This is a genomic window from Nocardia sp. NPDC004711 (assembly GCF_053601595.1).
Window position 1 is genome coordinate 54,073 of record NZ_JBSGCB010000024.1, and the last position, 55,535, is coordinate 109,607.

The window sequence follows — 55,535 nt, forward strand, 5'->3', positions numbered from 1 at the left end:
TGCTGTTCATCGAGAACGTCGGAAACCTGGTGTGCCCGGCGCTGTTCGATCTGGGCGAGAGCGGCAAGGTCGTGGTGATCTCGGTGACCGAGGGCACCGACAAGCCGCTGAAGTATCCGCACATGTTCTCGGTGGCGACCCTGGTGCTGATCAACAAGATCGACCTGTTGCCCTACGTCGACTTCGACCCGGACCGCTTCGGTGAGCTCGCGCGATCGGTGAATCCCGGAGTCCGAATCCTGGAGATATCGGCGTCCACCGGGGCGGGTCTGGCGCAGTGGTACGAGTGGCTGTCCGCACAGCGCGTACCTGCTTAGCGGGCCCTTGAGGCGGTCTCGGGCCGCGCCTAAACTTACGTGATCAGGCTCACATCCCGGCCGGTCGTTTTCGAGAAAACGGCGACGCCCGACCGCCTGGCATTTCGCTTCGAAGGGTGGCACCTTTCCATGCCGACTAAAGAAGCAGTCAATGCGGAGCAGACGCTGATCCATGTTCTCTGGATCAACGCGGGACTCAGTTGTGATGGCGACTCGGTGGCCCTGACTGCCGCCACCCAGCCCAGTGTCGAGGAGATAGCTCTCGGATCCCTGCCTGGCCTGCCCAAGATCGCCGTACATTGGCCACTCATCGATTACGAATGTGGCCCGACCGGGGGAGCCGACGACTTCCTCGAATGGTTCTTCAAGGCCGATCGTGGCGAGCTCGAACCCTTCGTCCTGGTCGTCGAGGGGTCGATCCCGAACGAGCGTTTGCACGTCGAGGGCTACTGGTGCGGGTTCGGCAACAATCCCGAGACCAACCAGCCCATGACCACCAGCGAATGGGTCGATCGGCTGGCCCCGAAGGCGACCGCGATCGTCGCGGCCGGCACCTGCGCGACCTACGGCGGCATCCACGCCATGGCCGGCAACCCGACCGGCGCCATGGGCGTCCCCGACTACCTGGGCTGGGAGTGGAAGAGCAAGGCCGGCATACCCATCGTGTGCGTGCCGGGTTGCCCGATCCAGCCCGACAATCTCTCCGAGACCCTGACCTACCTGCTCTACATGGCCACCGGCCAGGCCCCGATGATCCCGCTCGACGAGGCATTGCGCCCCAAATGGCTTTTCGGTGCGACGGTGCACGAGGGGTGCGATCGCGCGGGCTATTACGAGCAAGGGGATTTCGCCACCGAATACGGCTCGCCGAAATGCATCGTGAAATTGGGGTGCTGGGGCCCGGTCGTGAAATGCAATGTGCCCAAACGCGGTTGGATTAACGGCGTCGGCGGTTGCCCGAATGTGGGTGGTATCTGTATCGGTTGCACCATGCCCGGATTCCCGGACAAGTTCATGCCCTTCATGGACCCGCCGCCGGGCGGCAAGTTCTCCTCCACCGCGTCGGGTTTGTACGGCTCGGTGATTCGCAGTCTGCGGCACATCACCGGCCGCACCGTGGACAAGGAGCCGAGCTGGCGGCACAAGGGAGACAAACTGGATTCCGGCGCGGTCCGGACCTGGTAGGGAAGGCAATCCGATGACCGAGATCATTCCCGAGCCCTCGCACCGCACGATCCAACCGGATGCCCTCGTCGAGATGGCCTGGGATCCGATCACCCGCATCGTCGGGAGTCTGGGCATCTACACCAAGATCGATTTCGAGAATCGGGAGGTGGTCGAGTGCCACAGCACCTCGTCGATCTTCCGCGGTTACTCGATCTTCATGCGCGGCAAGGATCCTCGTGACGCGCACTTCATCACCAGTCGCATCTGCGGCATCTGCGGCGACAACCACGCCACCTGTTCGTGCTACTGCCAGAACATGGCCTACGGGGTGAAGCCGCCGAATCTGGGCGAGTGGATCGTCAATATGGGCGAGGCCGCCGAGTACATGTTCGACCACAACATCTTCCAGGAGAACCTGGTCGGCGTGGACTTCTGCGAGAAGATGGTGTCCGAGACCAACCCGGGCGTGCTGGCCCTGGCCGAGAAGACCGAGGCGCCGCACGCGCAGGCGCACGGCTACCGCACCGTCGCCGACATCATGCGGGCGCTCAACCCCTTCACCGGCGAGTTCTATCGCGAGGCGCTGCAGGTCAGCCGCTACACGCGAGAGATGTTCTGCCTCATGGAGGGTCGGCACGTGCACCCGTCGACGCTGTACCCCGGCGGGGTCGGCACGGTCGCCACCATCCAGCTCATGACCGACTACATGACCCGGCTCATGCGCTACGTCGAGTTCATGAAGAAGGTCGTCCCCATGCACGACGACCTGTTCGACTTCTTCTACGCGGCGCTGCCCGGATACAACCGGGTCGGCCTGCGGCGCACGCTGCTGGGCTGCTGGGGCTCGTTCCAGGATCCGGCGGTGTGCAACTTCGCCTACAAGGACATGGAGAACTGGGGCAACGCGATGTTCGTGACCCCCGGCATCGTGGTGGACGGGAAATTGATCACCCACTCACTGCTGGACATCAATCTCGGTCTCCGAATCCTCTTGGGCAGTTCGTATTACGAGGACTGGACCGACCAGGAGATGTTCGTCAAGAACGATCCGCTGGGCAATCCGATCGACCGCCGCCACCCGTGGAACCAGCACACCAATCCCAGCCCGCAGAAGCGTGACCTGGAGGACAAGTACAGCTGGGTGATGTCGCCACGCTGGTTCGACGGCAAGGAGCATCTCGCGCTCGACACCGGTGGCGGACCGCTGGCGCGACTGTGGTCCACCGCCCTGGCGGGGCTGGTCGACATCGGCTATGTGAAGTCCACCGGCCACAGCGTGCAGATCAATCTGCCCAAGACCGCGCTCAAGGGTCCGGTCGAATTGGAGTGGACGATACCGGCTTTCGGCAGCAACACCATCGAGCGCAACCGCGCCCGCACCTACTTCCAGGCCTACGCCGCGGCGTGCGCGCTGCACTTCGCGGAGCAGGCGCTCGAAGAGATCCGGGCCGGGCGGACCAAGACCTGGGAGCATTTCGAGGTGCCGGACGAGAGCATCGGCTGCGGTTTCACCGAGGCCGTGCGCGGTGTGCTGTCGCACCACATGGTGATCCGGGACGGCAAGATCGCCAACTACCATCCCTATCCGCCCACACCCTGGAACGCCAGCCCTCGCGACAGTTTCGGAACTCCGGGACCGTACGAGGACGCGGTGCAGGGACAGCCGATCTTCGAGGAGAACGATCGGGAGCACTTCAAGGGCATCGACATCATGCGCACCGTCCGCAGTTTCGATCCCTGCCTGCCCTGCGGTGTGCACATGTACCTGGGTGGTGGCAAGTCCTTGGACCTGCTCCACTCACCCACCCAGGCGCTGACCGCTGAGTAGCGGTCGAGCCGGTACCGGGAGGCGAGCGCGGTGAACGACCGATTCGAGGACCACCGCGCTCAGGCCGCGGACACCGATCGCTGGCGCGAGGCCGGCGAGCGGATCGACACCCTGCTGGGTGCGATTTCCGCCGCCGGGCCCGTGGCGCGGGAGCGCGCCGAGGAACTGGTCGGGGAGATCGTCGGCCTGTACGGTGCGGGACTCGAGCGGACCGTCCGGCTGCTCGATCCCGAGACCGTCGAACGGCTGACGGCCGACGACCTGATCGCCAGCCTGCTGCTGGTACACGGACTGCACCCGCACGACACGCTCACCCGCGTGCGTGCGGCGCTGGACGGGGTGCGCCCGTACCTGGGCTCGCACGGTGGCGACGTGGCGGTGGTGGCGGTGACCGACGGCGTGCTGCGGCTGGCCTTCACCGGCAGCTGCCGCAGTTGCCCGTCCTCCGGGGTGACCCTGGAGCTGGCGGTGGAGGACGCCGTGCGTGCCGCCGCGCCGGAGATCGAGACCATCGAAGTGGTTGCGTCCGAACCGGATTCGAATACCGGCGTGATTCCGGCGGAGTCGCTGCTGGCCCGCGTCCACGCCAACGGCGAGCACGGCGGAACCTGGATCGGGGCGCCCGAGCTGGCACAGCTCGGCGCGGGTGAGGTGGGTGGTTTCGCGCTGGCCGGCGCGGCCGTCGTGGCCTGCCGGGTCGGCGACGAGCTGTTCGTCTACCGCGATCACTGTCCGTCGTGCGGGAATTCGATGGCGGGAGCGGCGCTGCATCGCCGGGCCGGGTTCGGGGCCGGCGCGGCCGTGCTGCGCTGCCCGGTCTGCCGGGCCCACTTCGACGTCGTGCACGCGGGCGCGCGCCTGGACGGCGACGGTCATCTGGAACCGCTCCCGGTCCTGATCCGTTCGGGCACACCGCAGGTGGCGGTGCCGATGGAGGCGGCCGGATGAATCCCGCCTTCGGCGTGCTGCGCAGGCTCGCGACGTCCCGGCCGGCCCCTGCGCCGGCGGGGGAGCGGTGTGAGATGTGCGGTGAACCCATCGCCGAGTCCCACAGCCATGTCGTGAATATCGAAGGCAGACAACTCATGTGCGTCTGCCGAGCCTGCTATCTGCTGTTCACCGACCGCACCGCGAACCTGCGGTATCGCGCGGTCCCGGATCGCTGTCTCGCCTTCCCCGGGGTCAGCATCGGCCCGGGGGAGTGGGACGCCCTGCAGATTCCGGTCGGCCTGGCCTTCTTCTTCCGCAACTCCACGCTCGGGCGGACAGTGGCGTTCTATCCCGGTCCGGCCGGTGCCACCGAATCCGAACTGCCGATGGACCAGTGGAGCGCGATCCTGGACCGGCATCCCGAGCTCGCACAGGCCGACGACGATGTCGAGGCCGTGCTGATCCACCTGCCCGAGCGCGGCGGCACCCCGACCTGCCTGCTGCTGCCGATCGACGCCTGCTACGAATTCGTCGGGCGCATGCGGTTGCTGTGGCGCGGATTCGACGGCGGGCAGGAAGCGCGCCGCTACATCGAGGAATTCCTCGCCGCCATGACCGCGCGGGCCCGCGTGGTGGGAGGCACGCCGTGAGCCCGGCCTACTCGATCACCTTCGCGGTCCTGGGCATCCGGCCCGAACCGTATGCCGTGACGCCGACCCTGTCGGCGCGGATCGGCATCGCCGCGCTGTCCGAGGAGCCCGTGCATGCCATCGCCCTGCGCGCACAGGTGCGTATCGACCCGAACCGGCGCTCCTACACCGACGAGGAGGGCGCGGGCCTGACCGATCTGTTCGGTCCCCGGGAGCGCTGGGCCGACACCCAACGCTCCTTCCTGTGGATGCATTGCGCGACAATGGTTCCCGGCTTCGCCAGCGGTGGCACCGAGGTGGATCTGCCGATGCTGTGCACCTACGACCTCGAGGTCGCGGGTTCGAAGTACCTGCACGCGCTGCGCGACGGCACGGTACCGCTGTCGTTCCTGTTCAGTGGCACCGTGTTCATCAGGGGCGAAACCGGTTTCGCGGTGCAGCAGGTGCCGTGGGACCGCGACGACCGCTTCGACATGCCGGTGTCGGTGTGGCGGGATCTGATGGCCGCGCACTTCCCGGACGCGGGCTGGGTGCGGTTGTCGCGCGAGACACTGGATGAGCTGTCCGCCTTCAAATCCGGTCGTGGCCTGCTCGGCTACGACCAGGCGGTGCGCGAGTTGCTCGCCGCGGGGGGTGCGTGATGAGCGCCGATGTCGCGGCCCGGGCGGCGGCGCGCGCGGTGGCCGACGCGGTGCTCTACGAGGGGTACCTGCTGTACCCGTACCGGGCGAGCGCCCGGAAGAACGTGTGCCGCTGGCAGTTCGGTGTGCTCGGACCCGAGCGGGCGGCCGCCGCCGGGCTGGGCGAGGAGTCCGAGCTCTCGACGCAGTTCCCGGTCACGGCCGGCGAGCCGGCGCGGATCAGTGTCGCGGTGCGGTTCCTGCACCGGCAGCGGCGCACGGTCCGGAGCCCGGACGGCACCGCCGTCGCGGAACTCCATGCCGCCGGCCGGTCCTGGCTGAGCTGGGACGAGGCCGTCGAATACGAGCACGACATCGGCCCGATGCCGCTGGTGCACAGCGTTTTTCCGTTCACGGTCCCCGGCGCGGAGGAGAGTGCGGCGATCAGCGACGACACCGGCGGCGTGGTCGGCACGTTGCTGCGCACCCGGGAACCGCTCCGCGGCGAGCTCGAACTGTCGGTGGACGACGTCGGCGGCTACCGTCGAGTGAGTATCGTCCTGCGCAACACCGGCGCGGCGGCCACCGACCCCGATGACGCGCTGGCCCGCTCGCTGCTGGGCGCGCACCTGATCGTCGAGCTCGACGGCGGGCGGTTCCATTCGCTCACCGATCCGCCCCTCGACGCCGAGGATGTCGTCGAAAGCTGTTGCCACCACCGCTGTTTCCCGGTGCTGGCGGGCCCGCCCGGCCAGGACGAGCTGCTGCTGGTCTCCCCGATCATCCTCTACGACCATCCCGAGATCGCCCCGCAGAGCCAGGGCCCGCTGTTCGACTCCACCGAGATCGACGAGATCCTGTCGCTGCGCGTGCTGACCATGACCGACGACGAGAAGCGCGAGGCGCGCGCCACCGACCCGCTCGCGGCCGAGATCATCGATCGCTGCGAGAGCCTCGACGCCGAGCGACAGGGATCCCTGCACGGAGTGCTGCGGGAGGACCCGTCGGCACGGGTGCTGCCCACGCTGGCCGACGGCGTCGACTGGTGGGATCCGGTGACCGACGGCGCCGTCGCGCCCGACACCGACGCGGTGGCGGTGGCCGGGGTGCTGGTGCGCAAGGGCAGCCGGGTGCGGTTGCATCCCGGGCGCCGCGCCGACGCGCAGGACCTGTTCTATGCCGGCCGCACCGCCAGGGTGGTCACGGTGCACGAGGACGTGGACGGCGGGGTGCACGTCGGCGTGGTCGCCGAGGACGACCCCGCGGCCGAATTGCACGAATGGTACGGGCGCTACCTGTACTTCGCCCCCGATGAGATCGAGCCGCTGGACGGCTCGCCCGAGTGAAAGGAAGGGCCGGAGATGGCAACGGTAGGAGTGGTCGCGATAGTGATCGTCGCCCTGGCCGCGTTGTTCGCGGTCGCTGTGGGCCTTGTGTCCATCCCCGATATCCGCAGGTACTTCCGGATACGGCACATGTGAGCGGGTGATCGCACGACACGGGTACTGGTCGCCGGGATCGGCAATATGTTCCTCGGCGACGACGGATTCGGATCCGAGGTGGTCCGGCGGTTGCCGCCGGACCACGACGCCGGCGTGCGCGTCACCGACTACGGCATCCGGGGCCTGCACCTGGCCTACGACCTGCTCGACGGATGGGACGCGCTGGTGCTGGTGGACGCCATCCCCGATCGCGGCGAACCGGGACGCGTGGAGGTCTTCCGTGCCGAATCCGGCAGCGGCGCTGCCGGATTCGACGGGCACGCCATGCACCCGGAGGCCGTCTTCGAGACCGTGCGCGCACTCGGCGGCGCGGTGCCGCCGACGGTCGTGGTGGGCTGCCAGGTGTGCTCGGTCGACGAGCGTATGGGACTGACCGACGTGGTCGCCGCCGCCGTGCCCGTCGCGGTCGCCGCGATCGGCGACGTGCTGGCCGAACTACTCGCCCGGCAGGAGGTGTGAGCCGTGTGCCTCGGAATTCCCGGCCTGGTCGTGGAGATCCTCGACGGCTATCACGACCAGATCGCGCTCGTCGACGTTTCCGGTGAGCAGCGGAAGGTGAATGTCGGCCTGCTGGACCAGGATCCGGTCCGGCCCGGTGACTGGGTGATCATTCACATGGGCCTGGCGGTGGAGAAGACCGACGCGGCCGGTGCGGCCGCGGCCCTGGACGGGCTGCGGCTGCTGCGCCAGGGAGACGCGCCATGAGCGCCGGGCGCGGCCGCCGCCGCGTGGTGGTGCGCGGCGTGGTTCAGGGTGTCGGCTTCCGGCCGTTCGTGTACACCACCGCCGCCGAACTGTCGCTGGCCGGCTCGGTGTCCAACGACAGCTGCGGCGTGATCATCGAAATCGAGGGCGCGACAGCGGATCTGGCGGAGTTCGTGCGGCGGGTGCGGTCGGATGCGCCGCCGCTGGCGGTCGTCGAATCCGTCGAGTGCCTCGAGATTCCGGTCCGTGGTGGCACCGGCTTCCACATCGCCGCGACCAGCCGGGACGGGACCGGGCGCACACTGGCCTCACCCGATGTGGCGATCTGCGCCGAGTGTGTCGCCGATCTGTGCGATCCGGGCAACCGGCGCTACCGGCACCCCTTCGTGAACTGCACCAACTGTGGTCCCCGGTTCACCATCATCGCGAGCCTGCCCTACGACCGCGATCGCACCAGCATGGCCGGCTTCCCGATGTGCGCGCGGTGCGCCGGCGAGTACGCCGATCCCGCCGACCGGCGCTTCCACGCGCAGCCCATCGCCTGCCCCGACTGCGGTCCCCGGCTGTCCTACACCGGCCCGGGCGCCGGTGATCCGGTCGCCGCCGCGCGAGAGTTGTTGCGCGGCGGCGGAATTCTCGCCGTCAAGGGCATCGGCGGGTACCACCTGGCCTGCGACGCCGGGAACGAGACGGCTGTCGCCGAGCTGCGCCGGCGGAAACGCCGCGGGGACAAGCCGTTCGCCGTCATGACGGCGGATCTCGATACGGCACGGCGTATCACCGAGATCGACGAGACGGCCGCCCGACTGCTGACCGGGCCCGCCCGGCCCATCGTGCTGCTGCCGCGCGCGCGCCGGGCCCTCGGTACCGAAACCGGCGGGCGCGCACCGGAATTCACCATCGCGCCCTCGGTAGCCCCGCGCAACCCCGATCTCGGTGTGATGCTCGCCTACACGCCGCTGCATCTGCTGCTCTTCGGCCTGCCCGGCGACCCGCCCGGCCCCTGGGTGCTCGTGATGACCTCGGCGAACCTCGGTGGCGAACCCATCTGCTACGACGACGCCGACGCCCGGACCCGGCTGACGGGTCTGGCGGACGCCTGGCTCGCGCACGACCGTCCCATCCTGGTGCCCTGCGACGATTCGGTACTGCGGGTGGTCGACGGCATGGAACTGCCGTTGCGTCGTTCCCGCGGCTTCGCCCCGCTACCCCTGGCCCTGCCGCTGCCGGTCCAGCCCACGCTCGCGGTGGGTGCGGATCTCAAGAACACCTGTGCCGTCGGCGACGGGCGCTATGCCTGGCTCAGCCAGCACATCGGCGATATGGACGATCTGGCGACGCTGCGCGCCTTCACCGACGCCGAACACCATCTCGAGGAGCTGACCGGCGTGCGACCGGTGGTCCTGGCCGCCGACGCCCACCCGCGCTACCGCTCGACCGCGTGGGCCCGGGAACAGGCGGGCGAGCGGCCGGTGCGCACCGTACAGCACCATCACGCGCACATCGCAGCGGTCATGGGTGAACACGGCCTCGATCCGGCCGCCGCCGTCCTCGGAATCGCCTTCGACGGCACCGGATTCGGGCCCGACGGCGCGATCTGGGGCGGCGAGGTGCTGGCGGCCGGATACAAGGGCTACCGGCGGCTGGCGCATCTGCGCTACGTACCGCTGGCCGGCGGCGACGTGAGCGTGCGCCGCCCCTACCGCATGGCGCTGTCGCACCTGCGCGCCGCCGGAATCGAATGGGCCGAGGATATTCCCGCGGTGGCTGCGTGCCCGCCCGCCGAACGGACCGTGCTCGCCCACCAGCTGGACACCGGACTTGGCAGCGCGCCGACATCGAGTATGGGCCGGCTGTTCGACGCCGTCGCGGCATTGGCCGGGGTCCGGTTCGAGGTCGATTACGAGGCGCAGGCCGCGATCGAACTGGAATGGCATGCGCGCGGGGTGGACCCGGAGTCCGGGCATTACCGGTTCGCGAGGCCGGATCGGGCCGGAGACGGGGACGGTCCGTCGGTGTTCGACGCCGCCCCGGTGATCGGCGCGGTGATCGGCGATGTGCGGGCGGGCGTCCCGGTAGGGATCATCGCGGCGCGTTTCCACGACGCGGTCGCGCGGCTGGTCCTCGGCCTCGCGGCCGACTACGCCACCCCGGCCACTCCGGTCGTCCTGACCGGCGGCGTGTTCCAGAACGCGCTGCTGCTATCGGCCGCGCGTGGACTCCTGGTGGACAACGGTTTTCGAGTCTTGACCGCTCATCGGTTGCCGCCCAACGACGGCGGCCTGGCATTCGGGCAACTACTCGCCGCCGAGGCGGGTTGAGCGAAGGGAGCAGCAAATGTGCCTGGCAGTCCCGGGAAGGGTTCTCAGCCTGCAAGAACGCAATGGCACCCTGATGTCGATCGTGGACTTCGGCGGCGTGCAGAAGGACGTATGCCTGCAATACATCCCCGACGCCGCGGTCGGCGACTACGTCGTGGTCCACGTCGGTTTCGCCATTCAGCGGCTCGACGAGGAATCCGCCCTGCGGACACTCGCCGAGTTCGAGCATCTGGGTGTTCTGAAGGAGGAGTTCGGGAACGGATTCGAGATCGCGGCCGCGCAGGCAGGCCTGGCGAATCCCGAAACAGTGCAGGAGTCGACAGGGCAGGAGTCGGATGAACCGGAGGTGGGGTCGTGAAGTACCTCGATGAATTCAGCAACCCGCAGCTCGCCGGGGTTCTCCTCGAGCGGATCCGGGAAAGCGCAACACGCCGCTGGGCGATCATGGAAGTGTGTGGCGGGCAGACGCATTCGATCATCCGTCACGGCATCGACCAACTGCTGCCCGAGACGATCGAAATGATCCACGGGCCCGGCTGTCCGGTGTGTGTGACCCCGCTCGGCATGATCGACAAGGCCCTCGACATCGCCGCGCAGCCCGGCGTGATCTTCTGCTCGTTCGGCGACATGCTGCGGGTACCGGGCAGCTCCAAGGACCTGTTCCGGGTCAAGAGCGAAGGCGGAGACGTCCGGGTGGTGTACTCGCCGCTCGACGCGCTCGAGCTGGCCCAGGCCAACCCCGATCGGCAGGTGGTGTTCTTCGGCATCGGCTTCGAGACCACCGCGCCCGCCAACGCGATGACCGTCTATCAGGCGAAACGGCTTGGCATACGGAACTTCTCGCTGCTCGTCTCGCACGTGCTGGTGCCGCCCGCCATCGCCGCGATCATGGAATCACCGTCGTGCCGGGTGCAGGGGTTCCTGGCCGCCGGACATGTCTGCACGGTGATGGGTACCCGCGAATACCCGCCGCTCGCCGAGAAGTACCGGGTTCCGGTCGTGGTCACCGGGTTCGAGCCGCTCGACATCCTCGAAGGCATCCGGCGCACCGTCATTCAGCTCGAATCCGGACGGCACGAGGTGGAGAACGCCTACCCGCGCGCCGTTGCCGAAGCGGGCAACCCGGTCGCGAAGGCGATGCTCGAAGACGTCTTCGAGGTCACCGACCGCGCCTGGCGCGGGATCGGCGTGATACCGCGCAGTGGGTGGCGGCTCTCGGACCGCTATCGCGAGTTCGACGCCGAGCAGCGGTTCGCCGTCGGCGACCTGCACACCGCCGAGTCCTCGATCTGCCGTTCCGGTGAAGTGCTGCAAGGGCTGATCAAACCGCACGAGTGCGCCGCCTTCGGCAAGCAGTGCACGCCACGCAACCCCCTCGGAGCCACGATGGTCTCCTCCGAGGGCGCGTGCGCCGCCTACTACCTGTACCGGCGCCTGGACCTGCCCGCGGAGGTGGCCCATGCGTGAGGAGATCTCGGCGCCCGTCGACCTGGCGAACTGGGTGTGCCCGATGCCATTACGGGATTCACCCACCATCGTCATGGGGCATGGTGGCGGCGGCGCGATGTCGGGGGAACTGGTCGAGCACCTGTTCCTGCCCGCCTTCGGCGCGGCCGCCGAGGCCGGGATGGGGGACTCGGCGGTGCTCACCGTCGGGGATTCCAGGCTCGCCTTCAGCACCGATTCGTTCGTGGTCAAGCCGATGGTGTTCCCGGGCGGATCGATCGGCGAGCTCGCGGTCAACGGCACGGTCAACGACCTGGCCATGGCCGGTGCGCGACCGCTGGCGCTGTCGACGGCGTTCATTCTCGAAGAGGGCACCCCGCTGGCCGAGATCGCGCAGATCGCCGGGGCGATGGGTACCGCCGCGCTGGGCGCGGGCGTCACCCTGGTCACCGGTGACACCAAGGTGGTCGACGCCGGGCACGGCGACCGGGTGTACATCAACACCACGGGTATCGGCGTGATCGACGAGGGCGTGGACATCCGTCCCCAGCGCGCGAGTGCCGGGGACGTGGTGATAGTCAGCGGCGATATCGGCTTGCACGGCGTCGCGGTGCTGAGCTGTCGCGAGGGACTGGAGTTCGGGACCACGGTGTGCAGCGACACCGCACCGCTGCACGGCCTGGTGGCTGCCATGCTCGCCACCGGGGCGGACGTGCACGTGCTGCGCGACCCCACGCGCGGCGGTCTGGCCGCATCGCTCAACGAGATCGCCCATACCGCGAAAGTCGGTGTAGCACTGGAGGAGAACGACATCCCCATCCCGCCCGAGATCCGCGACGCCTGTGGACTGCTCGGCCTCGACCCGATGTACGTCGCCAATGAGGGCAAGCTGGTCGCGTTCGTCGCGGCCGAGGACGCGGATCGGGTGCTGGCCGCCATGCACGCCCATCCGCTCGGGACGCGGGCCGCTGCGATCGGCGTCTGTGTGTCCGAGCATCCGGGCATGGTGGTGGCCAGGACCGCCCTCGGCGGTACCCGGGTGGTGGATCTGCCGGCCGGTGAACAGTTACCCAGAATCTGCTGAGGCGGAAGGGAATTCGCCCATGGACCCGGTCCGCGTCGACGGGACCGAGATGTTCGCGCGCTACGCCTACGCGCCGAACGCGCTCGGCTACTGCGGGCCGCCCGACACCGCCGGGCTGCGTGGCGGGTCGAGCGCGGCCGTGCGGGCGACCGCGCCGCTGTTCTCCGGGGCGTGGCCGTATCTGTGCGTGATGTCCGCGCTCACCGGGATCGAGGATCCGCTCGACGCCCGGCTCGTCGAATCCTATTGGCTCGGTGGCGGAGTCGGCGCCGCGCTGGATCCGGCCGAGTTCGGCGCGGCCCTGCTCGCACGCATCGGGCCGGTCGCCGGACACTACTGGGCACACCTGAGCGCCCGCCTGGCCACGGAGGCCGCGCCCAACCACAGCTTCCACGTGCTCGGCGTCTACCCCTGGTCCCGGCTGCTCGATGCGGCGGGTGAAGGCCCGGCCCTGCGGATTCTCGACGACTGCCGGATCACCTGGGCGCGAGTGATCGATCGGAGCGATTCGCAGGTTGTGGTCCGTGCCCGCCGGTTGAGCTGGAACGGCCTGAGTCTGGGCCTGTCCAGGCCCGAGGACCAGAGCCTGGACGTCTGGCACGACGGGTACGCCGCTGTGCCGGACGTCGAGGCCGGCGACATCCTCGCTGTGCACTGGAATCACCTGTGCGGGCGGCTATCACCCGTGCAAGCTGCGGCGCTCGCTACCACGACCGTGCGCCAGATCAGGGTGACCAACGAGCGGCTGGCGTTCGACCGTTCCGCCGTGACGGTGGGCTCGAGGCCGGACAGGTGAATTCCCACCCGGACCTCGACCACGTCGGCATCCGTCGAATTTCGATGAGTACCAGCGCAACTGGGACCCGATCAGGATCGGCCGAGGCGCTCGGCCAGGATCGTGGCGCGGGCCAGCTGGACCTTGCGGGCCTGGCTGGAGGCGAAGGCCATCAGTCCGAGCGGGGTGCGCAGCCGGAGTTCGTCCTCGATGCGCGTGCCTTCCGGGCCGTCGGCGAGCTCGAAGCGGTAGGCCATGTGAACGCCGCCGGGGCTCTTGACCTCACCCCAGACCGCCTTACCGGGTGTCCCCTCGAGCGACACCCGGATGCGGTTGTCGTATTTCAGCCCGAGCAGCCGGAACCGCTCGACGGCAACATACGAGCCATCCTGGACATCCTCGACCGCCACGACGAGTGGCGACAGGCCGATGTAGTTCTCGGGCCGGATCAGATGCTCGTAGGCCGCTACCATCGGAGCGGGGACGGTGAACGTGTTACGGAGAATCTTTTCCGGCATTCCCGAACTCTAGCGGTCACGCCGGTATCGGCTCGGCACGACGAGTGACCCATCACCTGAATGTGTGATGCCCTGGGCGGCGCGAATCGGGCACGCTGTCGTTTCGGCCGCCGGTATGGCCCGGATCAGATGATGCCTGTGACGAGGAGCGTCTCCATGACCAAGAGCGACGAATCGATGATGACCGTGGAGCAGGCGCGGAAGATCTCTGCGCCGCTGTATGCCGCGTTGAACAGGCCGGTCGAGAAGGACGTCGCAGCACTGCTGGCCGAGGCATGCAACGACGACTACCGGTCGTTCCACACCAACCAGGATTTCCTGACGCGTGACCAGCTGGGCGAGGTGTTCACCCGGATGGGGGAGACCGTCCCGGATCTGGCGTGGGAGGTCGTCGACATCCACGTTGTCGACGACATGATGATCGTGCGCGGCGAGGCGACGGGCACGCCCGTGGCCGAGTTCTGGGGCGCTGCGCCGACCGGTAAATCCTTCCGCACCATGGCCATCGACGTGTTCACCGTCCGCGACGGAAAGCTCGCCACGGGCTATCACGTCGAGAACTGGGCGACCGCGCTGGAGCAACTGCAAGCCTCGTAGTACGTCCTTGAACCCTGGATCGGGGAAGGAGCCACCATGCCCATGATCGACGTGTACGCGGTGCCGGGTACGTTCGGTGATCCGCGGCAGCTCGCGCGGGAACTCGCCGCCACCCTGATGGCGATCGAGCGGGTCCCGGATATTCCGACGTTCCGGAAGAACACCGCGGCCTTCATCCACGATCTGCCCGCCGAGCAGATCTCGAATGTCGACGGGGACAACGGTTATGTGCGCGTTCAGGTGCTGACCAATGCCGGCGCGCTCGACCGCGACAAGCAGCTGGCGGTCGTGCGGCAGTTGACCGATCTCGTGGCGAAGGCCGCCGGTGATCCGTCGCTGGCCGAACGTACCTGGGTGTTGCTGACCGAGGCGGTGCCCGGTGGGTGGGGTCTGGCGGGGCACGCGAACACGAATGAGGAACTGGTCGCCGCCGCCCGCGCCCAGCTGGCCGAGATCGCCACCGGCACGGCGTGATCCGGTCGGTCGGGAGCAGTCGTGACCGCACAGGCCCTGTGGCTGGACGATATTCGGGTGGGGGATCGCTTCCGGAGCGCGTCCTACACCGTGACCGCGGCGGAGATCGTCTCCTTCGCCGAGTCGTACGATCCGCGGCCGTTCCATCTCGGTGAATCCCAGTCGGCGGGAACGTTTTTCGCCGGGCTGGCGGCCAGCGGATGGCATACGGCCGCGATCACCATGCGGTTACTCGTCGACGGTGGGCTGCCGATCGCGCACGGCATCATCGGCGTCGAGCAGCAGCTGGCGTGGCCGACGCCGACGCGACCCGGCGACGTACTGCACGTCGAGTCGGTCGTCACCGAGGTGAAGGTCGGCCGGTCCGATGCCGCGCGCGGGATCGTCACCACCGCGTACCTGACGATCAACCAGGAGGGCGAGATCAGGCAGCGGGCAACGGGCAAGATCCTGGTGTTCCGGAAACCGGAATAGCGCTCCGGCCCGGTCAGTCCGGCGCGTGGATCTCGGTGACGATGGTGTAGAGCTCGATGATGGTGCCGTCCTGGGTGCGGGCGATGTCCATGCCGACCACCACCGGCGGCTGGCCCGCGGGACCGTAATGGAAGCCGAGTTGGCCGATATCGTCGAGTTCGGCGGCCGGGCCCGCGGGGCGGAAGACCCAGTCCGGGTTTTCGGCGCGCAGCTCCTCGGCGCGGTGTCCGAGTTCCTTGCGTCCGTGCATGATTTGTTCCGCCTCGTGCCAGATCACGTCCGCGGCATAGGTTTCGGCGATGGCCGCGGCGCGGCGTGCCGGGTCGGGCTCGTTGAAGACGTCGAGCAGATTGCGGCGCATGAGGTCGGCGGGGGAAAGTGTCACGGCTGTCCTCTCAGAAGTGATGGATGCTGCGCTTCGAGATCGCGTGTACCTGCGGGGAACAATCCCGGATGCACGTCGAAGGCCTGGTAGATCATTTTCCCGGCCCCGTTCGTTGCCGGTCGTCACGACAGCCTACGTACCGGGCCGATCAGATCGGTCGCGACGCCACGCCGTGGGTTCGGATCACATGCCGGCGAGGCCGATGAATTCGTGTACCGATCGGACGCTGCCGGCGCCGTCGCCGACGGCGGCGGCGATGCGCTTCATCGATCCGGCGCGCATGTCGCCGACCGCGAAGATGCCCGGCACGCTGGTCTCGAACGGGAGGGGGCCACGGCCCAGGGTGTCCCACATGTCTTCCGCGGTGCCGGGGCCGAGCGCGACGTCGGTGAGAACGAATCCGTCGGGGTCGAGGCGGATGTCGGCGAGCCAGGAGGTCTCCGGGTCGGCGCCGATGAAACAGAACAGGCCGGAACACGGGAGCCGCTGGGGTTCGGGTGTGTTCGTGCCGGACACGGTGATTCCGGCCAGACGATCGTCGCCGTGCAGTGCGGCGACCTCGGTGCCGAGCCGGATGTCGATCGCGGGGTTGGCCTCGATGCGGTGGGCGAGGTAGCTCGACATCCCGGCGGACAGATCTCCCGATCGGACCACGAGGGTGACCATGCACCCGCGGCCGGCCAGGAACAACGCGGCCTGTCCGGCCGAGTTCGCGCCGCCGATCACCGCCACCGGGGTGCAGGAGCAGGTGCGGGCCTCGATTTCGGTGGCCGCGTAATAGATTCCGCGCCCTTCGAAATCCGTCCAGCGCGGCAGGTCCAGCGCCCGGTACTTCACCCCTCCGGCGAGAATGACCGCCCGCGAGTAGGCGACCGCGCCGTCGGACAGCGTCACCTCGAACAGCGCACCGGTGCGTCGCACCGAGACGACCCGGCACGGACTGTTCAGCGAGGCCCCGAACTTCTGCGCCTGCACCATGGCCCGGCCGGTGAGATCCGCGCCGCTGATGCCGTGCTCGAATCCGAGATAGTTCTCGATGCGGGAGCTGGAACTGGCCTGCCCGCCGACCCCGACCGCGTCGAACACGACCGTGCGCAGGCCTTCGGAGGCGCCGTAGACGGCTGCGGCCAACCCTGCGGGCCCCGCCCCCACGATGATCAGATCCGTTGCGGCCGAATCAGGTTCGGATTCGGCCGAATACGCGAGGCCGAGGGCCGCGGCGACCTGCGCCGGAGTCGCGTCGGTGATCACCCCGGTCGGCGTCACCGCCGCGGGCAGCCGTTCGTCGGTGACGCCGATCGTCCGCGCGAGCGCCGCGCCCGCGACGCTGTCGATGTCGAACCAGGTATAGGCGATGCGCGCGTGCGCGGCCCAGGAGCGCAGCGCCAGCGACTCGCGAGACAGTTCGCTGCCGAGCATGCGCACACTGAGCGCGGCGGCGCCGGACTGGAGTTCGCTGCGGCGGGCGAGGAATGCGGTCAGGATGAGGTCCGACAGTTCGGTGTCCTCGTCCATCAGCCGGCGGAACGCGGCCGGGTCGATCCGGATGATGGAGCCTGCCGCGGTGACCCGCGCGGTCAGATACGTCGACTGCCCGGTGAGCAGGTTCAGCTCGCCCAGGAACTGACCCGGCGTGCACGAAACCACCAGCGCCTCGGGCAGATCCGTGGTCGCCACCCGCACGATCTCCGCGGCGGCGGTGGTCAACACGATGAAGTCGTAGGTCCGCTGCCCGGTCCCGTACAGCACCGCGCCCGGCTGCACGACCTCGACGCTGCCGTATCCGCGCACCCGCTCGAGTTGTGCATCGGACAGGACGGGGAAGCGGTCGGCTTCGGGATCGTGCCCGGGCGCGGCAGGGCTCATAGGGTCGACCCGTCGGTGTCGCCGAGGAAGTCGCTGACATCGGCGGCGAATTCCCGGGCGTGCTGGAAGAGGAATCCGTGCGCCGAATCGGGATAGATCTTGATGCGCGCCTGCGGAATCAGCCCGGCGAGCAGGTACGAGAAATGCGGCAGGATCATCGGGTCGCTGTCGCCGTTGGCGATGAACACCGGATGCGTGATCGCACTGACCCGCTGCAACGCCGCGTGATCGGGAATGCCCCACTCGCACACGGCGTCGTACTGCGCCTGCCGGGTCTCCCAGGAGGTGGGCTGGTCGGCGTCGGTGGTGCGGCCGTAGATGCGGCCGAGGGTTTCCTCACCGGCTTTCCGGCTGGCGGGGGAGGAGGTGAAGAAGACATCGAGATATCCCTTCGGTGCGGTCTGGAGTGTGCCCACCGCACCGATCACCTCGGGAGCCCACCCGTGCATTCCCGCGCCGCCGCGTGGCGCCGAGGACGCCAGGACGAGCTGGCGCACCAGGTCGGGCCGGATCAGGGCGATCTCCTGGGCGACGAAGCTGCCGATCGAGAAGCCCAGGATATCCACCTGCGGGACATCGAGGGCCGCGAGGAAAGCGATGGCGTCGCGCGCCATCTCGGTGATCGTGGCGGGAGTCGTGCCGGTGGTGGCGCCCACGCCCGTGTTGTCGAACGCGACGACGCGCCGCCCGGCGGCGAGGGCGTCGACGAGTACCGGATCCCAGTTCTCCAGATTGCCGCGGAAGTGCTGCAGCAACACCAGTGGCACTGTGCCGCTCCCGATTTCGCGGTAGGCGTAGTCGATGCCGTTGCCCGCGCGCACCACCCTGTTGGGGGCGGCCGCGTAGCTGAGCGCGGTTGAGGTCATGTCGCTTCCCTTCGCTGGACTGTCGGTCAGCGGGCCGTTGCCGATCGGTCGGACCAGGTTGTCATTCCCCAGCACGACGATCACTCACCTATTCGTGTGACGGCAAGCTGTGCAGGGTGTTCGCGAGCTGGACCCGGGACTGGATACCGAGCTTGGTGAACGCCGAACGCAGATGGGTGCCGATGGTGTTGACCGAGATGCCGAGCTCGGCGGCCGCGGACTTATTGGTGTGCCCCGCGCCGATGAGGGCCGCGACCCGGCGTTCCGAGGGCGTCAGCGAGGCCCAGCCGTCCGTCGAGTGATGCAGTGTGACAAGCCATTTGGAACGGCGAGCACCGGCCGCACGCATCACGTTCTGGATCTCGGCGGTCTTGGCCAGGGCATGCATGGTGTGGAATTCCTCCCACGCGCGGTCCAGTTCGGCCAGGCCGTGGATGCGGTCACCGGCGGCGAGGAGGGCCCGCCCGTAGGATTCGGCTCCGCAGGCCCGCAGCAGCGGGCGCGGGCTGCGGGCGAGAACCTGGGCGGAACGGCCGATGAGGTCCAGGTCGCCGCTGTTGCGGCCGCGCAGGTTCAACGCCATGCCCTCGAAACTGGCGACCCCCGGATTCCGGCTCGCCGCCACTTCCGCGACCGCTGTTGCCAGAGCAGTGAATTCGTGATCCATGGCGGTGTCGCCGATCTTGAAGAACAGGCCCGTCCAGCACGGCCACAGTGGCCAGTAGCCGTTGCACACCCCGGCCCCGTCCAGGACGGGCCGCCAGGTGGCCATGGCGTTCTCGAAGTCACCGCGGGCGGCGGCGAGCCAGCCGCGCATGACCCCGACCACGGGCTTGCGGGTGTGGTCGCCGCCTCGAACGATCTCGTCGGTGGTCCGGATGTGCTGGTCCGCGCGCTCGATGTCGCCCTGCAACAACGCCACCGCGACGCTCACCATGGCGGCGTCGCAGGCCTGCTCGGTGTTGCCGAGCGTGCGGCCGAGCTCGATGAGCGCGCGGGCTGCGGCATCTGCTCGGTGGAGGCGTCCGAGATTGAAGTGCAGCCACATTCCGCTGCCACTCAGGGCCGGCAGGATGGCTTCGGTCGTGGAGTGGTCGGTGCGGGCCTGATCGAGCAGCGCCTGTGCATGGTTGTAACGGTCGAGGAACTGCAGCTCGATGATCTCCTCGGCCAGGTAGGAGACCCCGCCGAGAGCGCGGAGTTCGCGAAAGTGGCCCAGTGCCGTGAGGTGGCGGGCATCGTTCTTCGCGGCCTCACCGGCCGCCTGCAGGGCCAGGCCGAGCGCTTCGCGGTCGTCGACTGTTCGGGCGAGGTCGAGCGCGGCCTCGCTGACGCGGATGGCGGCGGGTCCGCGGGCGATGCGGGTGTTGGCCAGGGCAGCGGCGGCGCGCAGGCGGGCGGTGACGGTGGGCTCGAGGGTTCGGGTGCCGAGGACCCGCTCGGTGCGGGTGACGAGATCGCTGATGCGACCGCTCAGCCACAGTGCCTGGGCCACTTGGGTTTCCACTTCAGCGGCCAGGGTGTTGTCGTCCAGGCGAGCGAGAATCAGGTCGGCGACGGTGATGGCCTCGGTGGAACGCTGGGTGCGGCAGAGCACCGACAGGCACCGTTTGCTGAGGTCGAGCCATGCGGGCTGGTCGGGGCGAACGGTCCGGAAGGCGAGCGCCCCCAGTTCCCCGGCCTCCTCGGGGTGGGTAGCCACCAGGGATTCGGCGACCTGAACCATGGCCGTGGCGCCGGGCAGATCGCCGGGACCGATCGCTTCCCGCGCGTGCGCGGCGGCGATGAGTTCTTCGGAGGCTGCGAGGTAGTAGACGGCGCAGTTGCGATGCAGCCGTCGAGCGTGCGCGGCCGGAATACCGGCGCACACCGCGGCACGCACCAGGTCATGCCGGCAGTCCACGCGCTCGCCCTCGGCGCGCAGCAGTCCCGACTCCAAGGCGCCGGAAAGGGCTTGTGGGAGCTGCTGTTCGGAGCTCGCGGCACCGAGCCTGCGAAGGTCGGGCACCGGAACCGCACGGCCTGCGATGGCGACGGTCTGCACGAGATCCCGCGCGGCGGCGCCGAGCTGTGCCAGCCTGGCGGCAATGGCCGCCGTGAATTCCACCGATACCGTATCGGAGTCGTCGCGGGCGGTGGCCCGAGCAACATTGTCGATGATCTGGACGGCCAGTGTGGGATTGCCGTCGATGGCATCGAGGTATCCGCGCAGCCGCTGGTCGGGCAGGTGACCCAGCCGATCCTGCGCGATCATCGCCAGGTCCGGTAGCGCCAGCGGGCCCAGCCGAATCTGTTCGACAGCGGCGAGTCCGTGTCCGGGGAGATCGGCTTCCGCATTGTCATCCCGGGTTGTCAGCACCCAGACGACGGGCAGCCCGGCGAGGCGTGGAATCGCGGTGCGCAGGAGGAACTGGCTGACCCGATCGGCGCGGTCCACATCGTCGACGGCGAGCAACAGCGGGGCGGTAGCGGCGCGGTCCTCGAGCGCCGAGGCGACGGCTTCGACCAGGAGGAGCGGTTCTGCCGAGTGCGCGACGATGCCCGCATAGTCGGCGGTGGCCAGCAAGGGATCTCGTCCGGAACGTAACAGCCCCAGCACCGGCGCACCCGGCTGGACCTGCGCCACGATGTCACAGCGACCGGTCGCGACAAGCATGCCGGTGCGCTCGGCCTGTCGGCATATCTCCGACAGCAGCGCCGTCTTGCCGAGCCCGGCGGCACCGGTGATCCAGATGATCCCGCCGCTGCCGTGCCTGCTCGCGCCTCGCAGCACCGCCAGCGCACGCCGCATCGGTTCGCTCCGGCCTCGCAACGGCTCGGAATGCAACGGACACCGCCTTTCCCCGCAGCCACCCTGGAATACCCATTCTGCGCGGCCGCTCGAGCTCCGGCATCGCGAATTCGCCCAATCGGTGCCCGACGGGGCGGCTCGCCTCACCTGTTTGCGGTAGAGACGCCCCGACGCGCTCGCTCGATACTGGGGCGACGATCCGTGTGCGGGACCATGCAGGCCGTCGTATGGCTTCACGCGCGGCAGGACCGAGGAGGAGGCATGCACGACGCGCATGGCGCGCTCGCGTCGCAGCCTCCCGGGGCGGGACCGCAGCTGGGCTGGCAGCGCAGTGGCCGCGGCGCGCATTCGACAGTGTTCCTCCACGGCTGGCCGCAGACGTCCCACGCGTGGCGCCGGGTGCTTCCACTGCTGGACGAACTCTGTTCCGCGGTGGCCCTGGACCTGCCCGGAGTAGGCCGATCCGCGCCCCAGCCGCACGCGTTCGACAAGGTCACGATGGCGGCGAATGTGCATGCCGCACTGGAGGATCTGGGCCTGGGCCGGGTGTTCCTGGTCGGGCACGACATGGGTGCGCTCGTCGGCTATGCCTTCGCTCGCCGGTATCCCGCCGCCGTCCGGGGACTGGTCAGCGTCGATACGGCGCTGCCCGGCATCGCCGGATGGGAGGACGTCACCCGCTCGCCGGCCTACTGGCATCTCGGCTTCCACAGCGACACCTCCTGCGGCCGTTTCACCGCCCAGCACCTGGTCCAGGGCAACGAGCGTGAGTACTTCCGCCGATTCATCGACCGCTTCGCCGCGCACCCGGAGGCGATCGGCGACACCGACATCGCCACCTACGCGTCGGGCTATCAGGGTGCGGATCGTCTTACCGCGGGATTCAAGATGTTTCGTGCGCTACCACTCGACATCGCCGACAATCGGCACGCCACCGAGTCGCTCGAGGTGCCGATCCTGCTCGCGTTCAGCGAGTTCTCCCACGCCACCGTCACCGACACCGTCGCGCAAGGGCTCCATGACGTCGGAGTCGCGGACGTCCGCACCGCCATGATCCCCGATGCCGGTCATTGGCCGGCCGAGGAACAACCGGTGTCCCTGGCCCGAGCCATTACCGAGTTCGTCGAATCGATCGACTCCATCGATGAAAAACGGTGAGCATCAACGAAAGAGAGTGCCGCGCTACCCGGACGGCAGCGCGGCATCCGATCCGACAGCTGAACCTCCGGTGGCGGGGTCGCTCAGTTCGGGAATTGGGAATAGGCGGCGGCGAACAACGTGTAGGGGTTCCCGTAACCCGGGAAGAGACCGGTCATCTCGTCGATGACCTCCGGCGCGGACGACAATTTGGCGACAGCCCGGTCGAATGCCTCGATGTAGGAACGGGATTGCGCGATCTGCCGTTCGGCGTCGTCGTCGGGCGCGCCGGGATCCTTGTGCCCGGCGATGATCGTGGCGGGGTGCAGGTCGGCGATCTTGTCGATGGTCGCCAGCCAGGTCCGGCGGCTGTCGGGCGTCGAATTCCACAGCCACATATGGATGTTGTTGTACACGGCGTCGCCGGAGCAGACGGTGTCCAACTCGGGGATATGGACCACGGTGTTGAGGACGCCGTCGGCGCCCCCGACTTCGACCAAGCGCACCGGATGGTCGTCCACGGTCAGGGTTTCCGATTCCACCGGCTGCGGGAGTGCCGGGGTGCGGTCGAACCGGTCACCGAACCACGCGATCCAGTTCTGCTGCACGTCGGGTCCGAGGTTGTAGCGCGCTTCCTCGATGACGGTGGTGTTCAGGGCCAGCAGCCGGGCCTGCGGGAAAGCCTCGAGGACCGGCCCCGCGCCGAAGAAATGATCGCCGTGACCGTGGGTGATGACGATGCTGGTCAGGTTCTTGCCGGTGTCGCCGATCCAGGCGGCGAGGCGGCGGCCTTCGTCGACCGTCATGAGCGCGTCGACCAGGATGGCGTCGCGCGCACCGGAGATCAGGGTGGCGGTGGACGCGGGCCAGGTGGCGGCGGTGTCCGGATCCCATCCCGGTCCACCGTTGATCGGCAGGTATCCGGTATTGAAGACGTCGATCGTGAGAGACATGGCAATTGCTTTCGCTCGCAAGGGGCAATCGGTGGTCTGGACGACCCGGAAGCCGGATCACGGCTCGAGTATCCGGAGTCGAATCCGGACGCTCCATCACCCGAATATGTGACTCCGCCGTGAGGCACTGATGCTGGTTCGAGAGGCGGCAGATCGAACGCAGGCTACGATTGACCAAGCAATTGCTTGGTCGAGGGAGAAGTAGTGAGCGATGACTTCCGGGGACGTGACGGCGCCGCACTGGTCGCGGGCGGCACCGGCGGCATAGGTGCCGCGGTGGTCCGCCTGCTGGCGCACCGGGGCAGCGATATCGGACTCACCTATCGCGCGAATCGAGACGCGGCCGAGCTGCTGACGAAGGACGTCGAGCGGGTCGGACGCTCATGCCGGGCCTGGGCACTGGATCTCACCGATCCGAGTGCCGTCGCGGATGTCGTCGCGCAGTTCGAACAGCGATTCGGCGGTCTGCACACTGTGGTCTACGCCGCCGGACCCCATGTCCCGATGGTTCATCTGAGCAGCGTGTCGCCCGAGCAGTACCGGGAGCAGCTGAATGCCGACGCCGCAGCGTTCTTCAACCTGATGCACGCCACCCTGCCGCTGCTGCGCCGGTCGCAGGGCTCCGTCGTCGCGGTGACCACGGCCGCAACCCGACGCTATCCGGTCCGGGATGGCCTTTCCGCCGGCACCAAGGGTGCCGTGGAAGCCGTCGCCCGTGGACTGGCGGCCGAAGAGGGTCGCTACGGCATCCGCGTCAACTGTGTCGGTCCGGGCATGCTGACCGACGGCATGGCCGAGCGCCTGATCAATTCCGGAGACCTCGATCGAACCGCGCTCGAGGTCGCCCGGCGCAATATCCCGCTGCGCCGCTTCGGGAATGCGGACGACATCGCGGAAGCCGTCGCATTCCTCGCATCGGACCGAGCGGACTTCATCTCCGGCCAAACACTGGATGTCGACGGCGGCTACACGGTCTGAGGGACTTCACCGACCGACCGCTGGTTCGCTGACTGTGACGACTGTCGGCCCTATTGCAGTCGACCCGGCTGAGCGTTCATTCACCCGTTGGGATGACGACCATCCGTTGGGATGCCGAGGCGGGCGAGTTCGGTCCGGACGGTGGCGATGACGTCGGGGAGTGCGGCAGCGACCGGGGTGGAGAGGCCGACGCCGAGGTCGAGGCGGTGAGCTTCGACGGCGATGACTACGAGTTCGGCGGGGACGCGGCCGAGAGCGCGGCCCAGGGGGAGGGCGTCGGGGATGCCCATGGCGTGGGAGCTGGCGGCGTGGGTGAGGCCGCGCAGGGCATCGACGGTGGTGCGCCAGACCCGGCCGGGGGTGGAAGGTTCACAGAGGACGGCATCGACCACGATCGCCAGCTCCGCGTCGGCCCAGAGATCCAGCAGACCCGTCGGCTCGCCGTCGCTCAGTGCCACGAGAACGCCGGGCAGGTCCAGCCTTTCGAGTTCCGTGGCCACGGCGGGGCCGATGCCGTCGTCGTGCCGGTACTCGTTGCCGACTCCGATGACGACGGCTCGCGGACCGCTCATCGGCGCACCACATCGAGCTCGAGGAAGTGGGCCGAGCAGGAGATGCACGGATCGTAGTTGCGGATGGTGCGTTCGCACAGGGTGGTCAGCGCCGCATCGTCCAGGTCGAGGTGCTCGGACACCACGTGGCGAAGATCGTCCTCGATGGCAGCCTGGTTCTGGGAGGTCGGCGGAATGATGGTGGCCGCCCGGATGGAACCCGCGTCGTCGATTTCGTAACGGTGATAGAGCAATCCGCGCGGGGCCTCGCTGATGCCGTGGCCGACGCCCGGCCGTGGCGCGCAGGGCGCCGCGGGGTGCGCGGGCGGCTCGTAGTCGGCGATGAGACGTAGCGCTTCATCGATGGCGTACACCACCTCGACGGCGCGAACCACGATGCTGCGGAACGGATTACGGCACTCCGGGCCGAGCCCGGCCGCAGCGGCGACCTCGAGGGCAACTGGGGAGAGACGCCGGGAGTTGAGGCTGTATCGAGCCAGGGGACCGGTCAGATAGCTTCGCCCGTCCAATCGCGCGTGGAGCGCGGTGGAATGCGGAACCTGTTCCTCGACCACGTGCTCGCCGAATTCACTTGCGGGGAAGTCGAGTCCGGTGCTGGTCGACACGGTGCCGTCCTCGATGGCGTAACGGTCCGACGCGGTGGCCGCGAGTAGATCGTGGTCGAGCTCCAGATCCGGGAAGTCGAATTGCGCCACCCGGCCGGCGGTTTCGATCGCGTAGTCCTGGGCCCGGCGCAGCTGGTCGGCGACCGGTGCCAGATCGGCGCGGCCGGGCACCGAGTAGAAACCGCCGACCCGGACATTGATCGGGTGGATGGCACGGCCACCGAGCAGTTCGAGCAGCGTATTGCCCGCCTTCTTGACGGCCAGCCCGTGCTCGACGAGTTCGCGATGGTCGGCGGCCAGGGCGATGGCGTCCGGGTAGCCGAGGAAGTCCGGCAGGTGCAGCAGGTGAATGTGCAGGGTATGACTCGAGATCCACTCGCCGCAGTAGAGCAGCCGGCGCAGCGCGGTCAGCGGCGGATCCAGTGTGACGCCGCATACCTGTTCGAGCGCGTTGCAGGCGCTGGTCTGATACGCCACCGGGCAGATGCCGCAGATCCGGGCGGTGATATCGGGTGGCTCGGTGTACGCCCGGCCGCGCAGGAAGGCCTCGAAGAAGCGGGGCGGTTCGTAGATATTGAGTTCTGCCCGCTCCACCCGGCCGTCCTCGACGACAACCCGCAGCGCGCCCTCGCCCTCCACTCGCGCCAGCGAGCTGACCCGCAATTGCCTACTGCGATGGCTCATCCCGGTTCCTCTCGGCGAAGGCCGGTGCGGCGACCGCGACCGTGCTGAACACTCGGTCGATATCGGCGGTGTCCATGCCGTTGATCCGCAGGATCGGCAGCAGCGCACCGATATTGGGCCGTTCCATCGGGCCGAAGCAGCCGTAGCAGCCGCGATGATAGGACGGGCACAGGGCGCCGCATCCCGCCTGGGTGACCGGGCCGAGACAGGGAATGCCGTCGGCGACCATCACACAGGTATTGCCGCGGCGCTTGCATTCGGAGCAGACGCTGGTGTTCGGCAGGTCGGGTTTGCGTCCGGCCAGCAGCGCGCACAGGGTATCCAGCAGTTGGCGGCGGTCGATCGGGCAGCCGCGCAGCTCGTAGTCCACCGGCACATGCGCTGCGATCGGCGTCGCGGTGTCCAGCGTCGAAATGTATTGCGGGCTGGCGTATACCACCGACGCGAATTCGGTGATGTCGGCGAAGTTGCGCAGCGCCTGGATGCCGCCGTGACTGGCGCAGGCGCCGATCGTCACGAGAATCCGTGACTGCGAGCGGATCTCGAGGATGCGGCGCTGCTCGTCGGGCGTGCTGACCGAACCCTCGACCAGCGACACGTCATAGGGCCCGGGCTCGACCGCGCTGCTCGCCTCGATGAAATGAGCGATGCGGACCCGGCCCGCCAGCGCGAGCAGTTCGTCCTCGCAATCCAGCAGGGTGAGCTGGCAGCCGTCGCAGGAGGTGAACTTCCAGACCGCGAGAGTGGGTGTCGTCATCAGAGCTCCCGTACCGAAAGCAGGGGTTCGGCCACCGCGTAGTCCACGACCGGGCCGTCGCGGCACAGCAGCAGCGGACCGAGCTGGCAATGGCCACAGCGGGCGACACCGCATTGCATATTGCGTTCCAGGGTGACCCGGATATCGGTGGGCGGGACGCCCTTGCGCAGCAGGGCGTTCGCGCAGAACCGCATCATTGGTTCGGGACCGCAGAGGAATGCCGTGGTGTTGCCCGGATCGACGACCAGTTTCGCGAGCGGTTCGGTGACGAAGCCGATCGGTCCCGTCCAGCCGGGACCCGGATGGTCGACGGTCTGATGCAGTTCGAGCAGGCCGTCGCGGGCCCAGACCTGCTGGTCGTCCCGGAAGAGGATGTCATCGGGTGTGCGAGCACCGGTGATCAGGACGATCCTCCGATATTCGGTGCGCCGCGCGAGCGCCTCCAGCACGACCGGGCGCAGCGGCGCCAGTCCGACTCCGCCGCCGACGATCACCAGATCGCGCCCGGCGGCGGAGCCGAGATCCCAACCGGTGCCGAACGGTCCGCGCACTCCGATCTTCGCGCCGACCGGAGCGTCATGCAGGGCCGCGCTCACCGCCCCCACCGCGCGGATGGTGTGCTCCAGGAAATCGACTGCGACACAGGGATTTCCACTGACCGAGATGGCGACCTCGCCCACGCCGAAGCGGTAGAGCATCATGAACTGCCCGGCCCGGAACCGTTGCGCGGCAGCGTCGATCGGGGCGAGCACCAGGGTCGCGGTATCGCTGGTCTGCAGGATGCGGCGTGCCACCCGATACGGGAGCATGGTGTCCGCGGACGCGCCGGCGCGGGCCTCGGCGATCATCGGCCGTCACCGGACGTGCCCAGGCGTATCGGTGTGGCGGTACAGGTTTCGGTGGGATTGCGGTAGAGATCCAGCAACCGGGCGCGGGTGGCCTGCAATCGTTCCAGGAGCGCCTCGAACAGCAGCAGCGTCAGTGCGTGGCCGAAACTCGGGTCGGCGTGGGCGAATTCGGTCAGCCGAGTCGAATCGAATTCGATCGCTCGCACGGGTTCGGCGGTGATCGCACCGAAATGCCATCGGTACGGCGGAACCAGCCACGACCAGCCGAGCAGATCGCCCGGACCGAGGGTCTGCACCACGACATCGCCACGCCCCGGCACCCCTGCGTCCAGCACCACCCGTCCCTCGCAAATGAGCCAGCAGCGGTCGGCCCGTTGGCCTTCCACGATCAGGCGCTGCCCGGCCGGATAGTGCACCGCATGCCCGGCCTGGGCCAGCGTTTCCAGCTTCGCGCGGTCGAGTGCTGCCAGCGAGGCGAATGCGGACAGTTCCTCAGCGGTGACCATCGTCGGCCTCCTCGCGCAATTCGACGAGCCGGCCCATCTCAGCGGTCAGATCGATACCGGCCGGGCACCATGCGATGCAGCGTCCGCAGCCCACACAGCCGGAGCTGCCGAACTGGTCGTACCACGTGCCGAGTTTATGGCTGAGCCACTGCCGATACCGGCTCTCGCCCGACTGCCGCACGCTGCCGCCGTGCACATGGGAGAAATCCAATTCGAAGCACGACGCCCAACGCTCCCAGCGTTCGGCATGGTCGCCGGTGAGATCGGTGACGTCCTCGGTAGTGGTGCAGAAGCAGGTGGGGCACACCATGGTGCAGTTGCCACAGGTCAGGCAGCGGCTCGCCACGTCCTCCCACTGCGGTGATTCGCGGGATTCGCGAATCACCGCGCGCAGGTCCGCATCCGGCATGCTGCGGCCCATGCGACCCGCTGCGGCCGCCACCTCGGCGCGGGCGTCCGTGATCTCGGCCTGGGTCGCCGGGTGCGAGCGGAGCTCGGCGAGTATGCGCTCGCCCGCCGCACTGCCCACTTCGACCAGGAACCGATGCCCGCTGTCGTCGATGCGTTCGGTGAGCGCGAGATCGTATCCGGCCGAGACGCCCGGCCCGGTGCCCATCGACGCGCAGAAACACACCCCGCCCGGCTCGGTGCAATTCACGCCGACGATGAACAGACCGGCGCAGCGGGCCGCGAAAGCCGAGTCCGGGTACGCATCTCCACCGAGCACCCGCTCCAGAATGCGGATGGCGGCCATATCGCAGCCGCGGACGCCGAGGAATGCGGCGGGGCGATCCGGTTGCGGTGGCTGCGACGACGGCTCGGTCGCCGGTGTCGGCGTCGGACCGTCTCCGGCCGCTACGAGATTCAGGTCGGCGTCGAGTCGTGCGATCAGGCGGTGCGGTGGATGCAGGAACTGCTTCCACGATCCCGGCCCGGCCGAATGCGCGAAGACCGCTTGGTCGGCGCGGCGATACACGCGATACCGGCCCGGCTCGGTGTGCACGCCCCACCCGGCGGGCAGTGCGGCCGGTGTGTCGAGTTCGTCGAGGATGATCGCGTTGTCGCGCATCGTCGGGCCGATGACCCGATATCCGTTCTCCTGTAACACCACGACGAGCCGGTCCAGCCCGTCGCGGTCGATCGTCACGGTGTCGCCGATGGTCACGGAAGCCTCCGTTCTCGCACGTCGCTCGATTCCAGTCTGGCTGGCGCGGCGCGGCGCGAACAGCGTCGAAGGTCCTCGGCACGGGGTCGGAGTGCCCAGGTCGGAACGGCGCTGGCGAGATCGGTCAGCCCCGGCTGTCCGCATCGGAGGGGGAGGCGGGTACGTGCTGCATCGACGAGTACCGTGCCGCGGCGATCTCCTCCTGGGCGCGCAGTTCCGCGCTGGTCCGCACGTACGCGTCGGGGCCTGGAAAGGTCAAGGCCCGATGCCCGGTGTCGGTCCAGTGCACGAGATACGGCGGTGCGCCGTCCGTGCCGTGCACCTCTTCGATGAGACCGCGACGGACCACGCCCCCGACCGCGCGTCCTTCGACGATCAGCCAGTCGCCTGGTTGTGCTCGCATCGAACGACCTCCTTACCCGTCGGCCGGAAACTGGTGTTGTCTCGAAGCTCTATCGTGGTAAGGCCATGCGATCCCCGGTAGGGCCGGAAGTCCCCGCGCAGGACCTGGCTGCCCGCACGATGAACCACGCGACCAGGAATCGGCCGGTAGCGCACCCGTGCTCATCCGAACCTATACCCGGCCTCCGGGCCGCTCACGCCGCCCCCTCCGGCTCGGCTGTCTGTAGTGGGCAACCGGGTGACGAACCAGTCCCGCGCGAGCTCGGCTGCCTTACGCAGGGTGCCGGGTTCCTCGAACAGATGGGTCGCGCCGGGCACCTCGGCCAGCACGGTCTCACATGACATTGCCATGGCCGCCTGGCGATTCAGATCCATGACCAGGTAGTCGCGACCACCCACGATCAGCAGAGTCGGCGCCCGTACCGCCGACAGTGCGCGGCCGGTCAGATCGGGTCGCCCGCCGCGACACACCACTGCCCGCACGTGCACGCGCGGGTCGGCTGCGGCGCGCAGGGCGGCGGCGGCACCGGTACTCGCCCCGAAATACCCGATCGGCAGCCCCTCCGCGTGTTCCCGTCCGCTCAGCCACTCGGTGACCGCCACCAGTCGCGGGGCCAGCAGGTCGATGTCGAACACGTTGGCGCGGTTGATTTCCTCGGCCGTGGTGAGCAGGTCGAACAGCAGCGTGCCGAGTCGGGCCTGCTGCAGTACCTCGGCGACGTAGCGGTTGCGCGGGCTGTGGCGGCTGCTGCCGCTGCCGTGCGCGAACACCACGACACCGATCGGATGCTCGGGAATGGTGAGATGTCCGGACAGCATGGCTTTCCCGGCCCGCACACACACCTCGCCGTCGCGCAGCGGCGGATCCGCGACCGGTCCCGGTTGCGGCCGCGGATCGGGGGCAGCGCCGCGAGCCAGCAGACGGCCCGCCTCGCGATCCTCGAAGACCATCGAAACCTCCTTAAAGCAGGCACTTCCAGCGTCACAGCCTCCGGCGGCCACCGGCAGATCCGGTTGTCGCCGGTCGGGAGAGTCGTTGGTCCCACAACGACCTCCGAGACATTGGATTGCTGATAGCGGGGGTGCGGTACCGGAGCAGCCGACGAGCCGACTACGCCGACCAGTTCACCGGCCTGATCCTGCGATGAAACGCCGCCGGGTCACTGTGGGTCGTGGCTGACGTCAGCAACGCGAAACGATGGACCTACACCCGGGCAGGAGGCGGGGCAGCGCCGCCGCAACGATGACCGAAGGCATGGCGTCAGCCCTCGGTATCGGTGACTTTCGGCCGTCACCAACGGCCACCCATCGCGACATGCTGAACAGTACGAAGCTGCGAATCCCGAGGAAGGAATGGCGATGTCGAGCACGCATCCCGATACCGACACCATCCGCGCGGCGCTGGCCCTGGCCGTGCGCGCCCCGTCGGTGCACAACACGCAACCCTGGCAGTGGCGTATCGGGGAGAGCACCCTGCATCTGTATGCCGATGACACTCGCTGGCTGAAGCACACCGACCCCGACCGCCGCGAACTGGTGCTCAGCTGCGGCGCGGTACTGCATCACCTGCGAGTGGCGATCGGCGCGGTCGGATGGGAGACGATGGTGCACCGATTCCCGAATACCGCGGATCCGCGACATCTGGCCGCGATCGAATTTCGCTCCGGGGCCACTGATCCCACGACGGTGCAACTGGCGCAGGCCATCGCTCGACGCCGCAGCGACCGGCGGCATTTCACCTCCTGGGAGGTGCCCGCCGTGAACGCGGAGAAGGTCATCGCCGCCGCCCGTGTCGTGGGGGTGGAAATTCGCGACGTCGACGCCCTGGAGGCGCGTGGGACACTGGCGCAGGCCTTCGAACAAGCGTCGGCGAGCCACGCCCAAGACCCGGACTACATCGCGGAATTGCATGCCTGGAGCGGCCACCATGCCGCACCATCAGGCGTCCCCGCCCGCAACGCCGTGGTCCCCACGGACCCGGCCGTCCGTCCGTTCTCCGACCCTCGGCTCCCCGAAGCCGTAGTCCGCGACACCGACGAATTCTCGCGAATGCTGTTGCTCAGCACCGGGTCCGACGATCCCCTGGCGTGGCTGCGCGCCGGTGAATCCACCAGCGCCGCCCTGCTGACCGCGACCGTCCGCGGCCTGGCCACCTGCGCTCTCACCGAACCTCTGGAACTGCCGGCCATCCGAGAACAAATCCGCACGAACATCCTCGGCGGCTTCGGCCACCCGCAAGTGATCATCCGGATGGGCTGGGCGGCAACCAGCGCCGACCCGGTCCCGCCCAGCCCCCGCCTCGCGCTGGACGATGTGGTGCACCCGCTGCAACCGGCCGACTCGGCCGACCGATCGCACTGACCACGCCGGGATGGCTGCCATCAGCTGCATTACCGCGAAGGTGTGCCGCAGGTCGTGCAACCCGCACGCCGCGGCGACGTGGCAGCACGCCGACTTCGACTGTGGCCGTTTCTCATTCACCGAGCAATGCCGGGCACGATGCCAGCCGTCGTCGACTTGCTCTCCTGCAACCCGCCCACAGATTCGGCCGCCAGCGCCCGGTGCACCGTGACCGACGCGTAGTCCGGACGATGCTCGGCACAGGCGACTGCCGGCCGGGCCCGCATAGCGCCGCGGCGCATGTTACCTGCGGGTGAACTCCTGCTCACAAGCCTTCAGTCCGGTGTGTGAGGTCGCCTAGGCTCGGCAGGGCGCTCGACCTCCCAGATGGAGGTGACGAGGGGAGCGTGCTACCTCGGCTGCCGTCCACGGCAGTGCTCGATTGCACGAAGGATCCGCCATCATGACTGTTGATGTACCCGTGCTTGGTGAGGTCCGATCCCGTGACGAACTCCCGGATGAATTCTTCGCCCTGTTCCTCGACCCGACCCGCACCTACAGTTGCGCGCTGTGGACTCGCCCGGACGACACCCTGGAACGAGCCCAGTCGGCGAAGATCGACCTCGCGTTGGCCAAGTGCGATCTGCAGGCGGGGATGACCTTGTTGGATGTCGGCTGCGGCTGGGGCTCGACCATGTTGCGCGCCATGGACACCTACGGGGTGAACGCGATCGGGTTGACCGGCAACCGCCACCAGTACCGGTATGTGCGGGACCGGCTCGTCGACCGGCTGATCCGCGGCCGCCCCTACGGCGGGGTCCGGCGCCAGGATTGGGAGGAATTCGACCGCCGCGTGGACCGCATCGTGTGTATCGGGACGCTGGAACACCTCCACCCGCAGCGCTACGCCGATTTCTTCGATTTCGCCTACCGGATCCTGCCCGAAAACGGGGTGCTGTTGGTGCAGACCGTCGTCGCACCGGGCCGCGACCCCTCCGATGCCCACCAGACGCGTTTCGCGAGTACCGATTCCGTGTTCGCGCCCGGGACCATCCTGCCCTTCGACCGAGTTCCGCCACCGACCGGCCGCAACCCCAGGGGGGTCACCGAGTACGCGGAAGATGCCGGATTCACCATCACCGGAATCGGGAAACTGGGACCGCACTACACCACCACACTGCAGAACTGGGTCACCGCGCTACACGAGCACCGCGACCGGGCGATCGAACTCGCCGGGCGTGACACCTACAACGCCTACATCAGCCATATGACCGGGTTCGCCGACTACTTCCGTCACGGCCACCTCGACGTCATGCAGTTCACCTGCATCAAGAACGGGTTGTGAGGGCGAGTAGCGGCCCGCCGTGCCGCCGAGGACAGGTTCCTCGAAACCGAACCCGGGCAACATGTTCGCCTCTGCAGCCCCGACGATCAAACCCGCACAGTGACCGATTGAATCGAAGGACCCGATCGATACCGGCCTCCGGAATCCTGTGTCCGTGTGGCCGTCAGGGATGAATCGGAATGATGTGCGGTGCGTGCAGATTCAGACCCTGCGCGATGGAATCCGAAAAGGTGCTGATGGCGGTCCAATCCCGCAGGTCGCCGTAGCGGCCGCCGCCGAGTAGGCGGTAGAGGACGCGTGCGCCGAGGGACACGCCGACGCGCTCGTAGTGCCCCGCGAAGGCCTGGTATCCGCGCGGGTTGATCGAGTCGCGCACGGCGGCAATGCGTTTCGGCACCATGCGGCCGATCCGATGTCCGATCGGTCCGCGCAGTGCCGGTCCGATGCCGACACTGAAGAGCCAGACCGGCCGAGCGCTGAGTTCGTTGCGATGGGATGCCACGTACTCCGCGACGGTGGGCAGCAGGGCCATGTCGTGCACCGCGCTGCCGATGACCACGGCGTCGAAACGCGACAGGTCCGGTGCGTGCTCGGCGTCGGCGACCTCGACGGTCGCACCCCGGGCGGCGAGATCGTTGCCGATGTACTCGGCGATCTCCCGGGTCGACCCCTGAGCCGAAGCGTAAACGATGCTGACTGCAGGTTTGCGATTCTCCATGTGCCGAGCGTGCGCCTCCCGTGACGGTCCAGAAGAGAGGACTCGTGCCCGGCCGGAGGGGACGATGGTCACCGGCCCGGCGGCCGGACACGGAAGTCCCGCTTCTGCTGGACCTTGCAAGCCCTCATCGGGCGGTCGAAGCAGACTTTTACTCCTGCCGGTGCGGGACAGGGCACAAGGTCCCATGGCCGATGCCGGGGTCGCAGCCGAGAATGGGGGAGCCATTCCATCGCTGGTCGGAGGTAGGGACCATGGGTGTCATCGAGGCGCATACAGTCACCAAACGCTACCAATCCACGCTCGCACTCGATCGTCTCGAACTCGATATCGAGGCGGGGGAGATCTACGGCTTCCTCGGCCCCAACGGCGCGGGCAAGACGACGACGATCCGGCTGCTGCTGGGCCTGCATCGTCCGACCTCGGGTACGGTGCGCATTGCGGGCCGGGACGCGTGGGTCGATCCGGTCGCCGCACACCGGCATTGTGCGTACGTCGCCTCGGAGGCGTTGCTGTGGCCGTCGCTGACCGGCGCGGAAACCTTCGAATACCTGGAGAATCTGCGCGGCGGCTGCGATCGCGCATACCGCGACCGGCTGATCGAGCGCTTCGATTTCGATCCTGACAAGAAGATTCGCGCGCTGTCGAAGGGCAACCGGCAGAAGGTGCAGCTGGTGGCGGCGTTCGCGACCCGCGCCGAGATTCTTGTTCTCGACGAACCCACCTCCGGGTTGGATCCCTTGATGGAGGCCGCCTTTCGCGAGACCGTCGGTGAAGCCCGCGACCGCGGGCAGACGGTATTCCTGTCCTCGCACGTGCTCAGCGAGGTGGAGGCCCTGTGCGATCGGATCGGCATCCTGCGGGCGGGCCGGCTCATCGATGAGGGCACCCTGGCGCAGCTGCGGCACCTGTCGGCGCGGACGGTGGAGGTGAGCTTCGCGCGGGACGGCGTCGATATCGCTCCGCTGCGCGCGGTCGCGGGGGTCGAGGTGGTCGATGCGATGGATCACCATGTGGCACTGGAGGTCCGCGGTGAGATGGGACCGCTGCTGGCAGCACTCACCGGGTTGCCGGTGACGACGATCGACAGCCGGGAACCGAGCTTGGAGGAGATCTTCCTGGTCCATTATCACGAGGGCGCGGGCGGCCCTACCCGGACCGGCCGGGCCGGGAGCGCAGCGGAGGCACGTCGATGAACCTCGAGGCGGTGCACGGCTTCGTCGTCATGGTGCGAGCACGATTGCGCGCCAACCGGATATCGCTGGCGGTGATGACGGTTTTGATGGCGGTGTTCTGCACGGCCGCGCTGCAAACCTATGTGGTGGCGTTTCCGAATCAGGCGACCCGGGCCACGATGCTCGCACCGCTGACGAACAATGGTGCGCTGCGCGCGCTGTACGGCTACCCCTACGACATCGCCTCGCCCGCCGGCTGGGTGGCGTGGCGCAGCATGACCAGCGTCGGGATCATCATGGCCATGTGGGCGGTGATCATCACGACCGGTGCGTTGCGCGGAGAGGAAGACGCGGGCCGAGGCGATCTGGTGCTCAGCGGCGGACAGTCCCGGCGGCGCTGGTTCGCGGCGGCGCTCACGGCCACGGCCCTCGAGACTCTCGTGATCATGGCGGTGACCGTGTCCGTGCTCGCCGCGGTCGGGGTGCCGCAGCATCTGCTCAGTGCCGCCAACACGTGCGAGCTCGGGCTGCAGCTCGCATTGCCCGCGCTGCTGTTCGCCGCGGTCGGCGCGTTGACCGCGCAACTGGCCGCCACTGTGCGTGGAGCGCGGTTGCTCGCGGCGGGAATTCTGGTCGCGGCCTTGATTATCCGCATGCCCGCCGACGTCGGTGCGGGCATTCCGTGGCTGCGATGGCTCACGCCCCTGGGCTGGTTCGAGGAACTGCGCCCACCGGCCGCGCCGCCGCTGCTCACGCTGGCGGCCATCGCCGCCGGAACGGCTGTACCAGTAGCGATTTCCGTGTATCTGCTGCGGATCCGAGATATCGGCCGAGGCGTGCTCGGGGCCCGAGACAGCCGACCGCCACGGCGACTCCTGCTCGGCTCGGCGTGGCAAGCCGCGCTGCGCGATGAGATTCCGCAGCTGAGTTTCTGGTTCGCCGGGACCATCGCCTACACCCTGCTGATGGGCGGCCTGGTCAAGACCATTCTCGACTTCATGCAGCGCACCCCGATCTTCACACAGCTCTTCGGTCGCCAGATCGCCGTCGACGGCTTTGTCGCCACGCTCTTTTCGCTGGTCCAGTTGCTGGCCGCGCTCTTGGCGGTGACAGTGGTCGTGTCGGCCCGCAGCGAGGAATCGTCAGGCCGGCTGGAAGTCGTGCTGGCCATGCCGCACTCCCGGCTCCGATGGCTGTCCGGCCGCGCCGTGCTGGCGGTGTCCTTGGCGGCCGGCTTGACTCTGGTCGCATCGGTGGGCATGTGGACCGGCGCGGCGCTCACCGGCGAACGCCTTCGATTCGGTTCGCTCCTGGCGGCGTCGGCGAACAGCCTCCCGCTCATCGTGACCACCGTGGGCGCCGCGACCGCGGTGCTGGCGTTTGCACCCAGAGCCGTCTCCTTCGTGCACGCCCTGGTCGCCACTGCTTTCCTCTGGGACTCCGTGGGCACCGCACTCGAAGCCCCGGCCTGGTCGCTGGAAGTCTCGCCATTCCACGCCCTCGCCCGCATGCCCCTACAGCACTTCGCCGTCTCGCCCGCCCTCGTGCTCACCGCGCTCGGCGTGGGGCTGTTCGCGCTGGCGCTGCTCATCTTCCGCCGCCGCGATCTCGCGCTCGCCTGACGACCCGGCCGGCGACGGAGGTCCTCACCGCGATGGACTGTGCGCGCAGCGCAGCACCTGGCCGGAGCGGGTAGACGGTGATGTCCTTCGCGCCGGCCTGCCAGGCGCGCTGGGAAGACCTCGCGTACGTCGTCGGGGGTTGCGGATTCGGGGAGATTGACCGTCTTCGAGACGGCGGCGTCGGTGTGGCGTTGGACGGCGGCCTGCATCCGGATGTGCCAGATCGGCTCGATTTCAGGTGCGGAGATCGCTCATAGCGTGACGATCCGGGGGAAAGTCGTTGCCGTATCGCGGGATACGATCTCGGTTACGGGCGGGTCGGGGACCACCAGCACCGGGCAGGGCGCGTGGCGGACGAGATCCTGGGTGATGCTGCCCAGGCGCGCCGTATGCGCGGACTCGGGATCATGCCCGATCACGACCAATTGCGCAGTGGCGCCGAGGCGCTCGACCGCCGTGGCTGCATCGCCGACCACCGTGACGGGCCGCACCTCCACATCGGGGAAGTCGCGTCGATACTGCCGCAGCTGGGCGTCGGGGACGACCGAGGTCGCTATGTGGTGATCGGGCGGAAGCCCCGACCACATCGCGTCATCGGGTGGCGAGGCCCACTGCCTGCCCTGCCACACCCGCACCACAGTGACATCCGTGCCACGGTCCCGTGCCGCACGGAACCCGGCGACCAGGGCCGCACGGGCGGTGTACCAGGTGCCGACCACGACCAGGATCGAACCGTGCTCGGCTGCGGGCCGTCCGACCAGCGCGACCGGGCAGCAGGCATCCCTGGTCACCGCCAGCGCGGTGGATCCCAGCACCATGTGAGAGAGAAACCCGACGTCCCGGGCGCCCAGCGCGATGAGCATCGCGGACCGCGAGAGCTCGACGAGCACATGATCGGCCTGTCCTCGCAGCACGGCGGTGCTGATCTCGAGCGGGTCCGCATCCTCACCAGCGGGATGCCGCGCGAGGATCGCGGAGCGCGCGTCCTCGAGTGCCGCGTGGGCCTCCCGGTGCCGCTGCCCGCCCGGCCGGAATGCGGGCTTGTCGATCGCCGGCACGACCGAGACCAATCGCAGTGGCGTATGCCGGGCGACGGCCTCGGCCGCGGCCCACTCGGCGGCGCGCACGGCCACCCGCGAGCCGTCGATGCCGGCGACGACCGGACCGGGTTCAGCGGTCACCGCGGCGGGGATGTTCGTCTCCATGAAGCCAGGGTTCGCCGCGTCGCTCCCGTCGGCTAGAGACCGCACACCCGCGATCGCGGGACCAAAGTCACCGGCGAAAGGACCACCGTCCCCGGCAGCGACGACTCGATGCCCTACAGAACCGGTGGTCCGGAGCGTGAAATCTAGTGTGTCAGAACAGTTTACCTCTCGAAGGAGGGATCATGAGCCTGCTGTCCGTACACCGTCAGCCCGGTTCGCTGCTGCCCGACCTCGCCGAGCTGTGGAACGCTATGGCGCCGCCCGCCGTCCCGATGCTCGGCACCCACCTGATGCGCGTCGAGGACACCATCGAGGAGGGGCGTTACCTGGTGCGCGCCGAGATTCCCGGTGTGGACCCGGCCAAGGACATCGAGGTGTCCGTGCATCAGGGGGAGCTGACCATCAAGGCCGAGCGGACCGAGAAACGCGAGGAGAAGGGACATTCGGAGTTCACCTACGGCTCCTTCGTCCGCACTGTCGTGCTGCCGCCGGGAGCTCAGGAGGAAGGCATCGACGCGAGTTACGCCAAGGGCATCCTGACTGTCAGTGTTCCGCTCGGTGAGCCCGAATCGCCCATCAAGACAGTCGAAGTCAAGTCCGCGGAGTGACATCCCGGCCCCGCGAGCCGGCCGGGCCACATCCGAGAGAAGGCGGCCGATGCCGATCGTGACCCTGACCATGAATCCGGCGATCGACATCGCCGCCGGTGCGGACCATATCCGGCCGACCTCCAAGACCCGTTGCACGCCACCGCGATTCGATCCCGGTGGTGGGGGAATCAACGTCGCGCGCACCGTCGCGGCTCTCGGCGAGCCGGTGACCGCGATCTTCCCGGCGGGTGGCCCGTCGGGGCGGCAGCTCGAGGACCTGGTCCGGGACGCCGGAGTTCCGATGCGATCGATCCCGATCTCCGGCCATACTCGGGAGAACCTCGCGGTCATCGACAACGGAACCGGCGACCAGTTCCGATTCGTGTTTCCGGGACCCCGGGTGACCGCGCCGGAACTGCATCTCTGCCTGAGTGAAATCGAACGTGCGGCAGTCGGTTCCCGCTATGTGGTCGCAAGCGGCAGTCTGCCGCCGGGTGTCCCGGACGGCCTCTATCAGATGCTCGCCGACCTGCTGCGCGACCTGGGTGTCCGATTGATCCTGGATACGTCGGGCGCAGCGCTGCGCGCGGTGAGGCGCGGCGTCCACCTCCTGAAACCGAGTGTGCGTGAGCTCGCCGAGCTCACCGGTCACCCGCTGCCCGACCGCAAGTCGCAACTCGCGGCCGCACGGGAGCTCATCCTGGCGGGAGTCTGCGAGATCGTGGTCGTGTCGCTGGGGGCGAGCGGCGCGCTGGCGGTGACGCGCCACGACGACCAGTGGTTCCCGTCGTTCGAGGTGACCGTCCGCAGCGGTATCGGGGCCGGCGACGCCATGGTGGGTGCCATGACGGTCGGCCTGTCACGCGCCTACCCCCTCGACGACGCGGTGCGGCTGGGCATCGCCGCCGCCACCGCCGCCCTGACCACGCCGGGCACCCGGCCCGGCCATCCCGCCCGCATCGCCGAGCTGTACCAGCAAGAACCTGAGACCCGGCCGAGCTGCTTCTCACCGGCCCGCTCGCGCAGCCCCGAAACGCCTGTTCCACAGAGGAGGACGTGATGACACACGAGGACTACGACGATCCGCACCAATTGGCCTCGGCCGGTGTCGTGGTCGGAGTGGACGGATCGCTCGGATCGGAGCTCGCCCTGCGCTGGGCCGCGAGCTATGCCGCCCGGCGCCGCCGGGAGCTGCAGATCGTGCACGCCCTCGATCTGGGCGGAGTCAGCAGTTCCGGAAGTCCCTCCGGGGTGGTGCCGCCGTCGGTGGTCGACGCGGTGCGGGCCCGGGCGCAGCAGCTCGTTCGCGAGGCCGAGGAGATGGCGCTGCGGATCGAACCCGGATTGCGGACCGCGACACGGCTTTCGGTGACCAATGCGAGCAGCCTGCTGGTGGATCTGAGCGCGGACGCCTACGCGGTGGTGCTCGGAGCGACCGGAAACGCCGGGACATTGATCCATCTGGGATCCACGCTGTTCGCCGTCACCTCCCATGCCCACAGTCCCGTGATCGTGGTGCGCCCGGATCCGGATGCGCACGACACCCTCCGCGAGTCCGGACCGGTCGTCGTCGGCGTCGACGGTAGCCCGGTCAGCGAGGCCGCCATCGCCATGGCCTTCGCCGAAGCCGCCGAACGCCACGCCGATCTGGTCGCCGTACATGTCTGGAGCGATTGGAATTTCGGCGAATACCTCGGTGACCGAGGCACCGCTGACCTCGGCGAGGTGGACGGGCTCGAGGAAGCTCTCCTGACCGAACAACTCGCGGGTTTTCAGGAGAAATATCCGGACGTGCAGGTGACCCGCCGCATCTATGTGTCCGCCCCGGCCGACACGCTGCAAGGGTGGTCGAAACACGCGCAACTGGTCGTGGTCGGCAACCGCGGCCGTGGTGGTTTCACCGGCATGCTCCTGGGTTCCACGGCGCACACGCTGGTCCAGCACGCCCATTGCCCGATCATGGTTGTCCGTCCCGCGGAGTGAGCCGAGCAGCCGCCGAATCAGGAGACGTCATGGAAGAGAATGCTGTTCCCGCAACGAGTTTCGAGCTTTCGGATCACGATGATCTGGGGATCGTCGTCGGCACGGATGGATCCGAGATCTCCTATCAGGCGGTGATGTGGGCCGCCGTCGAAGCCGACATGCGGGGCTGCCCGCTGCATATCGTCACCTCGTACGCGAACCCGATCGTGGCGGGGGCGACGGAACAGAACCCCCACGACAGGCGTGACCTGAGGCAGCGGGGACAGCAGGTGCTCGCCGACGCCGCGCGTATCGCCGCCCACGCCGTGCCGGGGGCGAGCCTGCACATCGGGACCGAATTGATCTTCGACATGATCATCGGCGCGCTGATCGAGCGCTCGCGGCGGGCGCGGCTGCTGGTGGTCGGGAATCGGGGGCTCGGCGCGATCGGGCGGGCAGTGCTGGGGTCGGTGAGTACCGCGCTGGCCCAGCAGGCGCACTGTCCGGTCGCGGTCGTGCACGGTGTTTCGGAGACGGACCCGGCGTCGGCGTCGAAACCGGTGGTGGTCGGGGTGGACGGATCGGCGAACAGCGTGCCGGCCATCGAGCTCGCCTTCGAGGAGGCGTCGCGGCGCAAGGTCGAGCTGATCGCGGTGCAGGCGTGGAGTGATACGGGTGGCTTCGACCTACCCGTGATGGGGTGGGACGCGATCCGCAGGACCCAGGATGTGCTGTTGGAAGCGGCCCTCGCCGGCTACACCGAACGCTGTCCGGAGGTCACCGTCCATCGGGTCGTGTCCTCCGATACGCCGGTGCGCGCGCTGCTGGAGCAGGCCGAGAACGCGCAGCTCATGGTGGTCGGCAGCCATGGCCGGGGCGGATTCGCCGGGATGGGGCTGGGCTCGGTGAGCACCGCGCTGCTGCATCTGGCGCAGTGCCCGGTCCTGGTCGTCCGTCAGCCATCGCAAACCCGGGCCGAAGAACCCGCCGGACAGTGACTTTCGGCCGTCACCGGAGGCCTGTCGCACGGGCCATGCTGAGTGAGGGCACGAGAATTCCGAGGAAGGCCAGGCGATGTCGACTCTCCCCGATCACGACACCATCCGCGCAGCCGTGGCGCTGGCGGTGCGGGCGCCGTCGGTGCACAACACCCAGCCGTGGCTGTGGCGGGTCGGCGACACCACGGTGCACCTCTACGCCGACGACAGCCGCCGGCTGCCCTACACCGACCCGGACAGCCGGGAGCTGGTGGTGAGTTGTGGTGCGGCGCTGCATCATCTGCGCGTGGCATTGCGTGCGGTCGGCTGGGACACGGTCGTGCACCGGTTCCCGAACCCCGCCGAGCCGAGACATCTCGCCGCCCTGGAACTCCACCACGCCGAGCCCGACGCGACCGCTACGCGTCTGGCGCGCGCCATTGCCCGGCGGCGCAGCGACCGTCGCCGGTTCACCTCGTGGGAGGTGCCGCCGGCGCAGGTATCCGCGGTCGTCGCCGCGGGAGCGGATGTACCGGGAGTGCAGGTCCGGGAGATCGACACGAACGGGGAGCACGCGCGGCTGCTGCGCGCTTTCGTCGACGCCGCGACCGAGCACCGCGGTGACGTCGGCTACAACGCCGAGCTGGCGGAATGGAGCGGTCACCACGCCAGCGCGCAGGGCGTACCCGCGCGCAACGCGGTGGTTCCGCCGGATGCGACGGTCCGGTCGTTCGGTGACCCCCGCCTGCCCGAGGCGGTGGTGAGTGACACCGACGAGGCCGCGCGAATGCTGTTGGTGTGCACCGCCTCGGATGATCTGCGGGGCTGGCTGCGCGCAGGCGAGGTGGCGAGTGCGGTATTGCTCGAGGCCACGGCGCGGGGGCTGGCCACCTGCTCGCTGAGCGAACCCCTCGAAGTCACCGGTGTGCGCACCCGGATCCGCCGGGATCTGATGGGCGACTTCGGTTATCCGCAGCTGATCATCCGGATGGGCTGGGCGGCGACCAGCGCTGCACCGGTACCCGCCACACCCCGGCTCCCGCTCGAGGACGTCGTTCGTCCGCTCGAATCCCTGAGCCTGTCGGGTGAGCAATAGCGAAGACACGAGAGTCAGGAGCGCACAAATGAGTGAAGACCTTGCCCCGCAGGTGGATCCGAATCCACCGATCGTCGTCGCCGTGGACGGCTCGGCCGTCTCCTACCAGGCGGTCGCCTGGGCGGCGCTGGATGCCGCGCGGCACGGAGCCCCCTTGCACATCGTCACATCGATCTGCGCGCCGACCGGGCTGCCGCCGACCGCCGTGCTCGACGCCCCCGATATCGCGTCGCTCGAACTGGACGGCGAACGCGTCGTGGGTGAGGCAACCCGCATCGCGTCCGAGACATTGCTCGGCGAAGGGGTCGAGATGTCGTCGGAAGTCACCGAGGAGCCGATCATCTCGCACGTGATCGACCTGTCGCGGGACGCCCGGATGGTTGTGCTCGGCAGTCGCGGACTCGGTGCGCTCCGGCGTGGGCTGCTGGGGTCGGTCGCCATGGCGGTGACCCATCACTCGCACTGTCCGGTCGCCGTCATCCATACGACCGCGGCCGCGGATCCGGTGTCGGCGCGGCAGCCGGTGCTGGTCGGCGTCGACGGCACCCCGAACAGCGTTGCGGCGCTGGAACTCGCGTTCGAGGAGGCATCGCTGCGCAAGACCGGCCTGACCGCTCTGCACGCCTGGAGTGACGTCAGTGGACCCTACCTGCCGATGTCGGGGTGGGAGACCGTGGAGGAGCAGGAGCGGGCGACCTTCGGCGAGGCGATGGCCGGATACACCGAACGTTATCCCGATGTCGCGGTGCGGCGAATCCTGGTGAAGGATCGTCCGGTTCGGTCGATGCTGGACGAATCCGAACACGCGCAGCTGGTGGTTGTCGGCAGCCACGGGCGCGGTGGCTTCGCCGGCATGCTCCTGGGCTCCACCAGCAACGCCCTGCTGCACAGCGTCGACTGCCCGATTGTCATCGTGCGCGGCGAGTGACCGGATCACTCGTCGGCGGCCGGTTCACCCCAGCGGCACCGCCCAGTGCAGCAAGGTCCCCGCTCCCTCGGGGTTGCGGCCGAAGGAGAAGGTTCCGCCCATCTCCTCGGCCCGGCGCTGCAGGTTGTGCAGCCCACTCTGGGTGACGTTCTCGGGGATCCCGCAGCCGTCGTCGGCGACCAGCACTGTCAGATCGTCGGAGACGTCGATGGTCACCGAGACGGTCGCGGCCCCGGCGTGTCGCACCGCATTGGAAACCGCTTCGCGCACTACGGCTTCGGCATTGTCGGCGAGTTCGGCCGCCACCACCGACAGCGGCCCGGTGATGCGCAACGACGTGCGCAGGCCGGTATCGGCGGTGTGCGTGCGGATCACCTCCTCGATCCGCTGCCGCAGCCTGGTACTGCTCGCCGCGCCGCCGTGCAGGTCGAAGATCGAGGTGCGGATCTCCTGGACCACGTCCTGCAATTCGTTGATGACGTCCGAGATCCGTTCGCGTACTTCGGCCGAACGGGCACGCGCGACGGTGCCCTGCAGGCTCAGACCAGCCGCGAAGAGCCGCTGGATGACATGGTCGTGCAGGTCGCGGGCGATGCGGTCGCGATCGGTCAGCACGTCGAGTTCGCGCATGCGCTGCTGGGCTTCGGCCAGTTGGATCGCCAGCGCGGCCTGATCGGTGAAAGCGCCTGCCAGTTCCTGCAATTCGTCCGCGAACGGGGGAGCACCCGCCGGGCGGACCACGACCAGCACGCCGAAGGTCGACTCCTGGGCGTTGAGCGGCAGGATCAGCGCGGGTCCGGCGTCGAGGGCGATGTCGAGACCGAGATCGTCGCTGTCGTCGAGGCGCAGGGCCAGACCCTCGCGGAACGCTCGTCCGATCGCCGTCCCGGACGTGCGGACCATTCCGGTGTGACGGTGATCGTCCGGACCGGCGCACTTGCTGATCCGCAGCCCCTCGGCGTCGGCGTGGTTGCTGTCGGGTTCCTCGTCGACGGCGAGGAACGCCCATTTCGATTCGGTGAGGGTGCGCGTGTGCGTGACGAGGTGGGCGAGCACCTGCTCGGGATCGGTTCCGGCCAGGAATTCGGTGGCGATGTCGCGGGTGGCTTCGATCCAGGCTTGGCGGGTGCGGGTGGATTGATAGAGCCGGGCGTTGTCGATCGCGATTCCGGCGGCGGCGGCGAGGGCCTGCACGATGACCTCGTCGTCCTCGGTGAAGGGCTGGCCGCCGGACTTCTCGGTCAGATACAGGTTGCCGAAGATCTCGTCGCGGATCCGGACGGGCACGCCCAGGAAGGTCCGCATCGGTGGGTGGTGGTCCGGAAAGCCGACCGACGAGGGATGATCGGCGATGTTGTCCAGGCGTATCGGCTTGGGCTGGCTGATCAGCAGACCCAGCACGCCGCGGCCCTCCGGGAGATCGCCGATCCGGGCTCGCATCTCCTCGTCGATGCCCTCGTAGATGAACTGTTCGAGCTGATCGTCCGCGCGGACGCCGAGCGCGCCGTAGCGGGCGTCGACGAGGCTGATGGCGGTGTGCACGATGGTGCGCAGAGTTTGGTCCAGATCGAGCCCCGAGGTCACCGAGAGCATCGCCTCGACCAGACCGTCCATGCGGTCGCGAGCGTCGATGATCTGTTCGACACGGTCCTTGACCTCGGTGAGCAATTCCCGCAGCCGCAGCTGGGAAAGGGTGTCGCGTACCGAGTAGGAGCCGTCGGTGGGCTCAACGGTCATTTCCTGGCTTCCCTGCACTCGTGTCGGGCGCGCACAACTGGTTCTGTTACGGCTGTTCCAGTTTAGGCACGCGCGCGACGACGATGGTGCAGGTGAGTGACTCGCAGCGTCACCGCCGATCCGGCTGGGCCAGCGCGCGATCCAGGAGCACGCGCCGTTCGGCGGCTGCGACGGCGCGCCGGGTGCGCTGGATCGCATCGGGCGAGACGGACACCGACGTGATGCCCGCGCGTACCAGATGCTCCACGAATTCCGGACGGGTGGAGGGCGCCTGGCCGCACAGCGACGAGGTGATGCCGAGCCGGCGGGCGGTGGTGACGATCTGCTCGATGGCATCCAGCACCGCCGCATCGGATTCGTCGAACAGTTCGGCGCACTCCTCGGAATCGCGGTCCACGCCCAGCATGAGCTGGGTCAGATCGTTGCTGCCGATGGAGATTCCGTCGATCCCCAGCTCGACGTACTCCGGTAGCCGGTACATCACCGACGGCACCTCGGCCATGACCCAGCGGTGCAGGCCGCGCTGCCGTCCGAGCGGGCTCGCGTCGACGAGCTCGAGGCACTGCTCGAGTTCCCAGCGGGTGCGGACGAACGGGATCATCAGGTGCACGTTCGGGGTCTGTTCGCGCACGCGTGCGAGCGCGGCCAGTTCGAGGCGGAACATCTCCGGCTGGCGGACGTAGCGGTAGCAGCCCCGGAACCCGATCATCGGGTTGTGCTCCCGGGGCTCGTAGCGGTCGCCGCCCTCGAGTGCCCGGAACTCGTTGCTGCGCATATCACTTGCCCGATAGACGACCGGGCGCGGCGCGAAGGCGGAGCTGATCCGGTGGATGGAGGCCGTCATGCTCTGGATGAACTTCTCGTCCTCGCCGCGGGCGATGAGATCGCGGGGATGGCGGCCGCCGAGCGCCTGGGTCAGCAGCACCTCGGCACGCAGCAGGCCGACTCCGTCGACGTCGGTGGCCGCGGCGCGTTCGGCGGCTTCGGGCAGCGCCAGATTCACGTAGACGCGGGTCGCGGTGGCCTCGGGTGCGGTCGCCTCGGGGACCGGGCGCGGCACCGCGGTGGTCGTGGCCGGCAGCAGGTTTCCGGCGTACACCTGGCCCGCGGACCCGTCGACGGTGACCTCGTGGCCGGTGGTCAGCTGGGTGGTGGCGGTGCGCGCTCCGACAATGCACGGGATACCGAGTTCGCGGGCCACGATGGCCGCGTGGCAGGTCATGCCGCCGCTGTCGGTCACCACCGCGGCGGCCCGCGAGAGGGTGGGCAGCCAGTCAGGGTTCGTCATAGGCGCGACCAGGATCTCGCCGTCACCCAGCGTGGATCCCTCTGCGGGCGAGCGCAATACGCGCACCGGACCGGTGGCGCGGCCGGGCGCCGCGGCCAGGCCGCGCACCAGCACCCGACCTTCGGCGGTCTCCGCCACCGGAGGTTTCACCGCGGTGTCGCCGGGCAGGATGGTGATCGGCCGCGCCTGCACCAGCCAGAGGTGCTCGTCGTCGAAGACCCATTCGACGTCCTGGGGGCGGCCGGAGTGGTGCGCCTGCACCTCGAGCGCGAGCCGGGCGACGGCGACGGCCTGGTCGTCGGTGAGCGCCGGCGCCGCGGCTTCGGATTCGGAGAGCTGGATTCGCCGATCGCCGTCGGAACCGGCCACGATGGCGAAACTCTGACTGCCGACCTCGGTGGTGAGCAGTGTCGGTCCGGCCGCGTCGAGGACGTAGGTGTCGGGTGTGACGGCGCCGGACACCACCACCTCGCCCTGGCCACGCGCGGCGTCGATGACGATGCGATCGAGCGAACCGGTGGCAGGGTCGGCGGTGAAGGCCACGCCGGCCGTGCGGGCGGCCACCATCCGCTGCACCACCACGGCCATCTCGGGCCGATTGTGCATGCCGCGCCGCGCCCGATAGGTCAGCACGCGCGGGGAGAACAGCGATGCCCAGCAGTCGGTCAGCGCGGTGATCAATTCTTCGTCGCCGTGAACATTGGTGTGGGACACGTTCATTCCAGCGAACGACGCGGTCGCGCTGTCCTCGCCGACGGCCGAGGACCGCACTGCCACGGTCACCGCGTCGCCGAGCCGGTGATAGGCCGACAGCACGGCATCGCGGACGGCCGGCGACATCGGGGTGTCGTGCACGAATTCCCGCATGCGGCGGCACAGCTCGTCGAGCTGCTGTGCCTCCTCGCGGGTCGCGCCCACCGCTGCCGCTAGCCCTCGGGTGTGCAGTTCGTCGAGTTCCGGGCCGTGCGTACCGGCACAGATCACCTCTTCGTAGGCGGATTTGAGCACGACGAACCCCGGCGGCACGGGCAGTTGCGCCGCGACCAGTTCGCCGAGATTGGCTCCCTTGCCGCCGGCGCGGTCGGCATCGGTCAATCGCAATTCATCGAAGGTGGCGACATAGTCACCCATGACGGCTCCAGTTCTGTTTCGATCCGGGCAGCACGAGCAGCAACAGGATCGGGACGGCAAGGATGAACAAGGCGGACAGCATCGCCAGCGGCGAGGCGCCGCTGAGTTCGAGGCCGGTGACCACGAAGGGAAGCGCGATGACGAACAGGGGGGCGTGCCGGATCGTCACTGCTGTGCCTCCGGAGTCTCGAAAATGCCCGCGGAGGTGAGAATGTCACTGAAATCGGCACCGAGTAGCACGCGCCGCAGGGGTACGGGAAGCTGTGCCAGCACGTGGTCGAGCTGGCCGGGGGAGAACAGCTGGGCCAGCGCATCGGTGACCGCCGCGGACATGCGCCTCGCCTCGTCCGTCGACACGTCGGCCGTCCGGGCGAATTGGTCCAGGAACGACTGCGGATCATGGCGCACGGGAACACGTCCCGGCGTCCAGCCCTCGTAGTAGACACCGCGCAGCAGCGTGGGCAGCTGGGCGCTCAGGTGTGCGGCCGCGCCGATGTCGAGGCGATCGCGCACGGTGTGCAGCCAGGCGCGCAGGGCCCGCTGCGCCTCCATCCGGTCGTCGGTGCCGAGCCGGTCGGCGACGGTGCGCAGCCAGATGCGGCTGGTATGGATCGCCGGGGCGAATGGATCGGTGTGGTGGCTCATCGGCATGGCCTTTCGCGGAAACGGGATGACCGAGGGTGCGCGGGTCAGGGGTGGGTCGGAGTGGCCTGGGCCTGCGGCAGGTGCAGAGCCTGCGCGATGGTGTCGGTCCAGGCCGTGATGTCGGACCAGTCGCGCAGGTCCCCGTAGCGGGCACCGCCGAGCACGCGGTACAGGGCGCGTGCGGGCAGTGAGACGCCGACGCGCTCGTAGTGGCCGGCGAACGCGTGGAAATCACGCGGTGTGATCGAATCACGCAGGGCGGCAATCTTTCTCGGGACGACATTGCCGATGCGGCGCCCGGTCGGGCCGACCAGGGCCGGCCCCAGCCCGACGCTGAACAGCCACACCGGGTATGCCTGCAGTTCGTGGCGATGCGAGCGGACGAATTCGGTCATCTCCGGCAGCAGGGCCAGATCGTGCACGGCGCTGCCCAGCACGATGGCATCGAAGAGCGTGAGTTCGGGAGCGTGTTCGACGTCGGCGACTTCGACGGTCGCGCCGCGGGCCGTGAGGTAGGCGCCGATGAAATCGGCGATCTCCCGGGTGGATCCCTGAGCGGTGGCGTAGATGACGGCGACGCGGGGAGCGGTGGTTTCCATGCATCGAGCCTGCTCGCGTGGCCGGATTTCGGTGAGAGGACTCCTACCCGTGGTGGCCGGGACCATGGTCCTCGACCGCCTCAGCCGGCCGCCGCGGCGGGATGGGACAGGTCCGCCACTGCAGCGGCGAGCATTCGACGCGCCTCTTCGGCCGGTCGGGCGAGCTCGGGCCTGGCCAGGACCTCGGCGAGCAGCGTGGGATCGGTGGCCTCCACGAGCACGCCGGTCCGGTCGGCCCGCACGACGACGGTGCAGGGCAACAGCAATCCCGCCTCCCGGTCGACGGCGAGGGCGCGACCGGCGAGCTGCGGGTTGCAGGCTCCGAGGATCAGGTACTCCTCGATGTGCTCACCGGTCCCCTCCCGGAGTGCGGCCTGGACGTCGAATTCGGTCACGACGCCGAATCCATGCTCCCGCAACGCGGTCCGGGTGCGGTCCACGGCGTCGGGGAACGTCGCGTCGAGGTGGACGGTGATGGCGGCGACGGGGGCCACCGGAATCCGGATCTCGGTGATCAGCAGACGGGGATCACTCACCTCGTCGGGGCCGATGAGATACGCCTCCGTCGGCGGTCCGATGGGTCGATAGCCGTTGCCCTGCAGCCACTCTCGCAATGCGCGGTATCCGGCGTCGATGTCGCGATAGCTGCCGCGATGACAGGTGCGGGCCACCAGCGACGGCGACTGGATGGTCAGCTCCGCACCCGAACTCGGGCCTAGGGCGGGCGCGGCCTCGATCGGGAGCCCGAAATCGACGACTATGGCATCCTCGGCGGGCAGTTCCCGATGGAAGGTGATCATCGGCGCGCCGTTCGCGACGAGCCCGGCCTGGTCGGCCACCTCCGACAGCCGGCTCATGCCGCCGACAATGCCGTCGCTCAACAGGTCCGGGCGGATCTCCAGTGGTATGCGCAGCACCGCCTGCGGCGGTGTCTCGCACACGTTCACCCGGTACTCCATGACGCGCCTCCTTCGGTAGTTCGTGCGTTCAGCCTGCGTCCGGCCGGGCGGGCGGCACAGAGGACAAGGTCACGGTGGTGGGGGAACAAACGCACGGCCGTGCGGGGCGATCGGCCGGCGGACCGGGTCATGATCACAGCCGTTCGTCGGCGGCGAGGGCGAAATAGTTCTCCTCCTCCTGCACGAAGTGCAGGCGCAGCACGGCGTGCAGGCCGTAGAGGCAGGCCAGCAGGTCGTCGATCTGATCCGGGTCGAATCCGCCACGCGCGCGGGCCAGTTCGAGATGGGTGCCGATGCGGGTGGCCAGCCGCTGGATCTCGGCGTGTGCGCGGCTCATGGTGGCTGTTGCCTCGGTGCCGCCGAGCGGCCCGGCGAGCGCGGGGTACAGCTGGGTTTCCTCGGCCAGCTCATGGGGCAGCAGATCGTCGAGCAGGAAACGGTGCACAGCGTCGAGCGCCCTGAGTGCATCGTCATCGGGGCGCTCCGCGACGCGGTCGGCCACCGCGCGGAGCTTCGTGAGGGCGTCCTGCAGGACATCGTGCTCAGCGGCGAAGCGGTGCAGCAGCTCTTCGGTATCGGCCGGCAGATCCAGATGGGCGGCCGGATTGCCGCGCAGTGCTCGTAGTGCGTTCAGGATGACGGCGACGTCGATGGCCTCCTGAAGCAGCGCGCCCGCCGCGGGCGGCAGCCAGCCGACGGCTGCGATGACCATGGCCGCGAGCGACAGCGTCATGCCGGCGGTCGCGCTCTGGACCGCGATGTGCCGCGACCAGCGGGCGGTGTCCATGGCGTCCGCGAGCCGATCCAGCCGATCGGTGGTGAGCACGATATCGGCGGCCTCCGACGAGGCGGTCGATCCCCGGGCCCCCATGGCCACCCCCACCGTGGCAGCGGCGAGGGCCGGGGCGTCGTTGATGCCGTCGCCCACCATGACGGTCACCTGCTGCCGGCTCTCCCGGCGCACCGCCTCGACCTTGTCGGCCGGGCTCTGGCCCGCGAAGACCTCGTCGAGGCCCAGCACCGTCGCGACCTCCCGAGCGGGCTCGGGACGATCACCGGTGAGCATGACGAGGCGGTTCAGTCCGGCCTCCCGCAGCCGGCGCAGGGTGCGGGGCGCCTGCCGCCGCAAGGGATCCCGCAGCAACACGACACCTCGGGGGTCGTCATCGACGACGATCCAGGCGACGGCGGCGGAGTCCAGCCGCGCCCGATTCATTACCGGCCGCGCCCATTCCGGGGTGATCATCGACTCCGGCAACTTCCCCACCTGCACGCGATGACCGTCGACCGTGCCGGTGACGCCGCGACCCGCCTGCTCGGAAACCGCTGTGGCAACGGCGAGTTGGAGCTTCCGGGCCAGCGCCTCGGTCACGATCGCCTCGGCCAGCACGTGCGGCGACATCTGATCCACCGAGGCGGCCAGCTGCAACAGCCACGCTCCATCCGTGCCCGGAGCGGCGGCGACCTCCGTGACCACGGGCCGCCCGGCCGTGACGGTGCCGGTCTTGTCCATGACCAGAGTTGTTGCGCGGCCGAGATTTTCCAAAGCCCCACCGTCGCGCACCACCACGCCGACCCGCGACGCACGTGACAGCCCCGACACGATGGCAACGGGTGCGGCCAGCAACAACGGGCACGGTGTCGCGACCACGAGCACCGCCACCGCGCGCACCAGCGATCCGCTGAACCAGTACGCGGCACCCGCGACGAGCAGGGTCAGCGGGAGAAACCACACGGCATAACGGTCCGCCAACCGGACCGTGGGCGCGGTGGCGGCTCCCGCCTCGCGTGCCAGCCGCACGATCCCGGCGTAGGTGCTGTCGTCGGCCGTCGCGGTGGCCCGCATCTCGAACACGCCGCCGGCATTGAGCACGCCGCTGCGCACCGGCTCCCCGGGGGCGCGCTCGACCTGGAGCGGTTCACCCGTCAGTGCCGATTCATCCAGTGCCGCAACGGTATCCATGATCCTGCCGTCGGTGGGAACCACCTCGCCGGCGGCGATCACCAGGATGTCGCCCGGAACTATCTCATCGAGATCGACGATCCGCACCACGTCCCCTTGCCGTCGCCGCGCCGACCGCGGCGCCCGTTCGAGAAGGGCTCGCAGATCCCGGGCCGCGCGCCGCTCGGCGGCGGCATCGAGCGCATGCCCGCTGCTGAGCATGACCGCGATCAGCGCGCCCGCGAGGTACTCGTGCACCCAGAGCGTGCCGGCCAGCGACAACACCGCGATGAGGTCCACTCCGGCGCGCCCGCGGCGCAGCGCCGCGACAACCCACCACACCGCCGGGACCATGGCCACCACCGTGCCCGTGGCCCAGCACCAGTCGGCCACTGCTGTCGCCCCGGCGGCCCAGGCGACGCCACCGGCAACCAGCGGTGCGATCGTCCCGGCCAGCAGCGCCGTTCCGAGGACACCGCCGGCTCGATCGATCCAACCGTGGAAACGTGAATCGGCCACCATGGCTCTCGTCCTTCCGCCGGGTGTGCATTCCCGATCAGTGCATCGCAGTTGTTCGGGTGAGCGGCAGGGCCACAGTCCCCGAACACCACTGCCCTTGGTCCCGGTGGTGGCCGGCCCACGGTTCGCGGGCTGTGCCGTGTCCGATGGATGCCCGAGACAGGACCTTCGGCCCTGTGAGGGGCGCTGGTGCGGATGCTGACATGTATCGAGGGGTTTGTCGTGCAGGGGATCAGGTGAGAAAGGGTCAGTTGATGCGTGGGTATCAGTTCGCTCCGCGCGCCACCGTGAGTCTGGAGCGCGCGGAAGCACTGCGGCTGCTGGCCGGTGTTCCGTTCGGGAGGGTCATCTTCACGCGCGACGCGCTGCCCGCTGTGCGACCGGTGAACCATCTGGTCGACGAGGGCGAGATCATCGTCGTGCGGACCCGGCTCACGTCCCGGCTGACCTCGACCGTGCGTGCGGATTCGAATGTGGTGGTGGCCTACGAGGCCGATGAGATCGACCCCGTCGCCGGGCTGGGATGGTCGGTGGTGGTGACGGGGATCGCCCGCACCGTGACCGATCCGGAACGGGTCGCACGCTACGAGCGCCTGCTGCGGCCGTGGGTCGACGGGGAGATGGACACCATCGTCGCCATCGAGCCGACCCTGGTGACCGGAGTGCGGTTAGTGGCGAAGCAGGCGGGTTAGCTGGATTCAGGGTGCCGAAGTGCCCCGCCGAACCCTGCCGGGTTGGCCCAGAAGGCCTGGGCCGACAGGGTGTCCTCCTGCTGCCGACTATCGGGAACCGAGCTTTTGAATCCATTTTCTATCACCGATCATCGTGGCTTGTCGGCTTCGCTGTCCACTCGCGGCCGATGGCGCGCATCAGCGCTGGATACACACCGAGATACCGGAAAGGCTTGATACCGGCCATGTAGAGGGTGCCCAATAGGCCGTTCGGCTTCACCAGGACAGCCATCTGACCGCGGTAGCCGCCGGTTCCGTCCGCAACCCAGCCGAGGTGCATGACCGCGTGGACGGTCGTGTTGCCCATTTCGGCTGCCCATTCGTTCTCCAGTTGGTACACGGACCGGAACGGCGATGTGCCGAGGTCCGGTCCCCGGGAGCCTTCGCGGAGGTCGGCGGGCAAGCGGTCGTACAGGGAGGGCAGCCGACCGCCGGTGCCGGGATCGGGCCGGTCCCAGCCGAGCAGTGCTCCGAGCTTCCAGCGAATGGTGAACAGCGCCCGGGAGATCGCGGTATCGCCGGTCACCCCGCCGCCGATTCCTTCGGCGAATTGGCCTACCAGCCAAGGGAAGTCGTCGGGGCCGCCCGGTGTGGGCAACGCCCATACGTCCTCCACGGTGAAGTCGTCGGCGATGTCGTGGATCCGCCACGGGTGGTTGGCGTGAGCGGTTGGAGGAAGTCTCACGAGCTCGGCTCCGATCTATACGGTGGCGTATAAATCGAACATAAACCCATCTATACGCCCCCGTATACTCCTTGCCGACGTGAGGAGGCACACCGTGGCCGTGGCTCGCACACCGCGAGGCAGATGGGTCGAGGAAGGCTTGCGTGCGCTCGTCGCGGGCGGCCCCGAAGCCGTGCGGATCGAGGCGCTGGCACAGGCCCAGCGCCACCGGTGGCGGGCGCGGACGGCCCGCGCAGCCGCACCGAAATGATGGAACTGATCAAGTCCCGGCTGCTGGCCTAGGAGCACCAGTGAAACCGATTGCGGGCCTGATCAATTCGTTGGGGTGAGCGGGGTGGCGGATCGCCTGGCGTTCGAACCGGCGAGCCCGTAGACCAGTGCAGCGCGATATGGACGCGAGCGGCGGTCCAGCGCTCGGCGACGGTTTCCGGATCCGGAACAGTGGGATCACCTTCTCCAGTTCGGTCACGACTGGTTCGACGCGCACAGGGCCTCCACGGTCGCCGCCCGAGGCGTTCCGGTGGCGAAACGCGCAGCGCGACGTCGCATTCGATGGTCGGGCCGGCGGTCGCGGGCGGCCGGGACGGCGGGGGGTGTCCGGAAGAACCAGTGCTTCGCGGTTTCCGCCAGCGCGAGGTACACGACGATCATGGCGAGCAGCGCGACGAAGAAGGCGCCTGGCAGCGGCTGGAAGCCGAGCGTAGCGGCCAGCGGCGTCACGGGCAGCAGTGCGCCGATTCCCACCGCGGCCAGCGCGGCGGTGAGCAGGGCGACGCTCGGGTGGCTGCGGAAGAAGGGTGTTCTGCGGGTGCGGATCACGAACAGCACCAGGGTCTGGGTGGCCAGTGATTCGACGAACCAGGCGGTGTGGAAGAGGGCTTCGCCCGCGTGGAAGACCCACAGCATGATGCCGAAGGTCGCGAAGTCGAACACCGAGCTGATGGGACCGAACACCAGCATGAATCGCCGGATCAGCCCGATGTCCCAGCGCGCGGGCCGGGCCAGCTGCTCCTCGTCGACGGTGTCGGTGGGGATGGCGAGCTGGCTGGAGTCGTAGAGCAGATTGTTGAGCAGGATCTGCGAGGGCAGCATGGGCAGGAACGGCAGGAACGCGGAAGCGCCGGCCGCACTGAACATATTGCCGAAATTGCTGGACGTGCCCATCAAGACGTACTTCATGGTGTTGGCGAACACGCGCCGGCCCTGGGTGACGCCGTCCGCCAGGACCTGCAGGTCCTTCTCGAGCAGCACGACGTCCGCGGCGTCCTTGGCGACGTCGGTGGCGGCGTCCACGGAGATTCCAACATCGGCGGCGTGCAGGGCGAGCGCGTCGTTGACGCCGTCGCCGAGAAACGCGACATCGACACCGAGCGACCGCTGCGCGCGGACGATGCGCGCCTTCTGCTCGGGATCGATGCGCG

The 55,535-nt window shown here is 68.6% G+C and carries 56 protein-coding genes and 2 pseudogenes (2 of these 58 only partly in view); 32 read left to right on the top strand and 26 right to left on the bottom strand.

Going from position 1 to position 55,535, the window contains the following annotated elements; translation table 11 throughout:
- The 15 genes from hypB to ACWEKS_RS24765 all read left to right on the top strand — a co-directional run.
- On the top strand, positions 1–317 hold the end of the coding sequence (hypB, locus tag ACWEKS_RS24695; RefSeq protein ID WP_452342257.1) for a hydrogenase nickel incorporation protein HypB. The gene continues 523 nt to the left of window position 1, outside the view; only the last 317 of its 840 coding nucleotides appear in the window; the start codon falls outside the window, past its left edge; it ends in the stop codon at positions 315–317.
- A 129-nt stretch (positions 318–446) separates the two neighbouring features.
- Positions 447–1,502, top strand: a complete 1,056-nt coding sequence (locus tag ACWEKS_RS24700) for an NADH-quinone oxidoreductase subunit B family protein (RefSeq protein ID WP_452342258.1) — start codon at positions 447–449, stop codon at positions 1,500–1,502.
- A gap of 13 nt (positions 1,503–1,515) precedes the next feature.
- Complete coding sequence (locus ACWEKS_RS24705) at positions 1,516–3,312, top strand: nickel-dependent hydrogenase large subunit (RefSeq protein ID WP_452342259.1); 1,797 nt, start codon at positions 1,516–1,518, stop codon at positions 3,310–3,312.
- Between the two features lie 30 nt (positions 3,313–3,342).
- Positions 3,343–4,260 (top strand): NifU family protein, encoded by a 918-nt coding sequence (locus ACWEKS_RS24710; protein ID WP_452342260.1) that lies wholly within the window; start codon positions 3,343–3,345, stop codon positions 4,258–4,260.
- Complete coding sequence (locus tag ACWEKS_RS24715; RefSeq protein WP_452342261.1) at positions 4,257–4,892, top strand: DUF5947 family protein; 636 nt, start codon at positions 4,257–4,259, stop codon at positions 4,890–4,892. The genes ACWEKS_RS24710 and ACWEKS_RS24715 overlap by 4 nt, the downstream gene beginning before the upstream one ends.
- Positions 4,889–5,533: a DUF6084 family protein gene (locus ACWEKS_RS24720; RefSeq protein ID WP_452342262.1), complete on the top strand. Its 645-nt coding sequence runs from the start codon at positions 4,889–4,891 to the stop codon at positions 5,531–5,533. The genes ACWEKS_RS24715 and ACWEKS_RS24720 overlap by 4 nt, the downstream gene beginning before the upstream one ends.
- Positions 5,533–6,858 carry a hypothetical protein gene (locus tag ACWEKS_RS24725; protein WP_452342263.1) on the top strand — a complete coding sequence of 442 codons (1,326 nt, stop codon included), beginning with the start codon at positions 5,533–5,535 and terminating at the stop codon, positions 6,856–6,858. Before ACWEKS_RS24720 ends, ACWEKS_RS24725 begins: the two co-directional genes overlap by 1 nt.
- A 15-nt stretch (positions 6,859–6,873) precedes the next feature.
- Complete coding sequence (locus ACWEKS_RS24730) at positions 6,874–6,993, top strand: DUF6893 family small protein (protein ID WP_379388039.1); 120 nt, start codon at positions 6,874–6,876, stop codon at positions 6,991–6,993.
- A 24-nt stretch (positions 6,994–7,017) separates the two neighbouring features.
- Positions 7,018–7,473: a hydrogenase maturation protease gene (locus ACWEKS_RS24735; RefSeq protein ID WP_452342345.1), complete on the top strand. Its 456-nt coding sequence runs from the start codon at positions 7,018–7,020 to the stop codon at positions 7,471–7,473.
- A gap of 3 nt (positions 7,474–7,476) precedes the next feature.
- Positions 7,477–7,719, top strand: coding sequence for a HypC/HybG/HupF family hydrogenase formation chaperone (locus ACWEKS_RS24740; protein ID WP_354844185.1), 243 nt, complete (start codon positions 7,477–7,479; stop codon positions 7,717–7,719).
- Positions 7,716–10,040, top strand: a complete 2,325-nt coding sequence (hypF, locus tag ACWEKS_RS24745; RefSeq protein WP_452342264.1) for a carbamoyltransferase HypF — start codon at positions 7,716–7,718, stop codon at positions 10,038–10,040. The genes ACWEKS_RS24740 and hypF overlap by 4 nt, the downstream gene beginning before the upstream one ends.
- 16 nt (positions 10,041–10,056) lie before the next feature.
- On the top strand, positions 10,057–10,398 hold the full coding sequence (locus tag ACWEKS_RS24750) for a HypC/HybG/HupF family hydrogenase formation chaperone (RefSeq protein WP_452342265.1): 342 nt from the start codon (positions 10,057–10,059) through the stop codon (positions 10,396–10,398).
- The gene (gene hypD / locus ACWEKS_RS24755) at positions 10,395–11,507 is read left to right on the top strand and encodes a hydrogenase formation protein HypD (protein WP_452342266.1); all 1,113 of its coding nucleotides are present in this window, start codon (positions 10,395–10,397) and stop codon (positions 11,505–11,507) included. The genes ACWEKS_RS24750 and hypD overlap by 4 nt, the downstream gene beginning before the upstream one ends.
- Complete coding sequence (hypE, locus tag ACWEKS_RS24760; RefSeq protein WP_452342267.1) at positions 11,500–12,570, top strand: hydrogenase expression/formation protein HypE; 1,071 nt, start codon at positions 11,500–11,502, stop codon at positions 12,568–12,570. The genes hypD and hypE overlap by 8 nt, the downstream gene beginning before the upstream one ends.
- Positions 12,571–12,589: 19 nt before the next feature.
- Positions 12,590–13,366, top strand: coding sequence for a DUF6390 family protein (locus ACWEKS_RS24765; RefSeq protein ID WP_452342268.1), 777 nt, complete (start codon positions 12,590–12,592; stop codon positions 13,364–13,366).
- A gap of 71 nt (positions 13,367–13,437) precedes the next feature.
- Here ACWEKS_RS24765 and ACWEKS_RS24770 read toward each other — a convergent pair whose 3' ends face one another.
- Positions 13,438–13,863 (bottom strand): SRPBCC family protein, encoded by a 426-nt coding sequence (locus ACWEKS_RS24770; RefSeq protein WP_452342269.1) that lies wholly within the window; start codon positions 13,861–13,863, stop codon positions 13,438–13,440.
- 156 nt (positions 13,864–14,019) lie between these two features.
- Between ACWEKS_RS24770 and ACWEKS_RS24775 the strand changes: the two genes are divergently transcribed.
- Genes ACWEKS_RS24775 through ACWEKS_RS24785 form a run of 3 tightly spaced genes read left to right on the top strand, consistent with a single transcriptional unit; the run spans position 14,020 to position 15,408 of the window.
- Positions 14,020–14,460 carry an ester cyclase gene (locus ACWEKS_RS24775; protein WP_452342270.1) on the top strand — a complete coding sequence of 147 codons (441 nt, stop codon included), beginning with the start codon at positions 14,020–14,022 and terminating at the stop codon, positions 14,458–14,460.
- 36 nt (positions 14,461–14,496) lie between these two features.
- Complete coding sequence (locus ACWEKS_RS24780) at positions 14,497–14,934, top strand: tautomerase family protein (RefSeq protein ID WP_452342271.1); 438 nt, start codon at positions 14,497–14,499, stop codon at positions 14,932–14,934.
- 21 nt (positions 14,935–14,955) lie between these two features.
- Positions 14,956–15,408: a MaoC family dehydratase gene (locus tag ACWEKS_RS24785; protein WP_452342272.1), complete on the top strand. Its 453-nt coding sequence runs from the start codon at positions 14,956–14,958 to the stop codon at positions 15,406–15,408.
- Between the two features lie 13 nt (positions 15,409–15,421).
- Here ACWEKS_RS24785 and ACWEKS_RS24790 read toward each other — a convergent pair whose 3' ends face one another.
- The 4 genes from ACWEKS_RS24790 to ACWEKS_RS24805 all read right to left on the bottom strand — a co-directional run bounded on the left by ACWEKS_RS24790 (position 15,422) and on the right by ACWEKS_RS24805 (position 21,664).
- Positions 15,422–15,793: a nuclear transport factor 2 family protein gene (locus tag ACWEKS_RS24790; RefSeq protein ID WP_452342273.1), complete on the bottom strand. Its 372-nt coding sequence runs from the start codon at positions 15,791–15,793 to the stop codon at positions 15,422–15,424.
- Positions 15,794–15,976: 183 nt separating this feature from the next.
- Positions 15,977–17,659 (bottom strand): FAD-dependent oxidoreductase, encoded by a 1,683-nt coding sequence (locus ACWEKS_RS24795; protein ID WP_452342274.1) that lies wholly within the window; start codon positions 17,657–17,659, stop codon positions 15,977–15,979.
- Positions 17,656–18,525 (bottom strand): alpha/beta fold hydrolase, encoded by an 870-nt coding sequence (locus tag ACWEKS_RS24800; RefSeq protein ID WP_452342275.1) that lies wholly within the window; start codon positions 18,523–18,525, stop codon positions 17,656–17,658. The genes ACWEKS_RS24795 and ACWEKS_RS24800 overlap by 4 nt, the downstream gene beginning before the upstream one ends.
- An 88-nt stretch (positions 18,526–18,613) precedes the next feature.
- The gene (locus ACWEKS_RS24805; RefSeq protein WP_452342276.1) at positions 18,614–21,664 is read right to left on the bottom strand and encodes an AAA family ATPase; all 3,051 of its coding nucleotides are present in this window, start codon (positions 21,662–21,664) and stop codon (positions 18,614–18,616) included.
- Between ACWEKS_RS24805 and ACWEKS_RS24810 the strand changes: the two genes are divergently transcribed.
- A complete protein-coding gene (locus ACWEKS_RS24810; RefSeq protein WP_452342277.1) occupies positions 21,578–22,474 on the top strand; it encodes an alpha/beta fold hydrolase in 897 nt (298 codons plus the stop codon). The genes ACWEKS_RS24805 and ACWEKS_RS24810 overlap by 87 nt on opposite strands.
- 83 nt (positions 22,475–22,557) lie before the next feature.
- On the opposite strand, the gene ACWEKS_RS24815 is transcribed toward ACWEKS_RS24810, so the two are convergent.
- A complete protein-coding gene (locus ACWEKS_RS24815; protein WP_452342278.1) occupies positions 22,558–23,406 on the bottom strand; it encodes an MBL fold metallo-hydrolase in 849 nt (282 codons plus the stop codon).
- Positions 23,407–23,610: 204 nt separating this feature from the next.
- Here ACWEKS_RS24815 and ACWEKS_RS24820 point away from each other — a divergent pair, with 204 nt between their 5' ends.
- Positions 23,611–24,384: an SDR family NAD(P)-dependent oxidoreductase gene (locus ACWEKS_RS24820; protein ID WP_452342279.1), complete on the top strand. Its 774-nt coding sequence runs from the start codon at positions 23,611–23,613 to the stop codon at positions 24,382–24,384.
- A gap of 80 nt (positions 24,385–24,464) precedes the next feature.
- On the opposite strand, the gene ACWEKS_RS24825 is transcribed toward ACWEKS_RS24820, so the two are convergent.
- The 8 genes and pseudogenes from ACWEKS_RS24825 to ACWEKS_RS24860 form a co-directional block, all read right to left on the bottom strand.
- Positions 24,465–24,956 carry a hydrogenase maturation protease gene (locus tag ACWEKS_RS24825; protein WP_452342280.1) on the bottom strand — a complete coding sequence of 164 codons (492 nt, stop codon included), beginning with the start codon at positions 24,954–24,956 and terminating at the stop codon, positions 24,465–24,467.
- Positions 24,953–26,245 carry a Ni/Fe hydrogenase subunit alpha gene (locus tag ACWEKS_RS24830; RefSeq protein ID WP_452342281.1) on the bottom strand — a complete coding sequence of 431 codons (1,293 nt, stop codon included), beginning with the start codon at positions 26,243–26,245 and terminating at the stop codon, positions 24,953–24,955. Before ACWEKS_RS24830 ends, ACWEKS_RS24825 begins: the two co-directional genes overlap by 4 nt.
- Positions 26,229–27,002 (bottom strand): NADH-quinone oxidoreductase subunit B family protein, encoded by a 774-nt coding sequence (locus ACWEKS_RS24835; protein WP_452342282.1) that lies wholly within the window; start codon positions 27,000–27,002, stop codon positions 26,229–26,231. Before ACWEKS_RS24835 ends, ACWEKS_RS24830 begins: the two co-directional genes overlap by 17 nt.
- Positions 27,002–27,850 (bottom strand): FAD/NAD(P)-binding protein, encoded by an 849-nt coding sequence (locus ACWEKS_RS24840; RefSeq protein WP_452342283.1) that lies wholly within the window; start codon positions 27,848–27,850, stop codon positions 27,002–27,004. The genes ACWEKS_RS24835 and ACWEKS_RS24840 overlap by 1 nt, the downstream gene beginning before the upstream one ends.
- Entirely contained in the window at positions 27,847–28,356 is a 510-nt protein-coding gene (locus ACWEKS_RS24845; RefSeq protein WP_452342284.1) for a cyclic nucleotide-binding domain-containing protein, read from the bottom strand. Before ACWEKS_RS24845 ends, ACWEKS_RS24840 begins: the two co-directional genes overlap by 4 nt.
- Positions 28,343–29,521 carry a 4Fe-4S dicluster domain-containing protein gene (locus ACWEKS_RS24850; protein ID WP_452342285.1) on the bottom strand — a complete coding sequence of 393 codons (1,179 nt, stop codon included), beginning with the start codon at positions 29,519–29,521 and terminating at the stop codon, positions 28,343–28,345. The genes ACWEKS_RS24845 and ACWEKS_RS24850 overlap by 14 nt, the downstream gene beginning before the upstream one ends.
- 124 nt (positions 29,522–29,645) lie before the next feature.
- On the bottom strand, positions 29,646–29,924 hold the full coding sequence (locus ACWEKS_RS24855) for a DUF1918 domain-containing protein (protein ID WP_452342286.1): 279 nt from the start codon (positions 29,922–29,924) through the stop codon (positions 29,646–29,648).
- Between the two features lie 161 nt (positions 29,925–30,085).
- Positions 30,086–30,793, bottom strand: a pseudogene (locus ACWEKS_RS24860) (dienelactone hydrolase family protein); the annotation flags it as partial.
- Positions 30,794–31,282: 489 nt separating this feature from the next.
- Here ACWEKS_RS24860 and ACWEKS_RS24865 point away from each other — a divergent pair.
- Complete coding sequence (locus tag ACWEKS_RS24865) at positions 31,283–32,284, top strand: Acg family FMN-binding oxidoreductase (RefSeq protein WP_452342287.1); 1,002 nt, start codon at positions 31,283–31,285, stop codon at positions 32,282–32,284.
- 442 nt (positions 32,285–32,726) lie between these two features.
- Positions 32,727–33,608 (top strand): class I SAM-dependent methyltransferase, encoded by an 882-nt coding sequence (locus ACWEKS_RS24870; protein WP_452342288.1) that lies wholly within the window; start codon positions 32,727–32,729, stop codon positions 33,606–33,608.
- Between the two features lie 163 nt (positions 33,609–33,771).
- On the opposite strand, the gene ACWEKS_RS24875 is transcribed toward ACWEKS_RS24870, so the two are convergent.
- Positions 33,772–34,326, bottom strand: a complete 555-nt coding sequence (locus ACWEKS_RS24875; RefSeq protein WP_452342289.1) for a flavodoxin domain-containing protein — start codon at positions 34,324–34,326, stop codon at positions 33,772–33,774.
- A 251-nt stretch (positions 34,327–34,577) separates the two neighbouring features.
- Here ACWEKS_RS24875 and ACWEKS_RS24880 point away from each other — a divergent pair, with 251 nt between their 5' ends.
- Complete coding sequence (locus tag ACWEKS_RS24880; protein WP_452342290.1) at positions 34,578–35,519, top strand: ABC transporter ATP-binding protein; 942 nt, start codon at positions 34,578–34,580, stop codon at positions 35,517–35,519.
- Positions 35,516–37,120: a hypothetical protein gene (locus tag ACWEKS_RS24885; protein ID WP_452342291.1), complete on the top strand. Its 1,605-nt coding sequence runs from the start codon at positions 35,516–35,518 to the stop codon at positions 37,118–37,120. The genes ACWEKS_RS24880 and ACWEKS_RS24885 overlap by 4 nt, the downstream gene beginning before the upstream one ends.
- Positions 37,121–37,190: 70 nt before the next feature.
- Here ACWEKS_RS24885 and ACWEKS_RS24890 read toward each other — a convergent pair.
- Both ACWEKS_RS24890 and ACWEKS_RS24895 read right to left on the bottom strand, forming a co-directional pair.
- A pseudogene (locus ACWEKS_RS24890) lies at positions 37,191–37,365 on the bottom strand (hypothetical protein); the annotation flags it as partial.
- A gap of 6 nt (positions 37,366–37,371) precedes the next feature.
- Positions 37,372–38,325 (bottom strand): universal stress protein, encoded by a 954-nt coding sequence (locus tag ACWEKS_RS24895; protein WP_452342292.1) that lies wholly within the window; start codon positions 38,323–38,325, stop codon positions 37,372–37,374.
- Positions 38,326–38,507: 182 nt separating this feature from the next.
- Between ACWEKS_RS24895 and ACWEKS_RS24900 the strand changes: the two genes are divergently transcribed.
- The 6 genes from ACWEKS_RS24900 to ACWEKS_RS24925 all read left to right on the top strand — a co-directional run bounded on the left by ACWEKS_RS24900 (position 38,508) and on the right by ACWEKS_RS24925 (position 43,878).
- Complete coding sequence (locus tag ACWEKS_RS24900) at positions 38,508–38,933, top strand: Hsp20/alpha crystallin family protein (RefSeq protein ID WP_452342293.1); 426 nt, start codon at positions 38,508–38,510, stop codon at positions 38,931–38,933.
- 49 nt (positions 38,934–38,982) lie between these two features.
- Positions 38,983–39,975 carry a 1-phosphofructokinase family hexose kinase gene (locus tag ACWEKS_RS24905; protein WP_452342294.1) on the top strand — a complete coding sequence of 331 codons (993 nt, stop codon included), beginning with the start codon at positions 38,983–38,985 and terminating at the stop codon, positions 39,973–39,975.
- Complete coding sequence (locus ACWEKS_RS24910) at positions 39,975–40,898, top strand: universal stress protein (RefSeq protein ID WP_452342295.1); 924 nt, start codon at positions 39,975–39,977, stop codon at positions 40,896–40,898. Before ACWEKS_RS24905 ends, ACWEKS_RS24910 begins: the two co-directional genes overlap by 1 nt.
- Before the next feature lie 29 nt (positions 40,899–40,927).
- Entirely contained in the window at positions 40,928–41,875 is a 948-nt protein-coding gene (locus ACWEKS_RS24915) for a universal stress protein (protein WP_452342296.1), read from the top strand.
- 76 nt (positions 41,876–41,951) lie between these two features.
- Positions 41,952–42,950, top strand: coding sequence for an Acg family FMN-binding oxidoreductase (locus ACWEKS_RS24920; RefSeq protein WP_452342297.1), 999 nt, complete (start codon positions 41,952–41,954; stop codon positions 42,948–42,950).
- Positions 42,951–42,978: 28 nt separating this feature from the next.
- Positions 42,979–43,878 (top strand): universal stress protein, encoded by a 900-nt coding sequence (locus ACWEKS_RS24925; protein WP_452342298.1) that lies wholly within the window; start codon positions 42,979–42,981, stop codon positions 43,876–43,878.
- A gap of 24 nt (positions 43,879–43,902) precedes the next feature.
- Here the strand turns inward: ACWEKS_RS24925 and ACWEKS_RS24930 are convergent, their stop codons facing one another.
- The 7 genes from ACWEKS_RS24930 to ACWEKS_RS24960 form a co-directional block, all read right to left on the bottom strand.
- The gene (locus ACWEKS_RS24930) at positions 43,903–45,615 is read right to left on the bottom strand and encodes a GAF domain-containing sensor histidine kinase (protein WP_452342299.1); all 1,713 of its coding nucleotides are present in this window, start codon (positions 45,613–45,615) and stop codon (positions 43,903–43,905) included.
- Between the two features lie 109 nt (positions 45,616–45,724).
- Complete coding sequence (gene ppsA / locus ACWEKS_RS24935) at positions 45,725–48,034, bottom strand: phosphoenolpyruvate synthase (RefSeq protein ID WP_452342300.1); 2,310 nt, start codon at positions 48,032–48,034, stop codon at positions 45,725–45,727.
- On the bottom strand, positions 48,027–48,203 hold the full coding sequence (locus tag ACWEKS_RS24940) for a hypothetical protein (protein ID WP_452342301.1): 177 nt from the start codon (positions 48,201–48,203) through the stop codon (positions 48,027–48,029). The genes ppsA and ACWEKS_RS24940 overlap by 8 nt, the downstream gene beginning before the upstream one ends.
- Positions 48,200–48,679 carry a DUF2267 domain-containing protein gene (locus tag ACWEKS_RS24945; RefSeq protein ID WP_452342302.1) on the bottom strand — a complete coding sequence of 160 codons (480 nt, stop codon included), beginning with the start codon at positions 48,677–48,679 and terminating at the stop codon, positions 48,200–48,202. Before ACWEKS_RS24945 ends, ACWEKS_RS24940 begins: the two co-directional genes overlap by 4 nt.
- Positions 48,680–48,723: 44 nt before the next feature.
- A complete protein-coding gene (locus ACWEKS_RS24950) occupies positions 48,724–49,278 on the bottom strand; it encodes a flavodoxin domain-containing protein (RefSeq protein ID WP_452342303.1) in 555 nt (184 codons plus the stop codon).
- Between the two features lie 80 nt (positions 49,279–49,358).
- Positions 49,359–50,237: a DUF302 domain-containing protein gene (locus tag ACWEKS_RS24955; protein WP_452342304.1), complete on the bottom strand. Its 879-nt coding sequence runs from the start codon at positions 50,235–50,237 to the stop codon at positions 49,359–49,361.
- Between the two features lie 133 nt (positions 50,238–50,370).
- A complete protein-coding gene (locus tag ACWEKS_RS24960; protein WP_452342305.1) occupies positions 50,371–52,701 on the bottom strand; it encodes a heavy metal translocating P-type ATPase in 2,331 nt (776 codons plus the stop codon).
- A gap of 251 nt (positions 52,702–52,952) precedes the next feature.
- Between ACWEKS_RS24960 and ACWEKS_RS24965 the strand changes: the two genes are divergently transcribed.
- Positions 52,953–53,390 (top strand): pyridoxamine 5'-phosphate oxidase family protein, encoded by a 438-nt coding sequence (locus ACWEKS_RS24965; protein WP_452342306.1) that lies wholly within the window; start codon positions 52,953–52,955, stop codon positions 53,388–53,390.
- A gap of 121 nt (positions 53,391–53,511) precedes the next feature.
- On the opposite strand, the gene ACWEKS_RS24970 is transcribed toward ACWEKS_RS24965, so the two are convergent.
- Positions 53,512–54,114 (bottom strand): DUF2867 domain-containing protein, encoded by a 603-nt coding sequence (locus tag ACWEKS_RS24970; RefSeq protein ID WP_452342307.1) that lies wholly within the window; start codon positions 54,112–54,114, stop codon positions 53,512–53,514.
- Positions 54,115–54,208: 94 nt separating this feature from the next.
- Between ACWEKS_RS24970 and ACWEKS_RS24975 the strand changes: the two genes are divergently transcribed.
- Positions 54,209–54,364, top strand: a complete 156-nt coding sequence (locus tag ACWEKS_RS24975) for a hypothetical protein (protein ID WP_452342308.1) — start codon at positions 54,209–54,211, stop codon at positions 54,362–54,364.
- A gap of 215 nt (positions 54,365–54,579) precedes the next feature.
- Here the strand turns inward: ACWEKS_RS24975 and mgtA are convergent, their stop codons facing one another.
- Positions 54,580–55,535: the final stretch of a magnesium-translocating P-type ATPase gene (gene mgtA, locus ACWEKS_RS24980; protein ID WP_452342309.1), read on the bottom strand. It continues 1,726 nt past the right edge of the window; only the last 956 of its 2,682 coding nucleotides appear in the window; its start codon lies beyond the right edge, outside the window — the gene reads right to left on this strand; the stop codon is at positions 54,580–54,582.

Coding starts and splice junctions, on each gene's coding strand:
- ACWEKS_RS24920 (WP_452342297.1), top strand. CDS start 41,952: ATGTCGACTCTCCCCGATCACGACACCATCCGCGCAGCCGTGGCGCTG.
- ACWEKS_RS24805 (WP_452342276.1), bottom strand. CDS start 21,664: ATGCGCGCCGCGGCCACTGCGCTGCCAGCCCAGCTGCGGTCCCGCCCC.
- ACWEKS_RS24815 (WP_452342278.1), bottom strand. CDS start 23,406: ATGTCTCTCACGATCGACGTCTTCAATACCGGATACCTGCCGATCAAC.
- ACWEKS_RS24730 (WP_379388039.1), top strand. CDS start 6,874: ATGGCAACGGTAGGAGTGGTCGCGATAGTGATCGTCGCCCTGGCCGCG.
- ACWEKS_RS24725 (WP_452342263.1), top strand. CDS start 5,533: ATGAGCGCCGATGTCGCGGCCCGGGCGGCGGCGCGCGCGGTGGCCGAC.
- ACWEKS_RS24910 (WP_452342295.1), top strand. CDS start 39,975: ATGACACACGAGGACTACGACGATCCGCACCAATTGGCCTCGGCCGGT.
- ACWEKS_RS24700 (WP_452342258.1), top strand. CDS start 447: ATGCCGACTAAAGAAGCAGTCAATGCGGAGCAGACGCTGATCCATGTT.
- ACWEKS_RS24875 (WP_452342289.1), bottom strand. CDS start 34,326: ATGGAGAATCGCAAACCTGCAGTCAGCATCGTTTACGCTTCGGCTCAG.
- ACWEKS_RS24800 (WP_452342275.1), bottom strand. CDS start 18,525: ATGACCTCAACCGCGCTCAGCTACGCGGCCGCCCCCAACAGGGTGGTG.
- ACWEKS_RS24835 (WP_452342282.1), bottom strand. CDS start 27,002: ATGACGACACCCACTCTCGCGGTCTGGAAGTTCACCTCCTGCGACGGC.
- ACWEKS_RS24705 (WP_452342259.1), top strand. CDS start 1,516: ATGACCGAGATCATTCCCGAGCCCTCGCACCGCACGATCCAACCGGAT.
- ACWEKS_RS24915 (WP_452342296.1), top strand. CDS start 40,928: ATGGAAGAGAATGCTGTTCCCGCAACGAGTTTCGAGCTTTCGGATCAC.
- ACWEKS_RS24870 (WP_452342288.1), top strand. CDS start 32,727: ATGACTGTTGATGTACCCGTGCTTGGTGAGGTCCGATCCCGTGACGAA.
- ACWEKS_RS24930 (WP_452342299.1), bottom strand. CDS start 45,615: ATGACCGTTGAGCCCACCGACGGCTCCTACTCGGTACGCGACACCCTT.
- ACWEKS_RS24900 (WP_452342293.1), top strand. CDS start 38,508: ATGAGCCTGCTGTCCGTACACCGTCAGCCCGGTTCGCTGCTGCCCGAC.
- ACWEKS_RS24810 (WP_452342277.1), top strand. CDS start 21,578: ATGCACGACGCGCATGGCGCGCTCGCGTCGCAGCCTCCCGGGGCGGGA.
- ACWEKS_RS24905 (WP_452342294.1), top strand. CDS start 38,983: ATGCCGATCGTGACCCTGACCATGAATCCGGCGATCGACATCGCCGCC.
- ACWEKS_RS24770 (WP_452342269.1), bottom strand. CDS start 13,863: ATGCCGGAAAAGATTCTCCGTAACACGTTCACCGTCCCCGCTCCGATG.
- ACWEKS_RS24750 (WP_452342265.1), top strand. CDS start 10,057: ATGTGCCTGGCAGTCCCGGGAAGGGTTCTCAGCCTGCAAGAACGCAAT.
- ACWEKS_RS24885 (WP_452342291.1), top strand. CDS start 35,516: ATGAACCTCGAGGCGGTGCACGGCTTCGTCGTCATGGTGCGAGCACGA.
- ACWEKS_RS24855 (WP_452342286.1), bottom strand. CDS start 29,924: ATGCGAGCACAACCAGGCGACTGGCTGATCGTCGAAGGACGCGCGGTC.
- ACWEKS_RS24960 (WP_452342305.1), bottom strand. CDS start 52,701: ATGGTGGCCGATTCACGTTTCCACGGTTGGATCGATCGAGCCGGCGGT.
- ppsA (WP_452342300.1), bottom strand. CDS start 48,034: ATGGGTGACTATGTCGCCACCTTCGATGAATTGCGATTGACCGATGCC.
- ACWEKS_RS24840 (WP_452342283.1), bottom strand. CDS start 27,850: ATGATCGCCGAGGCCCGCGCCGGCGCGTCCGCGGACACCATGCTCCCG.
- ACWEKS_RS24830 (WP_452342281.1), bottom strand. CDS start 26,245: ATGAGCCATCGCAGTAGGCAATTGCGGGTCAGCTCGCTGGCGCGAGTG.
- ACWEKS_RS24950 (WP_452342303.1), bottom strand. CDS start 49,278: ATGGAAACCACCGCTCCCCGCGTCGCCGTCATCTACGCCACCGCTCAG.
- ACWEKS_RS24945 (WP_452342302.1), bottom strand. CDS start 48,679: ATGAGCCACCACACCGATCCATTCGCCCCGGCGATCCATACCAGCCGC.
- hypE (WP_452342267.1), top strand. CDS start 11,500: ATGCGTGAGGAGATCTCGGCGCCCGTCGACCTGGCGAACTGGGTGTGC.
- ACWEKS_RS24795 (WP_452342274.1), bottom strand. CDS start 17,659: ATGAGCCCTGCCGCGCCCGGGCACGATCCCGAAGCCGACCGCTTCCCC.
- ACWEKS_RS24845 (WP_452342284.1), bottom strand. CDS start 28,356: ATGGTCACCGCTGAGGAACTGTCCGCATTCGCCTCGCTGGCAGCACTC.
- ACWEKS_RS24895 (WP_452342292.1), bottom strand. CDS start 38,325: ATGGAGACGAACATCCCCGCCGCGGTGACCGCTGAACCCGGTCCGGTC.
- ACWEKS_RS24825 (WP_452342280.1), bottom strand. CDS start 24,956: ATGAGCGGTCCGCGAGCCGTCGTCATCGGAGTCGGCAACGAGTACCGG.
- hypF (WP_452342264.1), top strand. CDS start 7,716: ATGAGCGCCGGGCGCGGCCGCCGCCGCGTGGTGGTGCGCGGCGTGGTT.
- ACWEKS_RS24965 (WP_452342306.1), top strand. CDS start 52,953: ATGCGTGGGTATCAGTTCGCTCCGCGCGCCACCGTGAGTCTGGAGCGC.
- ACWEKS_RS24955 (WP_452342304.1), bottom strand. CDS start 50,237: ATGGAGTACCGGGTGAACGTGTGCGAGACACCGCCGCAGGCGGTGCTG.
- ACWEKS_RS24865 (WP_452342287.1), top strand. CDS start 31,283: ATGTCGAGCACGCATCCCGATACCGACACCATCCGCGCGGCGCTGGCC.
- ACWEKS_RS24715 (WP_452342261.1), top strand. CDS start 4,257: ATGAATCCCGCCTTCGGCGTGCTGCGCAGGCTCGCGACGTCCCGGCCG.
- ACWEKS_RS24780 (WP_452342271.1), top strand. CDS start 14,497: ATGCCCATGATCGACGTGTACGCGGTGCCGGGTACGTTCGGTGATCCG.
- ACWEKS_RS24880 (WP_452342290.1), top strand. CDS start 34,578: ATGGGTGTCATCGAGGCGCATACAGTCACCAAACGCTACCAATCCACG.
- ACWEKS_RS24925 (WP_452342298.1), top strand. CDS start 42,979: ATGAGTGAAGACCTTGCCCCGCAGGTGGATCCGAATCCACCGATCGTC.
- ACWEKS_RS24765 (WP_452342268.1), top strand. CDS start 12,590: ATGGACCCGGTCCGCGTCGACGGGACCGAGATGTTCGCGCGCTACGCC.
- ACWEKS_RS24775 (WP_452342270.1), top strand. CDS start 14,020: ATGACCAAGAGCGACGAATCGATGATGACCGTGGAGCAGGCGCGGAAG.